Here is a 56,439-nt window from a genome sequence, read left to right on the forward strand (position 1 = left end):
CCGCCGCGCCCCGGCCCATCGCGCCCGAGGGCGGCTTCGCGCTGCCCGCCGGACCGACCCCGGCCGCTCCGGGCGGCTCCGGCGAGACCGACACCGACGGCGCGGGCGGACGCCGTGCGCGCCGCGTGCTCGGCTCACCCGCGTCGCCCGACCCGCAGCCCCCGGCCGCCTCGGGTGAGGAGCCCGCGCTGCCGACCGGGCGGCGCCGTGCGCTGCCCCCGACCCCCGCCTGGCCCGTTCCGGCGGCCCGCACCGCACCGGAGGACGCGGAGGCCGCGGCGGCGTCCGTACCCGGTGCCCGGCAGTCCGGGGACACCCAGACGAGCGGCCAGCCGATCAGCGTGCGCGCGCTCGGCACCCTGGGCCAGGGCATCGCCGTCGACCCGGGCACGGCCGGTCCCGGCGGATCCGGTTCCGGCCGGCGCCGCAGGCTCGCCGAACCCGCGCCCCAGGGGCGGGCCTTCGCCATAGGAGCCCCCGAGGCGGGTGCCGCCGAGGGCCCCGAGCCCCTCGACGGGCCCGGCGGCGCGGTCGAGGTGGTCAACCGTCCCGTGCCGCGTCCCGTGGACGACGAGCTGCCGCCCGAGCCGCTGGACAACCCGCGCCGGCTGCTGGTGTGGCCGGCCCCGGACCCCCAGACGCAGCAGGCTCTCAGCGACCGTGGCTACCGCCCGGTGATCGTGCACTCCCGCGAGGAGGTGGACGCGCAGATCGCGGCCTTCCCCGCGGCGCTGTTCGTCGACCCGCTGACCGGCCCGATCACCCGGACGGCGCTGCAGTCCCTGCGCCAGGCCGCGATGGCCGCCGAGGTTCCCGTCCTGGTCACGGCCGGGCTGGGGCACGCCACGCGCGAGGCGGCGTACGGGGCCGATCCGGCCGTCCTGCTCAAGGCGCTCGCCCCGCGCGACAGCGAGCAGCACCCGTCCCGCGTGCTGCTGATCGAGGAGCACGACGAGGTCGCCACCGCCCTGACGGCCGCGCTGGAGCGGCGCGGCCTCCAGGTCGGACGGGCGGGCGCGGACACCGACGCCGTGGAGCTGGCGACCCGGATGCGGCCCAACCTGGTGGTCATGGACCTCATGCAGGTCCGGCGCCGGCGGGCCGGGATCGTGGACTGGCTGCGCGCCAACGGGCAGCTCAACCGCACCCCGCTGGTCGTCTACACGGCCACCGGCATCCAGCCGGGCGACCGGCCGCGGCTGGCCTCCGGGGAGAGCGTGCTGTTCCTCGCCGAACGGTCGACGACCGCGGACGTGCAGGGCCGCATCGTGGACCTCCTGGCCAAGATCGGCACCAACTAGCCATCCTGGTCCGATGGCCATCACCGACACGACCGAGCACAGCGTCCCCGCCGACAACGGAGAGGTGAGCCTGCTCATCGCGCGGCAGGTGGAGCCGGGCTACGAGGAGGCGTTCGAGAGCTGGGCGCGCGGCATCCTGGAGACCGCCGCACGGTTCCCGGACCACCTCGGCTACGGGCTGTTCCGGCCCGCCGCCGAGGGCGCGCCCTGGTTCCTCGTCCACCGCTTCCGCGACCAGGAAGCGCTCGCCCGGTGGCAGGAGTCGCCGGAACGGGCCGGGTGGTTCGCCAACTGCGAGGGCCACCACCACACCGAGATAGCCCGGCGTGAGCTCCAGGGCATGGAGACCTGGTTCGCGAAGCCGGGCACGACCCGGCCCGCGCCGCCGCGGTGGAAGATGGCGATCAGCTCCGGGCTGGCCATCTTCCCGATCTCGCTGCTGGGCAACGCGGTGCTCGGGCCGTACCTGGTGAACCTGAACTTCGTGCTGCGGACGGCCGCCTTCGCGGCCGTCTTCAGCACCCTGATGACCTACGTGGCCATGCCCGCCGTCAGCCGGCTGCTGCGTCCGTGGCTGACACGCGGCTGACGGGCGGCAGGTCCGCCGTACCGGCCCCTACGCGAGGGTGGTGACGTCCAGGTCACCGTCGGCGTACTGCTTGCGGATCACCTTCTTGTCGAACTTGCCGACACTGGTCTTCGGCACCGCCTCGACGATCGTCCAGCGTTCCGGCAGCTGCCACTTGGCGATCGACCGGGCGAGGAAAGCGCGCAGTCCCTCGTAGTCGGCCGTGGCCCCCTCCTTGAGGACGACGGTGGCCAGCGGGCGCTCGCCCCACTTCTCGTCGGGGACGGCGACGACGGCCGCCTCGGCGACCTCCGGGTGGGCCATGAGCGCGTTCTCCAGCTCGACGCTGGAGATCCACTCGCCACCGGACTTGATGACGTCCTTGGCCCGGTCGGTGAGGGTGAGGAAGCCGGCGGCACTGATCACACCTACGTCCCCGGTCTTCAGCCAGCCGTCGGCGCTGAACTTGTCCTCGGGCCGCAGGGCTTCGCCGGAGGCGCCGCCGTAGTAGGCGCCGGCAATCCAGTTGCCGCGGACCTCCAGCTCGCCCGCCGACTCCCCGTCCCACGGCAGCACGTCTCCGGCGGGGCCGATGAGACGGGCCTCGACCCCGGCCGGGAAGCGGCCCTGGGTGACGCGGTAGGGCCACTCCTCCTCGGCCGTGAGCCCGGCCGGCGGGTGCGCCATGGTGCCCAGCGGCGAGGTCTCCGTCATGCCCCAGGCGTGGCAGAGGCGGACGCCGAGCTTGTCGTAGGCCTCCATCAGGGAGGGCGGACAGGCGGCGCCGCCGATGGTGACCTGCTTCATCGAGCTCAGGTCACGCGGGTGCGCGGTCACCTCGGCGAGCAGCCCCTGCCAGATGGTGGGGACGGCCGCCGCGTGCGTGGGCTTCTCCCGCTCGATCATCTCGGCGAGCGGCGCGGGCTGCAGGAAGCGGTCCGGCATCAGCATGTTGATGCCGGTCATGAAGGTGGCGTGCGGCAGGCCCCAGGCGTTCACGTGGAACTGCGGCACGACGATCAGGCTGGTGTCGTGGTCGGTGAGGCCCATCGACTCGGTCATGTTGACCTGCATGGAGTGCAGGTAGACCGAGCGGTGGGAGTACACGACGCCCTTGGGCTCCCCCGTGGTGCCGGAGGTGTAGCACATGGCCGCGGCCTGGCGCTCGTCCAGCTCGGGCCAGTCGTAGTGCGCGGGGCGGCCTTCCAGGAGCTCCTCGTACTCGTGCACCTGGACGTCGAGCCCCTCGAGGGCGGAGCGGTCGCCGATGCCCACGACGACGACGTGCTCGACGGTCGGCAGGTGCGGCAGCAACGGCGCCAGCAGCGGCAGCAGGGTGCCGTTGACCAGCACCACCCGGTCCGCCGCGTGGTTGACGATGAAGACCAGCTGCTCGGGGGGCAGCCTCAGGTTGAGCGTGTGCAGGACCGCGCCCATGGACGGGATCGCGAAGTACGCCTCGACATGCTCGGAGTTGTTCCACATGAGCGTCGCGACCCGCTCGTCCTGCCGGACTCCGAGTCCGTCGCGCAGGCCGTGCGCGAGCTGCGCGGCGCGGACGCCGATCTCGGCGAAGCTGCGCCGGTGCGGCTCGGCCTCGCCGGTCCAGGTCGTGACCTGGGAGTCTCCGTGAATCGTCGACCCGTGGGCCAGGATCCGCGAGATCAGCAGCGGTACATCCTGCATGGTGCTCAGCAAAGCGTCCTCCCGGTGAGCGCTGCGGCGCTGCGGCGGCTGTCGGATGCTGCCGATTCTGCGCACGTACCGGTCGGCATGTCACTACCCGGGAGTACAAACAGGCTGGTCGATCACTGTCCGGGGCCGTTCTCTGGCCGATGTTTCACGTGAAACACGTCTCCGCGGACGTCTCAGCGGACGCCTCCGCGGACGTCTCAGCGGACCGGGATGAGCTCCGGATCCTCGCGGAGCTTGACCAGGGCCCGCGAGACGGCGCTCTTGACCGTGCCCACCGAGACCCCGAGCAGCTCGGCCGTCTGCGCCTCGCTCAGGTCCTCGTAGTACCGCAGGACGACCATGGCCCGCTGGCGGTCGGGCAGCCGGGTCACCGCCCGCCACATGGCGTCGCGCAGCACCTGCGCCTCTGCGGGGTCGGCGCAGGACTGCTCCTCGGTCTCGGGGAGCTCCTCGCAGACGAACTCGTCGACCTTGCGCTTGCGCCATTGCGAGGTGCGGGTGTTGACCAGGGCCCGGCGGACGTAGCCGTCCAGGGCCCGGTGGTCCTCGATCCGCTCCCAGGCGACGTAGGTCTTGGCGAGGGCGGTCTGGAGCAGGTCCTCGGCGTCGCACGGGTTGGCGGTCAGGGAGCGCGCGGTGCGCATCAGGGCCGTGCCACGGGTCCGGACGTACGCCGAGAACGACGGGTACGGCGTCGGGTTCGAGGCGAGCGTGCACACAGGCGTGGTCATGGCTCCACGCTAGGAGCGCGGCCCGCGCCTGGAATCGCCCGCAGGTGCCGAAGCCGGGTCCCCCTCAGGTTGTACGGTCCGGCCGCGCCCCACCTCCTGTAGGTGGAGGAGGGACGCGCGACCAGGACCGGAGTCAGGCGTCGGTGCCCAGGACCAGACCGGAGGTCGGCACGCCGGTGCCGGCCGTGACGAGGACGTGCTCGGCCCCCGGGACCTGGTTGACGGAGGTGCCGCGCAGCTGGCGGACGGCTTCGGCGATGCCGTTCATGCCGTGCAGGTAGGCCTCCCCGAGCTGGCCTCCGTGAGTGTTGAGCGGGAGGGCGGCGGCGGCCGTGAAGTCGGCGGCCTCACCGGGTCCGCAGAAGCCGAACGACTCCAGCTGCATCAGGACGAAGGGGGTGAAGTGGTCGTAGAGGATGCCCACGTCGATGTCCGAGGGCTGCAGCCCGCTGGTGCGCCAGAGCTGCCGGGCGACCACGTCCATCTCGGGGAGCCCGGTGAGGCCGTCGCGGTAGAAGGAGGTCATCCCTTCCTGGCGGCGGCCGGCGCCCTGGGCGGCGGCGGTGATCACGGCGGGCGCGTGGCGCAGGTCGCGGGCCCGCTCGGCCGTGGTGACGACGAGGGCCTGCCCGCCGTCGGTCTCCTGGCAGCAGTCCAGCAGCCGCAGCGGTTCCACGATCCAGCGGGAGGCAGCGTGGTCGGCGAGGGTGATGGGTTTGCCGTGGAAGTAGGCGGCGGGGTTGTTCGCGGCGTACCCGCGGCCCGTGACGGCGACGTGGCCGAAGGCCTCGGGGGTCAGGTTGTAGGCGTGGAGGTAGCGTTGCGCGGCCATGGCCACCCAGGAGGCCGGGGTCAGCAGCCCCCAGGGCAGGGACCAGCCGAGGGCCGCTCCCTCGGCCGAGGGCTCGCGCTGCTGGACGCCGGAGCCGAAGCGGCGGCCGGAGCGTTCGTTGAAGGCGCGGTAGCAGACGACCACCTCGGCGACCCCGGTGGCGACGGCGAGGGCTGCTTGCTGGACGGTGGCGCAGGCCGCGCCGCCTCCGTAGTGGATGCGGGAGAAGAAGGAGAGCTCCCCGATGCCGGCGGCCTGGGCGACGGTGATCTCGGGGCTGGTGTCCATCGTGAAGGTGACCATGCCATCGACGTCGCCGGGGGTGAGCCCGGCGTCGTCGAGGGCGGCGTGCACCGCCTCGACGGCGAGTTTGAGCTCGCTGCGGCCGGAGTCCTTCGAGAACTCGGTCGCGCCGATGCCGGCGATGGCGGCGCGGCCGCCCAGGTCGTCGCGGAGGCGGACGCTCATGCCCCGACCCCCAGCGTGACGGTGACGGTGCCGGTGACGTGGTGGCCGAGCCGGTTGGCGCCGACGACCCGGATCTCGGCGGTGTCCCCGTCGAGGGCGGTGACGGTGCCGGTGAGGGTCATGGTGTCGCCCGGGTAGTTGGGGGCGCCCAGGCGGATGGCCACCTTGCGCAGGACGGCGTGCGGTCCGAGGTGGTCGGTGATGTAGCGACCGACGAGGCCGTTCGTGGTCAGGATGTTCATGAAGATGTCCGGAGAGCCCTTCTCGCGGGCGAGTTCCGCGTCGTGGTGCACGTCCTGGTAGTCGCGGGAGGCGATGGCGCCCGCGACGATCAGGGTGCGGGTGACCGGGATCTCCAGCGGCGGCAGCGCGTCGCCGACGTTCATGCGTCCTCCCCCTCTTGCTCCGCGTCTCGCTCCCCGTCCGGGGTCTCGCCCTCGGATATGAGGGCGCCCAGCTCGGACAGCAGCTCGCTGCCGCAGCCCAGGTAGGCGTCGAGCTGCCGCCCCCACAGGAAGTGCCGGTGGACGGGGTGGTCCAGGTCGGCGCCCGTGCCGCCGTGCAGGTGCTGGCCCGCGTGGACGACGCGTTTGCCCGCCTCGGAGGCCCACCAGGCCGCCGTGAGGGCGTGTTCGCGTGCCGGGAGCCCTTCGTCGATCCGCCAGGCCGCCTCGTACGCGGTCACCCGGATGGCTTCGGTGTCCATGTGAGCGTCGGCCGCGCGGAGCATGACGCCCTGGTTCGTGGACAGCGGGCGGCCGAACTGCTCGCGGGTCGAGGTGTACTCGACGGCGCGGGCGAGCGAGCCCGCGCAGACGCCCGCCTGGAGCCCGGCGAAGGCGGTGCGGGCGGCGGCCAGTACCGCGTCGTGGGCGTCCGGGCCGCCGAGCCGTTCGGCCGGGGCGCCGGTCAGGGTGAGGCGGCCCGCCGACCAGGGGGCGGTCGTCTCCACCGGCCGCGTCCCGACGCCGGGCCCGTCCGTCGGCACGAGCCACAGGGCCCGGTCGCGGTCCGGGACCAGGACGTGGGTGGCGTCCCGCAGCCACGGGACGGCGGGGACGGTGCCGGTCAGGCGGCCCTCCGCTGTGGCGGTGACCGACCGGCGCTCGGGGAAGGCGCCGGTGGCGACGGCCTCGCCGGAGCCGAGGGCGGGCAGCAGGCGGTCACGCTGTGCGGGGCTGCCGTGGGCGGCCACGGGAAGGATCCCGTAGGCGCAGGTGGCGGCGTAGGGCACCTGGGCGGTGGTGCGGCCCTGTTCCTCCAGGAGGAGGACCAGGCCGAGGAGGCCCACCTCTTCCACGGCGGCGGTCAGGCCGGCGGTGGTCAGGGCCTTCCACAGTTCGGCGTCGCTGCCGGTGCCGGCCGCGGCGAGGCGTTCGTGGGTGGCGAGGTCGTCGAAGATCCGGGCGGCCAGGGCCGCCGCGGCGGCCTGTTCCTCGGTGGGGTGGAAGTCCATGTCAGCCCGCCTCTGCGCGGAAGACGGGGAGTTCGAGGGCGTCGTCGACGCGGAGGAACTCCAGCCGGACGGGAAGGCCGATGCGGACCTTGTCGTAGGGGACCCCGGTGATGTTGCCGATCACACGAACCCCTTCGGCCAGCTCGACCAGGGCGACCGCGTAGGGCGGGTCGAAGGCCGGGAAGGGGGGGTGGTGCATGACGACGTACGAGAAGACGGTGCCGGCGCCGCTCGCCTCGACGGTGTCCCAGTCGGGGGAGGAGCAGGCGTTGCAGCCGGGCAGCCAGGGGAAGCGCAGGGTCGCGCAGGCGGTGCAGCGCTGGATCAGCAGCTTGTGCTCCCTGACTCCGTCCCAGAAGCCCTGGTTGTCGCGGTTGACCACGGGGCGCGGCCGCCGGGGCCCCGCCGCCTCTGGCTTCGGCGGCCGTTTGGCGACCGGGGCGTACTTGAGGATGCGGAAGCGGTGCGTCCCGGCGAGCTCGCCGTTGGCGTGGACGTCCATCCGGGTCGTGACGAAGTGGCCGCTGCCCAGTTTGGTCGTCTTGCGCGGGGAGACCGACTCGATCACGGCGTCGAAGGTGACGGTGTCCCCGGGGCGCAGCGGGCGCAGGTACTCCTGTTCGCAATCGGTGGCGACCACCGAGGTGCAGCCCGCGGCGTCGAGCAGCGCGAAGAGTTCGTCGTGTGCGGTGGCGCGGCTGGTATGTCCGGAGAGGCCGCCCATCGTCCAGGCCTGGAGCATGGTGGGCGGGGCCGTGGCGCCGGGCCCGGTGTAGGCGGGGTTGGTGTCGCCCATGGCCTCGCACCAGTGACGGATCATGGGCTCGTTGACGGGGTCCTTGGCGCGGGCCGCGGTGGCGGCGGGCCGGCCCTCGAAGGACTTGAGCCGCCGCAGCAGTTCCTCCTCCGCCTCCGCGTCGGCGGCCGTCTTCCCCGCGGTCATCGCTTCCTCCCCTTCATGCCGAGCCGCATCATGGCGACGATCTCGCGCTGGACCTCGCTGACCCCGCCGCCGAAGGTGTTGATCTGGGCCGCCCGGTTCATCCGCTCCAGCTCGCCGCCGAGGAAGGCCTGCGGTCCGCGGACGAGGGCCTCCTCGCCGACCACTTCCTGGCAGATCCGGTACACCTCGACGGCGGACTCGGTGCCGAGGAACTTCACTCCGCTGGCGTCGCCGGGCGCCAGGGTGCCCGCGCCGACGTCCTGGACGAGCCGCCAGTTGAGCAGGCGCACGGCGGCCAGCCGGGCGTGGGCTTCGGCGAGCCTCGCCCGGACCCAGGGACGGTCGGCCGGGCGTTCTCCGGTGACGGGGTCGGGGGTGCGGGCGTGGGCGCGGGCGGCCTCGTAGAAGTCCTCGGCCTGCATGCCGATGGCGGCGAGGGCGACGCGTTCGTGGTTGAGCTGGTTGGTGATCAGGCCCCAGCCGCCGTTCTCGGGGCCTACGAGGTGGCCGGCGGGGACCCGGACGCCGTCGTAGTACGTGGCCGTGGTCGTGAGGCCTCCGACGGTGTCGATCGGGGTCCAGGAGAAGCCGGGGCTGTCGGTGGGCACCAGGATGATGGAGATGCCCTTGTGTTTGGGGGCCTGCGGGTCGGTGCGGCAGGCGAGCCAGATCCAGTCGGCGTTCTGGGCGTTGGAGGTGAAGATCTTCTGCCCGTCGATCACCCAGTCGCCGCTCCCGTCGCGGACGGCGCGGGTGCGCAGGGCGGCGAGGTCGGTGCCGGCCTCGGGCTCCGAGTAGCCGATGGCGAAGACGGTCTCGCCGCGGAGGATGCCGGGGAGGAACCGGTCCTTCTGCTCCGGGGTGCCGTATTTCATCAGGGTGGGGCCGACGGTGTTGAGGGTGACCATGGAGACGGGGGCCCCGGCCCGGTAGGCCTCGTCGAAGAAGACGAACTGCTCGTCGGGGCCGCGGCCCTGGCCTCCGTACTCGACGGGCCAGCCCAGGCCGAGCAGGCCGTCGTCGCCGATCCGGCGCAGCAGGGCGCGCTGGGCCGCCGGGTCGTCGGGGACCCCGTCGGGCAGCAGGTCCCGGAAGTACTCGCGCAGTTCGGCGCGTAGCCGTGACTGCCCTTCGGACGGAGCGAGGTGCACGGCGCTGGCCTCCCGGCTTCGCATCGGACGAGTGAACCTGACTGTCCGTCAGATTTACCGGGGATGTCAAGGTCGGGAGGCGCGGCGATGGCCGTACGGAGCCCCGCGCGCGGGAGGGCGCCCGCACTACCGGACCCCAGCCGGTCCGGTCGTACGGGCGCCCTCAGCGGTCTGCGCGGTTCAGGAGGCCCCTACCACCACGGGAAGAAGTTCACCGCCACGTTGGAGTTGGCCTGGTGGATCGCCGTGTAGGCCGAGCCGTTGACCTGGGCGGTGTTGTTCTGGTTCGACGCGCCGGCGCCGGTGGCCACCTGCTGGGAGGTGGAGGAGTTGCCGTGGTTGTTGCCGCCGACGCCACTGCCGATGACGCTGGCGACGCTCGCATTCGATCCGTCGTTCGCGAACGAGCCGTTGTCGGCCGCCGCGACCCCGCCGAACAGGGCGGCGGCGAGGGGGAGCGAGGCGACGGCGGCGATGACGCGGGCGGTACGGATGCTTGCCATTCTGAGTCCTCCAGAAAACCGAAGTCGGGTTCATCCCAAGGCAGTTGGCCGACCGCCTCGGTCGTTGGTGGTGCTGACGACGTCGCGAATCCAGAGTTGCCCACCGAATCCCCGGCGAACCACCCCGCAGCCTGCTATTCCCCCGCAAGCATGACCAACAAGGGATAAACACGGTGTGCGCCCCTGCTGCCCCAACTCATCGCTCTGGTCACGGGGGAATCCCGTGCGACGCGGCAGAGGAATCGTTCCGCCAAACCGACTCGACCCGGACATGCCGAAAAGGGCCGCTCCGTCCGGGAACCCCACCGTCTCCCGGCCCTGCGGCCCTGCCGTACCAAGCTTCACGCCCCCCGCGCGCCCCCGGAATCCGCCGGAGCAAGCCCCCGCTACGCGGCGAGTGCGACCTGATCCCGGTCAGGGGCGAGCGCGGCTGCGGTCGCGGAACGGCGCACCGACGGGCTCTTGCCGTGGGCCTCGGCCCGGATCCGCTGCTTGATCGTCGGAGGCAGCGCGCCGCCCCGCATCATCGCCCGCCACGTCCGCCGCGCAACCGGGACGGCCCGCCGCGCGACGGGAGCCGAAGGAGTGGCCGCCGCGGCCGTCACGACACCCGCCGGAGCCGGCTTGCCCACCAGGCCGAGAGCTCCGAGGAGCGCCACGAGCAGGGACAGGAACGAGGTCCAGAGCGAGGTGGCGGTGGTGCGGTGGGTCATGACGAACGCCTCGATTCCCGATGTCCCGATGGGCGGATCTGAATACATTCGTCATGATGCGACCGCAACCGCACGACCCCCACCACGCGCGCCGATCTTCTGACAAACACCACCCGGAAGGACCAAGCCCCGGCCCCCGCACGCGGAACGGCCCCTGACCAGGGATCCTGGTCAGGGGCCGTTCCATTGCGGTGGGTGTGGGATTTGAACCCACGGTGACTCGCGCCACGACGGTTTTCAAGACCGTTCCCTTAGGCCGCTCGGGCAACCCACCTGGCCGGTACAGAGTACCGGGATGTGGGGGTGGGTGGGGTGGGAGTTGCCCGTGGCGGGGTCGGGGTGTCCGGGTGTCAGGACGTCTGGGCCTTGTCGTAGGCGGCCTTGGCTTCCGGGCCGAAGTACGGGCCGAACATGGTGTTGGGCAGGAAGTTGTAGCCGAAGCTGTTCACCGAGACCTGGGTGCCCAGGCCCGTCGACTCGTCGAAGTCCTGGAACCAGGGGCCGCCGCTGGAGCCGCCGGTCATGTTGCAGGACATGCTGTGGTCCTTGGTGAGCAGGAAGTCCTTGCCCGTGTTGGCTCCGCAGTAGACGAGCTTGGTGCCGTCGTAGGGCGCGGCCGCCGGGAAGCCGAAGGAGTACATCTTCTTGTTGTAGCCGCCGTTGAACAGGATGCCCTGCGCCCCGACGGCCTGGCTGAGCGTCCGTCCGTTCTGCGGGGCGACGACCGCGAGGCCGACGTCCATGTTCATGTCCTCGCTCGCCGCCCACTGGTCGGTGGCGAGGGTTTTGGTGGCCGCCCACTGGCCGTACGGGGCGTTGCCGTTGTCGTAGCCGGGGACGAAGATCCAGTTGGTGTGCCAGGCGCCCTGGTACTTCACGCAGTGCCCGGCCGTGATGACCGTGCTGCCGTTCTGGCTGGTGATGGAGTCGCCCGAGCAGGAAGCCGTGCGGCCCTGGAAGGTGAAGAACACCCGGCCCGAGGTCCTCACGACCGTCCCGCCGCCCGTCCAGGCGCCGCCGGCCTGCGGGAACGCCGTGGGGGAGGTCGGGGCCACCCGGGTCGGCGGGGCCGCCGGCGCGGGGAGCGGCCGCGTCCCGCCCGGGGCGGCCGTCACGTCGAGCGGGGTGGCCTGGCGCATCCGCTCGGCCGTCCAGAAGCCAGGGGTCTGCAGCGGCCTGAACGAGAACGGCGCCTGTGCGGCCGCCGAGGGAGAGGCCGCCGTCAGGGCGCCTGCGAGCAGGGTGCCGGCGGCGAGGAGGATGGACAGCGCCGTGCGATGACGATTCACGCAGGACTCCTTCTGCCGTGCCCGGACCGGACGGAGCCGGGCAGGGTGGGGTGAAGAGTTGTCGGTGCGGATCGGCTGTGCGGCTGTGCTGCTTGCGCGGGCAGGTTCGCACGGGGGGCCCGAGAAGTCAGGGGGCGGTCCGGACGTTCGGTCGGTTCCGGCCAGGAAATGGCCAACTCCCCCCGGGTCGGGCCGTCACGTGGTCACCAGCACCCCGGCGTAGGAGACGCCCGCCACCACCACCCAGGCCCCGAGGCCCAGCAGGGCTGCGCGCCCACCGGTGCGGGCCAGGGTCGGCAGGTGGACGGCGCTGCCCAGACCGAACAGGGCGGCGGCCAGCAGGGCCTCCTGGGCCGTGTGCGCCCAGTCCAGGGCCAGGTGGGGCAGCAGGCCCGTCGCACGCAGCGCGGCCGCCGCCAGGAACCCGAGGACGAACAGGGGCACCGGCGCCGGACGCTTCCCGGAGGAGGTGCGCACCCCGCGCCGCCGGGCCCGCATGGAGAAGGCCACGGCCGCCACCAGGGGGGCCAGCAGGGCCACCCGCATCAGCTTGACCAGCACGGCCTCGCCGAGCGCGCCGGGGCCGGCGGTCTGGGCGGTCGCCACCACCTGGCCGACGTCATGGACGCTGGCGCCCACCCAGCGGCCGAAGGACAGGTCGGAGAGGCCCAAGGGGCCCTGAAGCAAGGGCAGTACGGCGATGGCGAGGGTCCCGCAGAGCGTGACGAGGGCCACCGAGGCGGCCACGTCCTCCTCGTCGCTCCCGGACACCTCGCTCACGGCGCCGATCGCCGAGGCCCCGCAGATGGAGTACCCGGTGGCGATCAGCAGGGGCTGGTCTCCGGGGAGCCCGAGGCGGCGGCCCAGCCAGACCGTGCCGAAGAACGTTGCCGCGACCACCGCGGTCACCATGGCCACCGTCGCCCAGCCCAGCCGGACCACCTGGTCCAGGCCGAGCCCCAGGCCCAGCAGCACGATGCCGATCCGCATCAGCCGCCGCCCGGCCAGGGAGAGGCCCGGGCGGGCCGGTCCGCGGACGACGGTCCGTACTCCGGGGACGTGGGCCACGGCGATCCCGAGTACCACCGAGGCGGTCAGCATCGGGATGCCGGGCACCAGCCGGTGCACGCACCAGGCCACCAGGGCGCCGGCGGCCGCCAGGCCCAAGCCCGGCCAGGAGGTGGGTGTTTCACGTGAAACAACGGGTGCCGCCTCGGTCTGCGGGCGGTGGAGGAGGGCCATCAGTCGACGGGGAGCGTGTAGACGCGGCGGATGCTGCTGCCCAGGCGGGAGACGTCCGCCCCGTAGATGTGGATCGATATCGCCTTGCCGGTACAGGAGTTGCGCACCCGGTGGATGTCTCCGGGCGGGGCGAAGCCGCAGACCTCGCCCTGGGCGTTGACCACGTCCTCGGTGGCCACCAGCCGCGCGGCGTCCGGACCGGGGGCGAGCCGGTAGCGGCGCTCGCTCTCCTCGCCCTGGTGCACACCGGCCACGCACCACGACACGTGGTCGTGGATGCAGGTCTCCTGACCGGGCATCCAGACCAGGGCGACCACCGAGAAGCTGCCGTCCGCCTCGGCGTGCAGGATGTGCTGCCGGTAGTGGTCCGGATCGCCCTCCTGCTGTTCCGCGGTCAGGAGGTCGGACGCCCCGAGGTGCGGGGCGAGACGCTCGCCGACGAGGTAGGCGGTCAGGTCGGGGGCCAGCCCCCGGTCCACGACCGTTCGGATCTCACTGACGAGGGCGGCCATCCTCGTGGTCGTGCGGGCCGGCGTGGTGGTGGTCATAGGAGCAGCGTCCGACGGCCGATTCATCACGTCCAACGACAGTTATGACCTGAAATCCCAACTCCTGCTTATGGATCGGGGTGATGGGCACCTGCCCTGGGCTCAGCAGCCGACGCGGTTCGAGGCCACGCGCTTCAGCTCGTCCAGGACCACGGCCGTCGCCGGGATCCGCAGGTGGTCGCGGTAGACGTACGCGGCGATGTGGCGGCGGGCGGCGGGCTCCAGCACCCGGCCGCAGACCCGGCTCAGTGAGAGCGAGGGCAGGACCAGCGCGGGCATCATCGCCACGCCCAGCCCCTGCGCGACCAGGCTCTGGACCACGAGGTTGTCGTCCGTGGCGAAGCGGATGTCGGGCACGAAGCCCAGCTCGGCGCACTCGTGCAGCAGGTTCGCCCGGCAGCGCGGGCAGCCCGCGATCCACTGCTCCTCGGCGAGGTCCGCCAGGTGCACCGCCCGTCGCCGGGCGAGCGGGTGGCCGGTCGGCAGCAGCACCGTCAGCTGGTCCTCCAGCAGCCTGACCTCGGCGACCTCCTCGGGGACCTCCTCGTGCAGCCCTGGGTAGGTGAAGGCCAGGGTGATGTCGCACTCGCCGCGCTGGAGCCTGCGCAGGGACTCGGGGGGCTCCCCTTCGAGGAGCTCCACTTGGACTCCGGGGTGGTCCTTGGCGAGGCCGCTGAGGGCCTCCGGGACCAGGGTGACGTTGGCGCTGGGGAATCCGCAGACCCGCACCCGACCGGTGCGCAGCCTCGTGTACGCCTTCAGCTGGGCCTCGGCGGCCGAGAGGCTGCCGAGGATCGACTCGGCGTGCCGGGCCAGCGACTCCCCGGCCTCGGTGAGCTTCATCTTCCGGCCCACCCGGGTGAACAGCGGTGTGCCGACGGCGCGTTCGAGCGCCTTCATCTGCTGGGTGATCGCGGGCTGGGTGTAGCCCAGAACGCGAGCGGCGGCCGAGTACGAGCCCGCGGCCACCACTTCGTGGAATGTCCGTATGTGCCGTGAATCGAACACCAGCGAAGCATAAGCGGATGTTGGGAGGGGCCGTAGGCGGATTCCCGGCCACGGCCCCTCACATCAAGTCACCGTCGAGCGGCGTTCCCCCGCCGGCTCGCGGCCCGGGCTACTTGTCGCCGACCCGCGAGCCGAGCGTGATGTCGACCGTGTTCGGCTTGCCGCCGCGCAGGTAGGTCAGCTTCACGGTGTCGCCCGGCTTGTACGTCCAGATCAGGCTGATCAGGGTCGGGCCGCTGTCGACCTGCTTACCGCCGAACTCGGTGATGATGTCGCCGGGCTTGAGGCCCGCCTTGCCGGCCGGGCCGTTCGGGTCGACCAGCTCGTTGGCCGGGGCGCCCTGCTCGGAGATCTTGGCGCCGTCGGTCTTGGCCTGGAGGTCCACGGAGACGGAGATCACCGGGTAGACCGGCTTGCCCGTGTCGATCAGCGACTTGGCCACGTTCTTGGCCTGGTTGATCGGGATCGCGAAGCCGAGGCCGATCGAGCCTGCCTGTCCGCCGCCGAAGCCCCCGTTGCCGGCGGACTGGATCGCGGAGTTGATGCCGATGACCGCGCCGCGGCCGTCGAGCAGCGGACCGCCGGAGTTGCCGGGGTTGATGGAGGCGTCCGTCTGCAGCGCGCTCATGTACGAGTTCTTGCCGCCGGAGCCGTCACCGGAGGCCACGGGACGGTTCTTCGCGCTGACGATGCCGGTGGTGACCGTGTTGGACAGGCCGAAGGGGGCACCGATCGCGATGGTCGGGTCGCCGACCGCGACCTTGTCCGAGTCGCCGAGCGCCAGCGGCTTGAGGTTGGCCGGCGGGTTCTTCAGCTTGATGACGGCCACGTCGTAGCCCTGGGCCCGGCCCACGACCTCGGCCTCGTACTTCTTGCCGTCGGAGAAGGTGGCGGAGAGCTTGCCGCCGTTGGCGGCGGAGGCCACCACGTGGTTGTTGGTGAGGATGTGGCCCTGCTCGTCGTAGACGAACCCGGTACCGGTGCCGCCCTCGCCGTCCCCGGCCGAGGCCTCGATGGTGACGACGCTGGGCAGTGCTGCGGCGGCGAGCCCGGCGACGGAGCCCGCGTCCCGCTTGAGGTCCTTGGGGGTGTTGGGCGCGCTGATGGTGGTCGAGCCGGAGCCGCCGTGGTCGCGCTGGGCGGCCCAGTAGCCGACACCGCCACCCACGCCGCCCGCGAGCAGGGCCGCCACGAGGACCGCCGCGATCAGACCGCCCCGGCCCTTCGGCTTGGGCTGCGGTGCGCCCTCGGCGGTGAGCGGCACGCCCCAGGCGCCGCCGCCCTGGCCTCCGCCGTACGAGGGAACGGCCGGAGGCGGCGGGGGCCAGACCTCCGCGCCGTACGGGGCCGCGGCGGGTGCCGCCGGCTGGGCGGGGGGCACCGGCGGGGCGGCCGGGGCCTGCTCGTGGCCGTACGCCGGGGGCGCGGCGGGGGGCGCCGGCGGCGTGGGAGGGAGCTGCTGGGTGTGCTCGGCGCCCGGAGCCGGAGCGTCCTGGGGCGCCGGCGCGGCCGGTTCGGGTGTGGAGGCGGCCACCGGCACGGGAGGTGCGGACGGGGCCGCGGGGGGTGTCGGGGCCGCGGTGCCCTCGTTCTCGGTGCTCACAGCGCTCTCTCCTCGTCACACACGGCTTACACGGCCAACACGGCTGTTGGAAATATCAGGCGATACCGCCCCGATACCGTCCGGGCATCGGTCCGACTGAACGTTCGACGCGCCGCAGAAGTTCCAGGGTGAAGCCTTTCCCATGACCCGTCAGAGCACTGTAAGCCGGACCTGTGCGTCTACCGCCTCCCTTTATATCCGACATATAGGACAGACCTCCAGGAGTCACCCGCCACGCGGGTACTCCTCGGTGGCACCATGACCGGGTGACCCACGCTACGCCGCACCCCATCCAGGTCGTCGCCCACCGCGGCGCCTCGGAGGATGCTCCCGAGCACACCCTGGCCGCCTACCGGAAGGCCATCCAAGACGGCGCCGACGCCCTCGAATGCGACATCCGGCTGACCGCCGACGGCCATCTGGTACTGGTCCACGACCGCCGTGTGAACCGCACCTCCAACGGCCGGGGCGCCGTCTCGGCCCTGGAGCTGGCGGAACTGGCCGCCCTCGACTTCGGCTCCTGGAAGGACCGCGAGGAGTCCCCCGACTGGGACGCGGACCCGGAGCGGACCTCCGTGCTCACCCTGGAGCGGCTGCTGGAACTGGTGGCCGACGCCGGCCGGCCCGTACAGCTGGCGATCGAGACGAAACACCCCACCCGCTGGGCCGGACAGGTGGAGGAGCGCCTGCTCTTCCTCCTCAAGCGCTTCGGGCTGGACGCCCCGCCCGCGGAGGGCCCCCACCCCGTCCGGGTCATGAGCTTCTCGGCACGCTCCCTGCACCGGGTACGGGCGGCCGCCCCGACGGTCCCGACCGTGTACCTGATGCAGTTCATCTCGCCCCGGATGCGCGACGGCCGACTGCCCGCGGGCGTGCGGATCGCGGGGCCCGCCATGCGGATCGTGCGCAACCATCCCGGCTTCATCCGCAAGCTCCAGGCCGCGGGCCACTCCGTACACGTATGGACCGTGAACGAACCGGATGATGTTCAGCTATGCGCTGATCTGGGTGTAGAAGCGATCATCACGAACAGACCGCGCCAGGTTCTGTCACAACTCGGGCGCTGACGTCCCGTTTTGCACACCAGCCCCAGGAACCCCCGCCGTGACAGGGTGTGCCCCGGCGCATCCGGTCCGCATTCGTTGGTCATGAATGCGTCAGAGGGGTGTCTGCCGGCGGTTTCCGGTCCAGGCCATTGGGGCATCCAGACCATGGCGTGGGGCTAAGGAGGTTCCGGGGGTGGCGTTGGTGATGGCACAGGAAGTGCCCACGTCGTCGTGCATGGACATTCGCCATGGTCCTGCGGGCGTGGGCGAGGCGAGGCACCGGATGCGCGAGCAGCTGCGCATCAGCGGGGTGTCCGAATCGGTCGTGGACGATGCCGTACTGATCCTTTCCGAACTCCTCAGCAATGCCTGCCGACACGGCCGGCCGCTGGGCGCCCGGGACGTCGGTGACGGCGAGATACGCGCCGCGTGGCGCGTCGACAAGGCGGGACGGCTGACCGTCGAGGTCACGGACGGCGGCGGCCCGACCCGCCCGGTCCCGGCCACGCCCTCGGTCACCGCGCACGGGGGCCGCGGGCTGAACATCATCAGCGCGCTGGCCCAGGACTGGGGAGTCCGGGACGGGGCGGCGGGCGAGGTCACCGTGTGGGTGATCGTCGCCAAGGGGCCCCGGCACGACGATTTCGCTACGCGCGTCGCTCCCCCGGCGATCGACTTCGCCTCCGCTTTCGACGATCTCGACGCCTGACGGTCCGGCGCCGGCGCAAAAGGCACCGGCGCAGGCGGCACCGGCGCAAGAGGCACCGGCGCGAGCGGCACCGGCGCAGGCGGCGCCCGCCAGTGGCCGGGACCAGCGGCACCGGCCGTCCGCACACACGGCCTCCCGGGAGCGCACGCCGACCGTGCTCCCGGCCGCACCCCACCGGTTCCGGCGGTACGAACGGCTAGGCTCGCGCCCAGAGACACCGCCGTACCGCCGCAACCGGGAGACACCCACGATGGCCAAGAAGCGCCCCGCCGCGAAGACCGCGAAGCCGCAGCTCGACAACGGGGAGATCCCGGTGGTGGGCGCGCGCGAGCCCTGCCCGTGCGGCTCGGGGCGGCGTTACAAGGCCTGTCACGGCGCGGCCGCCGCGCACGCCGTCACCGAGCACGTGCGGCGCCCCTTCGAGGGGCTGCCGGGCGAGTGCGACTGGGTGGCGCTGCGCGAGCTCGTCCCCGCGGCCACCGTCCCGCTGACCCTCAAGGACGGCCTGCCCGAGGGCGTCCCGTCCGTCACGCTGGTGACCGTGCTGCCCATGGCCTGGCCGGCCCTCCGGCGCGAGGACGGCTCCGTCCTGCTCGGCCTGCAGAACGAGTCGAGCTCCGGCGACCTGGCCCGCGACATGGCCGACACCCTGGAGCGCGCGATCGCCATCGAGCCGGGCAACCCGGTTCCGGCCCGCCGCGTGCCGGCCGAGGGCCCCCGACTTCAGGATCTCCTCGCCCTGGACGGCGTTTTCGAGCCGGTTGTGCACAGCGGCTTCGAATTCTGGATTCCGGAAGCGGACGGCGCCCAGAACGCCTCCCCGGAGATCGCCGCCTCCCTGGAGCGCGCCAACGCCGCCGCCATCCCGACCGTCAAGCTCACGGGCGTGGACGCGGCCTACTGGTGCGAGACCCCGGACAAGAACCACCTGCGCTGGGTCATGCCGCACGCGGAGGAGAAGCTGCTGGACGCGCTCGCGCGGCTGCACGCGGCGGGCACCTCCTCCCTCGGCGAGGGCACCAAGCTCGTCGGCTCCTTCCGCGCCCACGGCCTGATGGTCCCCGTCTGGGACCTGCCCACCGGGGTCACCGCCGAAGACGTGGAGAAGCCCGCCGCCGAGCTCGCGGAACGCCTGGCCACGGCCCTCGCCACCGACACCCCGCTGACCGCCGAGGAGCGCCGGGCGCGTGGCGGCCTCACCAACCGCCAGGTGACGCTGAGCTGACGCACGCCCGGCGCAGGAGTGGCCCGCGTGCGGCACACGCTCGTGCGCGGGTCCGGTGACCGGTGTCACAACTCCCGCTAATCGCCTGCAAATCGATGTCTGAATATCAGAGATCGAATTTGCGAACAGGCGATCTCTTGTTACCGTTCTTGTAGCCCGGTCGCTGGTGCATCCCCCGTCGCCAGCGACCGGGCCTCTGTCTTTCGGCGGCGCTCAACCGCCCGCCGGTGCCGGTGAGTTGCTCCCGGACCGCAGCAGCAGCCGCCCTTCATCATCCGGAACTGCAAACTCCGCTACGGCCGAGTAGGCGTCCGGCGCCCCCGCGGACTCCCCCCGGGGCGTCTCGCACAGCCCCGGTTCGTCCCCCGCCGCCACGGCGCAGCGGATCTGTACCGTCCGCCCCGCCGGGCCCATCACCGTGAGCACGGCGTCCAGCGCGCGGCCGCTGGTGTTGCGGTAGTAGCTCCGGCCCCAGGTGCGCCCCTCGCTCGCCAGCACGCACGTCTGCGCCTCCAGGCCCTGCGGAGCGGAGAGTTCGGGACCGCAGCGGGAGTCGGTGCGGGGCTGCTCGGGCGGGCCCGGCTCCGCGGGGCCGGTGGCGGGCCGCGCACCGTCCGTCGTGCGGGAGGAGTGGGAAAGGCCGAGCGAGGTGAGCAGTCCCCCGCTTTTTCCGTCGCTCCGACCGGCGAAATCCGGCCCGGCGATCGCTCCGGCCAGGGGAAGCGACAAGATGATCAGCACACCGGCGCCGATACCGATGAGGCGGAGATTCATTCGCCGAAGATAGCGATGCGGGAAAGGGGCGCGGAGATCCCCGCGCCCAATTCCCTTGGAAACTCGATGTGCTGACACCCGTACGAGTGATGAGCGGCTCAGTACGCCAGTCGGCTGCCGCCGCCGGGAGCACTGCTGCTCGCCTCGACGAGCGCGTCCACGAGCGCCTCGACCTCTGGCAGCCACAGCTCGCCCGAACCGCCCGGCCGCGGCTCGGGCTCCCGCTCCCAGCGGACCTGCCCCCCGCCGGACGCGGGCGAGGGCGGCAGCAACAGGTAGCCGCCCTCGCCGTGGAAGCGCAGCGAGGAGGGCACGTGGTCCTTGGCGTACAGGAGTTCGCCGAGCCGCTCCAGCGAGTAGGGCGCGACGAGCAGGGACCACCGGGTGGGCGTGGCGACGATCGGGCCGAGCCGCATGCCCTGCGCGTCCAGCCGTACGACGGCACGCGCGGCCGCCTTGGCCGGCAGGCTCACCGCACAGGGCGCGGCGCCGCCGGTGGCCAGCAGCACCGGGGCCGTCGGCCGCCTGCCCCACCACCAGGCCACCATCCGCGCGTCGGCGGTGGCGGCGAGCAGGCCGGGGTCGAAGGGATGCGCGCCCGGCACCACGCAGTCGGGATCGGGGCACGCGCAGCGCCGGCTGTCGGCGCCGGCCCGGCCCACGCCCGGCAGCACGGGCCACTGCCGGACGGCGGCGCAGGTCAGCGCGGCTTCGAGGAGGGAAGGAGCCGCCCCGGCCCCGGCCTCCGCGGCGGGGCGGGAGACGGCGCGCGGGAACTTCAAGCGATCGCGGAGCCGCTGGAGACGCCTTCCGAGGATCTCGCGCATGAGCGCTCGTTCCTTTCCGTTGAACGTCGAGGGCCACATCACACCACGTGAGCGGTGTCTCACCACACGTACACGTTTCGCGTCACTAGTCCGCCAGAAGCAGCTTCACACGCTTCGTGCAGTCTTCTTACGGGTCCGTCAAACGTCCGGCAGGGGCCCGGAGCGTGCGGTCCGAGCGACCCGCACCGGTGTCGAGACCGGCTGCCGCCGCTAAGGACGACGGCCCGGGCCGGGCGGTTCCCGGCGGTACCGGGGGCGCCAACTGGCCCCGGGCACTACCGACTACGTACCCGGGCCCCCTGCAGCGCCTGTCCAGTCGATCGCAAAAACCGTCCGCTTCCAGCTTTTTCCAGCCAAGTTTTAGCCTCGGCTGGACAGTGAGTTGCCGTCCCACGGACACCAGTATTCCCACCGGGACAATGCTGGACATCGATCCTCGGGTGCGTGTAGATGTGGATCCATTGATGGCGGCGCAGCACGATCTGGGGGTTTGCGATGCTATATGGCGAATCGCACCAGGTGGAAAGGCGGACGCCATGAGCGCCCCGCATCTGCCGAAAGTGGCTGGAATCGATCCAGCAGTTACAGCACCGGCGCACACTGCCGCGCCCACGCCCACGTCCGGCTCCCTCTCCGCCCCAGCGGCCACCTCCGCCCGGACCGCTCCCGCCCAGGCCGCCCCGCCTGCCGCGAGCAGCGTCATCCAGGACCGGCTGGCGGGCATGGTCTCCGACCTGACCACCCTCCACGAGCTGACCGAGCGCCTCGCCCGGGCGAGTGACCTCGACTCCTCCCTGCGGGAGTTCCTGCGCGCCGGGGCCGCCCTCGTCGGGGCCCGCCGCGGACTGGTCGTGCTGGAACCCTCCGACGGACTCGGTCCCACGTCCACCATCGGCCTGGGCCTCGGCCGCGCCGACCTCGGGCACATCGAGACGGTGCCGCGCAGCGCGACCTCGTACGGCCGCATCCTCGACGGACTCCCCGACGCCCACGGCGGCTCCGAGTTCCTCCCCGAGCCCGGCACGACGGCCGCCCCCGGCACCGGGGGCGGTGAACTCCCCGTCGACCCCCGCCACCGCGAGGTCGCCGCCCGCCTCGGCTACGCCGCCAGCTACGCACTGCCGCTGACCGCCGAGGCCACCGGCCGGCTCGGCGCGGCCGTCTGGCTCTACGACGAGCAGGCCGAACCGGGCGACCGCCAGCGCGACCTCGTCGGCCTCTACGTCCGGCATGCGGCCGAGCACCTGGCCCGGATGCTGGAGGTGGACCGCTCCCGGACCCGGCTGGCCACCGTCTCCGAGGAACTGCTGCCCAGCCGGCTGCCGCGGATCCCCGGGGTCCAGCTCGCCGCCCGCCACCGCACCGGCCCCCTCGGCGGCGGCGACTGGTACGACGCGCTGCCGCTCCCCGAGGGCGCCATGGGCCTCGCCGTCGGCTCGGTCTCGGGCTCGGGGCCGAGCGCCGTCGCCGCGATGGGACGGCTGCGGGCCTCCCTGCGCGCGTACGCCGTCATGGAGGGGGAGGATCCGGTCGCGGTCCTCTCCGACCTGGAGCTGCTGCTGCGGCTGACCGAGCCCGCGCGCTCGGCCACCGCCCTCTTCGCGTACTGCGAGCCCGCCGCTCGCAAGATCATCCTGGCCGGGGCGGGGCACGCGCCGCCGCTGCTCATCGGCGAGCGCCGCACCGAGTACGTCGAGACCTCGCTCTCGGCGCCGCTGGGGATGCTGGCCTGCTGGGAAGCGCCCAGCGTGGAGATCGAGCCCGCCGCCGGAGAAACGGTGCTGCTGTACACGGACGGGCTGCTGCGGCGGACCGGCGACCCCATGGACCGGGCCTACGCCCGGCTCCACGCGGCGGCCGCGGGCGTCCCGCGCGGCGCCCGGGAGGACCCTGCGGCCCTCTGCGACCACATCCTGCGGACCGTGCTCCCCGAGGACGGGCCGCGCCCGCCCTCCGCCGATCCCCACCAGGACACGGAGGACGTCGTCCTGCTGGCGGCCCGGTTCGACTGACCGGCCGGCACACCACGGCGGGCGCCCGTTTTGACTTGTTTGTCACAGGACTGGTCGGGCGCCGCCTCCTCACACATACGATGAACGGGGTTCGCACCCGGACCCGTGCGTGTCGTATCGGCTGAGGAGATGACGTGGCTGACGAGCTCACCCCGGAGACCCCGGAAGAAGAGCAGCCCCAGAAGAAGCACAAGCAGCGCAAGAACGGGCTGTACCCGGGCGTCAGCGAGGAACTCGCGGAGAGCATGCGTACGGGCTGGGCCGACACCGAGCTGCACGGTCTCGAGCCCATCGCCCAGGCCGCCCACACCGCCGACCGCCGCGCCGCACTGTCCGCGCGCTTCCCCGGCGAGCGCCTGGTGGTCCCGGCGGGCCGGCTGAAGACCCGCTCGAACGACACCGAGTACCCCTTCCGCGCCTCCACCGAGTACGCGTACCTCACCGGCGACCAGACCGAGAACGGCGTCCTGGTCCTGGAGCCCACGGAGACCGGCCACGAGGCCACCGTCTACCTGCTGCCCCGCTCGGACCGCGAGAACGGCGAGTTCTGGCTCTCGGGCCAGGGCGAGCTCTGGGTCGGCCGCCGCCATTCCCTCGCCGAGGCCGGACAGCTGCTGGGCATCCCGGCCAAGGACGTCCGCGAGCTGGCCGAGGCCCTGACCGAGGCCACCGGCCCGGTCCGCGCCGTCCGCGGCCACGACTCCGTCATCGAGGCCGCGCTCACCGACAAGGTGACCAAGGAGCGCGACGAGGAACTGCGCGTCTACCTCTCCGAGGCCCGCGCCGTGAAGGACGCCTTCGAGATCGGCGAGCTGCAGAAGGCCGTGGACTCCACCGTCCGCGGCTTCGAGGACGTCGTGAAGGTCCTCGACAAGGCCGAGGCCACGTCCGAGCGCTACATCGAGGGCACCTTCTTCCTGCGCGCCCGCGTCGAGGGCAACGACGTCGGCTACGGCACCATCGCCGCCGCCGGCGCCCACGCCTGCACCCTGCACTGGGTCCGCAACGACGGTGCCGTCCGCTCCGGCGACCTGCTGCTGCTGGACGCCGGCGTGGAGACCCACTCCCTCTACACCGCCGACGTCACGCGCACGCTGCCGATCAACGGCACGTACACCGACATCCAGCGCAAGATCTACGACGCGGTGTACGAGGCCCAGGAAGCCGGCATCGACGCCGTCAAGCCGGGTGCCAAGTACCGCGACTTCCACGACGCCGCCCAGCACGTGCTGGCCGAGAAGCTCGTCGAGTGGGGCCTGCTGGAGGGCCCGGTCGAGCGCGTCCTGGAGCTCGGGCTGCAGCGCCGCTGGACCCTGCACGGCACCGGCCACATGCTCGGCCTGGACGTCCACGACTGCGCCGCCGCGCGCACCGAGGCGTACGTCGACGGCACGCTGGAGCCGGGCATGTGCCTGACCGTCGAGCCGGGCCTGTACTTCCAGGCCGACGACCTGACCGTGCCCGAGGAGTACCGGGGCATCGGCGTCCGCATCGAGGACGACATCCTCGTCACCGAGGACGGCAACCGGAACCTGTCGGCCGGTCTGCCGCGCACCTCGGTCGAGGTCGAGGCGTGGATGGCGCGGCTGAAGGGCTGACCGCCCCGGACGCGACCACGGGCGGGGGAGCCGGTACCGGTTCCCCCGCCCGTCCGCGTTCCTAGGACACCCTCAGCAGGGCGTCCTCGCGCCACTTCAGCATCCGCTCGAAGCTCACCACCGCGCCCCGGCCCGGCCGGTTGCGCAGCCGGACGTGGTCGGCGAGCTCCGCGATCAGGTGCAGTCCCCGGCCGTGCTCGGCCAGGGAGGGTCTGCGGCGGGCCACCGTCGACGGCGGGAAACCGGGACCCGAGTCGGCGACCTCGATGCGGCAGCGGTCCCCGTCGAGGAAGGCGGTGACGTGGTACGCCTCGGTGCCGTCCAGGACCTCGTCGGCGGGAACACCGACCGGGCCCCCTGCCGGACCGCCGCGACCACCGTGTTCCACGGCGTTCGCGCAGGCCTCGCTCAGCGCGACCGACAGCTCGTAGGAGATGTCCGGGTCCACCCCCGCGGTCTCCATGGTCCCCAGCAGCAGTCGCCGGGCGAGCGGCACGCTCGCGGCTTCGCGCCGCAAGTGGAGAGACCACCAGATGCTCATACGGATACCTATTGCCGCCCGGGGTGGTGCGTAAGCCCCCAGCCGCCGGCACAGCCCTCATTCGGCCGATGCGGCATGTGCGTCCGGCGTGTATCGGGCGCCCGAGCCCCGGATCCGCCGGTGGTCGCCGGCCGGGCGGACGAGGGGCGCGATTCCGGCCGCACACCGGAACCATAGGGTCCCTCCAGTACCTGCCGTAGGCAGGGCCCGGGGCCAGTGCGATGATGGCCCGGCCATGTCTGCCACCCACACCACACGCGCCGGAGCAGGCCTCCGGACGACCCGGGCCGCGGTGTTCACCGCGGTCTGCGTCGTGCTGTCCGCGGCGGGCCACGCCGTGGCCTCCTGCGCGACCGTGCCGTGGTGGGCTCTGGCCCTGGCCTTCGTCTGCGTCTTCGCCGTCACGGCCCCCCTCGCGGGACGCCGCCGTTCGCGGCCCGGCATCGCCGCCGGACTGGCCGTGGGCCAGCTCGGGCTGCACACGCTGTTCGGCCTCGGCCAGCACGGCGCCGCCGTCGCGCAGGACCCGGCCGCGGGCTCCGACACCTCGCTGGCGGCGCTCGCCGCCCGGCTGGTCTGCGGGGGCAACTCCGTACCGCTGAGCCCGGCCGACGCCCGGCACATCCTGGAGACCGCCGGGCTGGACCCGGCGGCCCTGGCCGCGCAGGCGGCCGCGTCGGACCACATGGGCCACATGCACCTGGCCACGGCCCACGCCGGGGCCCCCGAGATCGGGCTGTTCAGCCCGTTCATGCTGCTCGGCCACCTGCTGGCCGCGCTCACCGCCGGCTGGCTGCTGGGCCGGGGCGACGCCGCCCTGTTCCGGCTGGTCGAACTCTCCCGGCTCTCCGCCGAAGCCGACCCGATACGTCCGCTGCGCGCCGCGCTGGCCTTCGTACGGGCCCTCGCGGCCGGGCTGCCCGGCGCTCCGGCGCACGGCCCCCGGGCCCGCCGGACCGCTTCCGCACCCGCGGCGACGACCGGCCGGGACGCACTCCTGCACACCGTGATCCGGCGTGGGCCGCCGGCTGCGCTCGTCCTCGCAGCCTGACGCGGCACCTCCCCTCCCCGGGACACACGACGGGAGCACCGGTGCCGTGACCTCCGCGCGCGCCCGTGCGTGCGTGCGGACCCACCGTTCACCACTGCTCCGTGGAGTGTTCCTGTCATGAAGACCTCTCGCGTCTCCTTCGCCGCCGCCCTCGCCGCCGGCGCCGTCCTCGCCCTGTCCGGCACCGCCTTCGCGCACGTCAGCGTGCAGCCCGGCGAGGCCCCCAAGGGCGGCTACGCGACGATCAACTTCAAGGTCCCGAACGAGCGCGACAACGCCTCGACCACCCAGCTCGAGGTCAACTTCCCGGTCGACCAGCCGCTGACGTCCGTCATGCCGCAGGACATCCCCGGCTGGACGTCCACCGTCGAGAAGACCAAGCTCGACAAGCCGCTGAACGTCCACGGCAAGCAGGTCAACGAGGTCGTCACCAAGGTGACCTGGACCGGCGGCAAGATCGAGCCCGGCAAGTTCCAGCAGTTCCCGGTCTCCGTCGGCAAGCTCCCCGACAACGCGGACAAGATGGTCTTCAAGGCCATCCAGACGTACGACAACAACGAGGTCGTCCGCTGGATCGAAGAGGCCAAGGAGGGCGCCGCCGAGCCGCAGAACCCCGCGCCCACGCTGAAGCTGACCGCCGCCGCCGGGGCCGACAACCACGACGCCGCCAAGCCGGCCGACGCCAAGAACTCCGGCAAGGACGCCGCCAAGGACGACAAGCACGACGAGGCCGCCGCCAAGAGCGGCTCCGACACCACCGCGCGCGCCCTCGGCATCGCGGGCATCGTCCTCGGCCTCGGCGGGGTGGCCTTCGGCATCGCCTCGCGCCGCCGCTCCGCCTGATCCACCGGGCCCGCGGGCCCGTCGTCCACGGGCCCGCGCAGGGCCCGTGGCCCGGCCCGGCCCGGGCCCCTTTCCCAGACATCCGCACCATCCCCGATCCCAGGGACATCTCCATATGCGCACCACACGTGTGACGGTCGCCGCCCTCGCGGCTGCGGCCGCGCTCACCCTCACCGCCTGCGGCAGTGACGCGGCCAAGGACAGCCCGACGGTCACCCAGATCACCGGCGAGAAGAAGGCCGGAGCCGCGACCGTCCTCGACCGCCCCTTCGACAAGCCGGACCTCGTCCTCACGGACACCACCGGCAAGCCGTGGAGCCTGCGCGAGCAGACCAAGGGCCGGCCGACACTGATCTACTTCGGCTACACCAACTGCCCCGACGTGTGCCCGCTGACGATGAGCAACATCGCCGTCGCGAAGAAGGCGCTCCCGAAGGAGGACCAGGACAAGCTCCAGGTCGTCTTCGTCACGACGGACCCCGAGCGCGACACCCCGGAGTCCCTCGGCGCGTGGCTCAGGTCGCAGGACCCGGCCTTCACCGGGCTGACCGGCGACTTCGGCAAGATCCAGGCCGCCGCCCGCTCCCTCGGCATCGGTATCGAGGCCCCCAAGAAGGAACCCGACGGCAGCATCGTCTCCATGCACGGTGCCCAGGTCATCGCGTTCTCGCCCAAGACCGACGAGGGCTACGTCCTCTACGGCGAGGGCACGACCGTCGAGGACTACACCAAGGACCTTCCGAAGCTCATCAAGGGACAGAACCCGTGAACGCCCGCACCACCCGCACCCTCGCCGCCGCCCTCTCCCTGACGGCCGCGCTCGCCATATCCGGCTGCTCCTCCTCTTCCTCCGGCTCGGACTCCTCGTCGAACGCGAGCACCGGCGCGAAGGCCGAGGAATCGGCCAAGCCGAAGATGACCGTCAGCGGCGCGTTCATGCCCGAGCCGGTCAACGACAAGATGGCCGGCGCTTTCATGGTGATCAAGAACGACTCGAAGACGGCCGACAAGCTGCTCGGCGTGACCAGCCCGCTCTCGGACGATCTGCAGGTCCACGAGACCAAGGACCAGAAGATGCAGCAGGTCCAGTCCATGGACGTGCCCGCGGGAGGGGAGCTGAACCTGGAGCGCGGCGGCAACCACATCATGTTCATGGGCCTGAAGAACAAGCCGAACGTCGGCGACAAGGTCACCGTCGAGCTGCGTTTCGAGAAGGCCGATCCGGTCAAGGTCGAGCTGGACGTCAAGGAACGGACGTACAACCCCCAGAACTCCACCGCCCACTGACGGACCGAGGAACTGACACGCCATGACGGCCACCGCCCCCGCTCCCCCTCCTTTCCGCGTCCGCGCCACGGCATCGCTGCCGCGGCTGGCGCTGGTTCTCGCAGCCCTGCTGGCAACCCTGTTCACCGCGGCCGCCCCGGCCACGGCGCACGCCGCACTCACCGCGAGCGACCCCAAGGACGGGGCGGTGGTCGCCACGGCGCCCGCCCAGGTGACCCTCTCCTTCTCGGAGGAGGTCGCCATGGGTGACGACTCGATCCGCGTCATGGACCCGCAGGGCAAGCGCGTCGACACCGGCGAACTGCGGAACATGTGCAGCGGATCGGTCATCCGCTACGGGACCGCCCTGCACTCGGGACTGCCCGACGGCACCTACACGGTCGCCTGGCAGGCGGTCTCCGCCGACAGCCACCCGGTCTCCGGCGCCTTCACCTTCTCCGTCGGCGCGCCCTCGGCCACCTCCGTCTCCCTGCCCACCCAGAAGGTGGGCGGCGGCCCCGTCGGCATCGCGTACGGCATCGCCCGCTACGCCGCCTACGCCGGCTTCACCGTCCTCGTCGGCGGCTCCGCCTTCATCCTGCTGTGCTGGCGCCGCGGTTCCGGCGTTCGCCCGCTGCAGAAGCTGGTGGTGCGCGGCTGGGTCACCCTCACCGCCGCCACGCTGGCGATGCTGGTGCTGCGCACGCCCTACACCGGGTCGGGCAAGTTCGCCGACGCCTTCGACCTCGACGGCCTGAAGGCCGTCCTGGAGACCAAGACCGGCGCCTCCTTCATCTCCCGGCTGCTGCTCCTCGGCGCGGCCGCCCTGTTCATCGCCGTCCTCTTCGGCGCCTACGCGCGCCGGCAGAGGAACGCCGGCGAGCAGAGCCCCGAGCAGTCGAAGGACACCAGCGACCTGGCCTTCGGGCTCGGCATCGGCGGCACGGTGGTGGCCGCCGGCATCGCCGCCACCTGGGCGCTCGCCGAGCACGCCTCCACCGGCATCCAGACCGGCATCGCGATGCCGGCCGACATCCTGCACCTGCTGGCCGTGGCCACCTGGCTCGGCGGGCTCGCCGCCCTGCTCGTCGCCCTCCACAAGGTTCCGGACATCGAGCGGGAGGCCGTCCAGGGCTTCTCCCGAGTCGCCTTCATCAGCGTCCTGGTCCTCGCCGCCACCGGCGTCTACCAGTCCTGGCGGCAGCTCGGCAGCTGGTCGGCGCTCACCGGCACCAGCTACGGCCGGCTGCTGCTGATCAAGGTCGCCCTGGTGGCCGTCCTCGTCGGCATCGCCTACCTCTCCCGCAAGTGGACGGCCCGGCTGGCCGAGGTGACGGCGGAGGACCGGGCCGAGGAGCCGGCCACGGTGGGCGCGGGCGGCGATGTTTCACGTGAAACAACGACCTCGGGCACGACCGCCGGGGCGGCCGGACCCGACGCCGACCCGAAGCGGGCGGCGCAGCTCGCCCGGCAGCGCGCGGCCCGTGAGAAGGCCTTGGAGAACCAGGTCCGCGACGCCGATCCGGGTCGGTCGGGCCTGCGCCGGTCGGTCCTCGCCGAGGCCGCGGTGGCCGTCGTCCTGCTGGCCGTCACCACCGTTCTGACCAGTACCGAGCCCGGCCGTGCCGTGGAGCAGGAGGCCGGGCGGGGCACGGCCTCCACCGCCGTCCCCAACCGTCCCGTCAAGATCACCCTGCCTTACGACACCGGCGGCCAGAACGGCAAGGGCACGGTCCGGCTGGAGCTCGACCCGGGCCGGGTCGGGGCCAACACCCTCCACCTGTGGGCGGACGGCGCCGACGGCAAGCCCGTCGACCTGCCCGAGGTCAAGATCTCCTTCACCCTCCCGGCCCAGGAGATCGGCCCGCTGCCGGTGGCCCCGGACCGCGACGCTCCCGGACACTGGTCGGCGTCCGGGGTCCAGCTTCCCCTCGCGGGCGAATGGCGCATCGACGTGACCGTCCGCACCTCCGACATCGACCAGACGACCGTCCAGAAGAACGTCAAGATCGGCTGAACAGCGTGACCGAGAGCAGCACCCCCAGCACCCCCGACATCGAGATCTCCCGGCGCCGGCTGCTGGGCACGGTCGGCGCCGCGGGCGCCGTCGGGCTCGCGCTCGGCGGGACCGGGGGTGCCCTCGTGCACTCGGCGGTCGCCGACTCCCCGGCCGGCGCCCCCGGCGCGGCCGGGGCCCTCTCCTCCCTCGGCGCCACCGCGGTCGCGTTCGAGGGAGACCACCAGGCGGGCATCACCACCCCGCTCCAGGCGAAGGGCCACGTCCTGGCCTTCGACCTGGCACCGGGGGCCGGACGTACGGAGGCCGCCGCGCTGATGCGCCGCTGGTCCGAGACCGCACGCCGGCTCATGGCGGGGGAGAGCGCCCCGACGGCGGACAGCGGCATCGCCCTTGACGCGGGGCCGTCCTCCCTGACCATCACGTTCGGGTTCGGCCACTCCTTCTTCGAGCGCACGGGGCTCACCGCCCGCCGCCCGGCCGCCCTCGACCCGCTGCCCGACTTCTCCTCGGACCGGCTCGACGCCCAGCGCAGCAACGGCGACCTGTGGGTGCAGATCGGCTCGAACGACGGCCTCGTCGCCTTCCACGCCCTGCGGGCGCTGCAGAAGGACGCCGGGGAGGCCGCCCGGGTGCGCTGGCAGATGAACGGTTTCAACCGGTCCCCCGGCGCCACCGCCTCCCCGATGACCGCGCGGAACCTCATGGGCCAGATCGACGGCACCGGGAACCCGAAGCCCGCGGACCCCGACTTCGACAAGCGGATCTTCGTACCCGCGGCCGGGCCCGGACCGGCGGAGCACTCCTGGATGGCGGGGGGCTCGTACGCCGTCGTACGCCGGATCCGGATGCTGCTGGACGACTGGGACAAGCGCTCCCTGGCCCAGCAGGAGCAGGTCATCGGCCGGACGAAGTCCAACGGCGCGCCCCTGACCGGTGGCGGCGAGACGACGCCCCTGGTCCTGGACAAGCTCGGCCCCGACGGCAAGCCGGTGATCCCCTCCAACGCACACGCACGGATCTCCGCACCGGCGCAGAACGGCGGCGCCGCCATGCTGCGGCGGCCGTTCTCCTTCCACGACGGGATCGCCCCCGACGGCACCCCTGACGCCGGCCTGCTCTTCATCTGCTGGCAGGCCGATCCGCTGCGCGGGTTCGTCCCGGTGCAGCGCAAGCTCGACCGGGGTGACGCGCTGTCCGAGTTCATCCGGCACGAGTCGAGCGGCCTGTACGCGGTACCGCCCGGCCCGCGCGCCGGCGAGTACGTCGGGCAGCGGCTGCTCGAAGGGTGAACAGCCCCACGGCGGCGGGCGGCCCGGCATTAGGCTGATCGCATGTCGGCCACGCGCTTCACCTATCTCGGTCCCGAGGGCACCTTCACCGAAGCGGCCCTCCGCACCCTGCCGGAAGCCGCCACCCGGGAGCTCGTCCCGATGGTGTCGGTCCCGGCCGCCCTGGACGCCGTGCGCAGCGGCGAGGCCGCGGCCGCGCTGGTGCCGATCGAGAACTCGGTGGAGGGCGGGGTCACCGCCACCCTCGACGAGCTGGCCTCGGGCGAGCCGTTGATGATCTACCGCGAGGTGCTGCTGCCCATCACGTTCGCGCTGCTGGTGCGGCCCGGTACCGAGCTGTCGGACATCAAGACCGTCACGGGCCACCCGGTCGCCCAGCCGCAGGTGCGCAACTGGCTGCGGACGCACCTGCCCGACGCGGTGTGGGAGTCGGCCGCCTCCAACGCGGACGGGGCGCGGCTGGTCCAGGAGGGGCGGTTCGACGCCGCCTTCGCGGGCGAGTTCGCCGCTGCCACGTACGGGCTCGAAGCGCTGGTCACCGAGATCCACGACGCGCAGAACGCCGAGACCCGGTTCGTGCTGGTGGGGCGGCCCGCCCGGCCGGCCGCCCCGACGGGCGCGGACAAGACCTCCGTGGTGCTGTGGCTCGGCGACGACCACCCCGGCGCCCTGCTGGAGCTGCTCCAGGAGTTCGCGGTACGGGGCGTGAACCTGATGCTGATCCAGTCCCGGCCGACGGGCGAGGGGATCGGGAACTACTGCTTCGCCGTGGACGCCGAGGGGCACATCTCCGACCGGCGGGTGAGCGAGGCCCTGATGGGGCTGCGCCGAACCTGTCCCCAGGTGCGCTTCCTGGGCTCCTACCCGCGGGCCGGCGTCGCTCTGAGTGAGGTGCGGGCGGCGCGGCCGGGTACCTCCGATGGCGATTTCACAGAGGCTTCCGACTGGCTGGCCCGCTGCCTCGACGGCCGGGCGTAGCCCGTCCCCATCTCTTCCACTTGTCCACAGAGTTATCCACAGGGCGGGCGGGAGACCTGGGGACAAGTCGACAGAGCGGCACGACAAGGTCGACATATCGGTCGGGTGGCGCAGGTTTCGCGCTGGGAAGCGACAGGTGAACGGCGTCACCCCTGTATCACCGACCAACTCTTTGGAGCGAGCCATTCCCACCCGAATGAGTGTGTGAGGGCGGTTTGAACCCTGCGCCGGCACGGCTCCCCGCGGATGCCTATTGATCTAATTCCGTGTCCACAGATGCGGCACACAGCCTGTGGATAAGGGGAGTCCCGCTGGAATTCCTGTGGACAAGGCTGAACCCTCAGCGCTGATCAGGCCCCGCCCACCACCCTCCACCGTGCCCCTTTTCGGGGAATCGGGCCGGGTTTATCGGCCGCCCCGAGGAGCCTCTTCCAGCCACGGGGGCAAGTGTTTTGCATTCCCCCCAATCGGGACATAATGACACGCAGCGTGATATCGGTGTGATCCCAGGAAGCCCAGACCGGTAGCCTGGAGGGGTGATTGACCTTCGGCTGCTCCGTGAAGACCCTGACCGTGTCCGCGCCTCGCAGCGCGCCCGTGGAGAGGACGTCGACCTCGTCGACGCACTGCTCTCCGCCGACGAGCGCCGCAGGTCCTCCGGCATGCGCTTCGACGAACTGCGCAATGAGCAGAAGTCCCTCGGCAAGCTCATCCCCAAGGCCACCCCTGAGGAGCGCGCCCAGCTGCTGGCCAAGGCCGAGCAGCTCAAGGCCGACGTCAAGGCGGCGGAGGCGGAGCAGAACGAGGCGGACGAAGCTGCCAAGCAGCTCCTGCTCAAGCTCGGCAACATCGTCCACGAGGACGTCCCCGTCGGCGGCGAGGAGGACTTCACCGTCCTCGAGACCCACGGCACGATCCGCGACTTCGGCGCCGAGGGCTTCGAACCCAAGGACCACCTGGAGCTCGGCGAGGCGCTGGGCGCCATCGACATGGAGCGCGGCGCCAAGGTCTCCGGCTCGCGCTTCTACTACCTGACGGGCGTCGGCGCCCTGCTGGAGCTCGCCCTCGTCAACGCGGCGATCGCCCAGGCCACCGAGGCCGGCTTCATCCCGATGCTCACCCCCGCGCTGGTCCGCCCGCGCGCCATGGAGGGCACCGGCTTCCTCGGCCAGGCCGCGGAGAACGTGTACCACCTGGAGAAGGACGACTACTACCTGGTCGGCACCTCCGAGGTCCCGCTCGCCGCGTACCACATGGACGAGATCATCGACGCCGACAAGCTGCCGCTGCGGTACGCCGGCTTCTCGCCGTGCTTCCGCCGCGAGGCCGGTACGTACGGCAAGGACACCCGCGGCATCTTCCGCGTCCACCAGTTCGACAAGGTCGAGATGTTCTCGTACGTCGCGCCCGAGGACGCCGAGGCCGAGCACAAGCGGCTCCTGGAGTGGGAGAAGCAGTGGCTGACCAGCCTGGAGCTGCCGTTCCAGGTCATCGACGTCGCCACCGGCGACCTGGGTGCCTCCGCCTCCCGCAAGTTCGACTGCGAAGCCTGGATCCCGACCCAGGGCAAGTACCGCGAGCTGACCTCCGCCTCGAACTGTGACGGCTTCCAGGCCCGCCGCCTGCAGATCCGCTACCGCGAGGACAAGAAGACCGCTCCGCTGTCCACGCTCAACGGCACCCTGTGCGCCGTCCCCCGCACCATCGTCGCCATCCTGGAGAACCACCAGCAGGCCGACGGCTCCGTGCGGGTCCCCCCGGTGCTCCGCCCGTACCTGGGCGGCCGTGAGGTCCTGGAGCCGATCGCCAAGTGAGCACGGCCCCGTTCCCGTACAAGCTCGTCGCGACGGATCTCGACGGCACGCTCCTGCGTGACGACGACACCGTCTCGGAGCGCACCCGTGAGGCGCTCGCCGCGGCCACCGCGGCGGGCGCGGCGCACATCATCGTCACCGGCCGGGCCGTGCCCTGGACCCGGGGCGTGCTGGACGACCTCGGCTACAAGGGGATCGCGGTGTGCGGGCAGGGGGCCCAGGTCTACGACGCGGGAGCCCACCGGCTGCTGACCTCCGTGACGCTGGACCGGCAGCTGGCCGGTCTGGCACTGTCCAAGCTCGAGGCCGAGGTGGGCCCGCTGGCGCTGGCCGCCAGCCGGGACGGGGTCGACGGCGAGGTCCTGTTCGGACCCGGCTACCAGGTACAGGCGGGCCTGCCGGCCCTCTACCTGGAGGACACCGCGGCCGTGTGGAGCGCTCCGCTCAACAAGCTCTACATCCAGCACCCGGGCATGGGCGAGGACGAGCTGGTCAAGGCAGCCCGAGAGACCGTCGGCAACCTGGTCGACATCGTGATGGCGGGCCCGGGGATAGTGGAGATCCTGCCGCTGGGACTGAGCAAGGCCACGGGGCTCTCGCTGGCCGCGCGCCGGCTGAAGGTGAAGGCCGCCGAGACGATCGCGTTCGGCGACATGCCCAACGACATCCCCATGTTCGGTTGGGCCGCACACGGTGTCGCGATGGCCAACGCCCATGCCGACCTGAAGGCCGTGGCCGACGAGGTGACCACCTCCAACCAGGAGGACGGCATCGCGGTGGTGCTGGAGCGTCTGCTGGGCGCCGCCTGAGCCGCATCCACATCCGCATCCGTTGACGAAGAAGGTCCGGAACAGCCCGCGCCGTGAGGCGCGCTCGAAGTGGCTGTCCCGGACCCTTTTGTTGCTCCCCGCACCTCCCACTGTGCCGGGGGCGCACGCCCCTTACCAGCGAATTTCCCCGCGCCGCCCAGCCCGCGCTCAGGGGCTCATGTTTCACGTGAAACATGGCTCCCGTGCGGATCCGGATGGAGGGTCAGCGGCCAGGCCAGCAGCCCGACGGCCAGTGAGATGGCGTGGCCGAGGTCGGTGAAGGTGCCGCCGGTGAGCAGGGGAATCCCGAAGAAGGCCACCGCTCCGGCCAGGTAGAACCATCTCCAGGGGTTCGGGAGACGGTAGGTCAGGACCCCGATGGAGGCCGCGAGCCCGTAGCTGACGCCGATGTCCACGACGTGCGTCATGCTGTGCGGCGCGCGGTTGTCCTCGATGGCCATGAGGAGGACCTTCTGGCTGGCGAGGGTGGCGACGATATGGGCGGTGGCGACGATCACCAGCCAGCGCAGGGTGCCCAGCCAGCGTTCGACGGTGGCGTGGAAAAGCTCGAAGAGCAGGGTGTAGAGGGCCAGCGAGGCCGGGTTCTCGATCCAGAAGGCGCTGCTCAGCAGGGCCCGCAGAGGGTATTTGACCAGCTGGTGGATGTTGCTGCTGTTGCGGTGGAGCAGCACGTGGTCGAGCCGGTCCGGGGCGATCGCCACGACGACACTGGTCACGGCCACGATCAGCAGCCATATGTGTGTGCCGGGCGAGGAGCGTATCCAGGCCCGCAGAGGCCTGGACGGCTCGGGTCCGGGGTGCTCGATCATGCCCCGATGATGCCCGGTACGGCCGTGCCCCGCCCGGCCTGTGGGCCGGGCGGGGCACGGGTTCCGGCCGGTGCGGCGGACTACTCCTCGCCGGCCAGGGTGAGACGGCGCAGCTTCTGGCCCGCGTACACGGTGGCGCCGACGGTGACCACCAGGAGCAGGACCACGGCGGTGGGCAGGCCCACGCTGGCGTCCACGTACCCCTGCCCGGCGACCTTCTCGGCCAGGGCCAGGGCCCACTGCTGGACGCTCAGGGTCTTGGCGCCGGAGACCAGGCTGCCGAAGAGGGACTCCCAGATCAGGGCGTAGACCAGGCCGAAGACGACGGCGTGCCGGCTGACGGTGCCCAGCAGCAGGAAGAGGGCACTGTAGGCGATCGAGGCGACGAGCGCCGCCACGGTGTAGGCGACGGCGATCTGCTGGCCGTTGCCGTTGAGGATGAAGCCCGCGATCAGGGTGGGGATGGCGGAGAAGGCCATCGTGACGGCGATCGCGACGATCAGCTTGGTCATGATGATCGTCGGGCGTTTCACCGGCTTGGAGAGCAGGTAGACGATCGAGCCGTCGTCGATCTCCGGCCCGATGGCGCCGGTACCGGCGATGACGCCGATCAGCGGGACCATCGTGGCGAGCGCGAAGCCGCCGAGCAGCTCCGAGGCGACCTTGTCGTCCACCCCGGTGAAGAAGCGGACGGCGACGGAGATGAGGAGCAGCAGGGCGGGCAGCGCGAAGAGGATCGCCGCGCGTCGGCGGCCGAGGAGGGCCCGGTAGGTGAGCCGGGCGACGGTCGGGTTGTACATGGTTGCCAGCTCCTTTCAGGCCGCGACGAGGTAGGAGAAGACGGATTCGAGGGACTCGTCCGAGGGCGAGACGGTCAGCAGCCGGATGCCGTGCGCGCGGGCGACCCGGGGCAGCAGCTCGGTGAAGCGGCCGAAGTCGACGGCCTGGATCCGCAGGGCGCCTTCCTTGAGGTCGACCTCGATGCCGGCGGTCGACGGATCGGCGATCAGGGCCGCGGCGAGGGCCCGGTCGTCGGAGGAGCGCACGAGGTAGCGGTGCGGGCGGTCCGTCATCAGACGGCGGATCTTGCGGAAGTCACCGGAGGCGGCGTGCCGGCCGGCGACGACCACCTCGATGTGGGAGGCCAGCTGTTCGACCTCCTCCAGGATGTGGGAGGAGAACAGCACGGTGCGGCCCTCGTCGCCCATCCGCCGCAGCAGGTCCATCAGCTGCATGCGCTGGCGCGGGTCCATGCCGTTGAAGGGCTCGTCGAGCAGCAGCACCGACGGCTCGTGGACGAGCGCGGAGGCCATCTTCACGCGCTGGCGCATGCCCTTGGAGTAGGTGGCGATCTTCCGGTCCTGGGCGTACTCCATCTCGACGGTGGCCAGCGCGCGCTGGGCCGCCGCCTCGTCCAGCCCGTGCAGCTCGGCGTTGGCGACGACGAACTCCCTGCCGGTGAGGAAGTCGTACATCGCCTCGCGCTCGGGTACCACGCCGATCTGCCGGTAGACCGACTCGTTGCGCCAGATCGGGGCGCCGTCGAGGGTGACGGTGCCGGTGGAGGGGGCGAGGAAGCCGCCCATCATGTTGATCAGGGTGGACTTGCCGGCGCCGTTGGGGCCGAGGAGGCCGGTGACGCCGGGTCCGATGCGCATGGTCACGTCGTTGACGGCGACGACGTTCCCGAACCAGCGGGAGGTGTGGTCGATGTCGATGGTCGTCACAGCCCGGCCTTCCGGTAGCGGGCCATCAGGGCGGCGTAGGAGCCGGCGATGAGGCCGAGGATGACGAGCAGGTAGACGAATCCGGTTCCGGCCGAGGGGCCCTCACCGCCGGGGAAGGCGGAGGTCGCACCGAGGAACGCGGTCTGCACGCCGTCGATCAGGGTGATCGGGGAGAAGAGGCCCAGCCACTCGATGGGGCCGGTGTTGCCGGTCCCGTAGGCGACCGCCTGCACGGTGGAGACGGCGCCGTAGGGGATGAGCAGCATGGCGATGACCGCGGCCACGCCGAACCCGCGGCGCGGGGTGAGGGCGGCCATGACCAGCCCGAGGCCCGCGAAGAGCAGCGACAGGAGGAGTACCGACACCAGTGCCTGCCCGAATCCCTTGGTCTGGTGACCGAAGTCGAACTTCGCCAGCAGCGAGCCGATCCACATGATCAGCAGCGGGGTGGCGGTGAGGATGAAGAGGGCCGAAGCCATGGCGGCGTACTTGGCCAGGACGTAGTCGACCCGCTCGATGGGCCGCGAGAAGTACAGCGGCACCGTCTTGAAGCGCAGGTCCCGCGAGACCGACTGGGGAGCCTGGGACGCGAGGTAGAGGCCGATGACCACCTGGGTGGTCAGGGCGTACGTCGTGTACTTGATCGGCAGGTCGGTGGAGCCGGGCACGGCGATGGCCACCGCGACGATGATCAGTGCGGGGACGCACATCACCGCGAAGAGGATCATCGGCAGGACCTTGGACTTGGCCGAGCGGCCGAGCCCGTACGCGCCGCGCAGCGACTGCGAGAACAGCGAGGTACGGGCGTAGGCGCGGCCGAGCCGGGGGCCGTCGTAGGACCGGTAGCCGATGTTGTGGATCTGGGTCGAGGTCTCAGGCGCCATCGGTACCGGTTCCCCCCTGCTGGATCTGGATGCGCTGCGCGGAGCGGTCGCTCTCGCGGAAGACCTCCGCGATGTGGTGGCGGCGCTGTTCCATGCGGACCAGGCCGACGCCGAGATCGGCGACGGTGTCGCGGATGGTGTCGTAGGTGTCCTCGCCCGTCGCCTCGACGAGGAGGACGTGGCCGGCTCCGGGCAGGCCCTGCTCCTCGCCGGCGTGGAGGGTCAGGCCCGCGGCGGTGAGCGCCTTGCGCAGCGCGGCCGTTCCGTCCGGGTGCGCGTCGGAGTCGGTGACCTCGACCGCCAGGGTGGTCGTGGTCTGGGTGAAGTCGCTGGTGGAGCTGGAGCGCAGCAGCTTGCCGCCGTCGATGACCACGACGTGGTCGCAGGTCCGCTCCAGCTCGCCGAGGAGGTGGGAGGTGACCAGGACGGAGATGCCGAAGTCGGTGTGGACGCGGCGGATCAGGCCGAGCATCTCGTCGCGGCCCACCGGGTCGAGGCCGTTGGTCGGCTCGTCGAGGAGGACCAGCTGCGGGTCGTGTACGAGCGCTTGGGCCAGCTTGACGCGCTGCTTCATGCCGGTCGAGTAGCCGCCGATGGGGCGGTAGCGCTCCTCGTACAGGCCGACGTGGCGCAGGGTGTCGGCGGTCCGCTCGCGGGCGGCGGTCGGCGGCAGGCCCGACATGCGTGCCATGTGGACGACGAACTCGGTGGCCGAGACGTCGGGCGGCAGGGCGTCGTGCTCGGGCATGTAGCCGACGCGCTCGCGGATCGTGCTGCCGTGTGTGGCGACGTCCAGTCCGAGGACGGCGGCGCGGCCCTCGGTGGCGGGCGACAGCCCGAGCAGGATCTTGATCAGCGTGGACTTGCCGGCCCCGTTGGCGCCCACGAGCCCGGTCACTCCGGGTCCGATGTCCAGGGAGAGCCGGTCGATGGCGGTCACTCGGGGGTACCGCTTGCTCAGGCTTTCGGTCGCGATGACAGTCACGGGTTCGACGTTAGTGCCGAGGCCCGGGCGGAGCGTCAGACCTGGAGCGGGATCCCGTCTCCGCCTTGAGGACTACGGACCCTGACGGAAGGCTGACACCGGCCGGGCGGGGCGACGGGTTGTCCACAGGTCCTTGCACGACCCTTGACGTGATCTCCGGTCATTGTCACATTCATCAGTGTCAACTTTCGGCGGGTACGGCTGACAGGACGGACGGCTGGCATGGCTGGGGACACGGGCACCAGGGAACGCGCCGCGCAGGGCTCCGCGCGGCTCACCGCCGAGCTGCGCGGTTTCAAGGAGGTCCAGCGCCTCGCCTACGAGTGCGCCGAGACGGTGGCGGCCCAGCTCCGCCCCGGGGTGACCGAGCGCGAGGCGGCCCGGATGCAGCGGGAGTGGCTGCGCGAGCGCGGAGTGCGGGACTGGTTCCACCTGCCCTTCGCCTGGTTCGGGGACCGCACCGCCTTCGCGAACTTCAAGATCCCGCTCCAGTTCTTCCCGACCAACCGCAGGCTGGAGCCCGGGATGCCGTTCATCCTGGACATGGCTCCGGTCTACCGCGGTTACGCCGCGGACGTCGGCTACTCGGGCAGCCTGGGGCTCAATCCGGTGCAGGACCGGCTGATGTCCGACCTGCGGCCGCACCGCGCGCTGATCCTTGAGCAGGTGCGCGAGCGCCGCCCGCTGCGCGAGATCTACGAGAACGTCGAGCGGCTGATGACCCGCCAGGGGTACGCCAACCGGCACCGGGCCTATCCCTTCGGGGTCATCGCGCACAAGATAGACCGGGTCAAGGAGCGCCGCTGGTCCCCGACCGCGTTCGGGTTCGGCACGCAGTCCCTCAAGGGGCTGGCCTCCGACGCCCTGCACGGCCACCGCGAGGGCTGGTCCCCGCTGTGGAGCCCGTACCACTTCTCCGACCACCCGCCGCAGCCCGGCCTGTGGGCGGTGGAGCCGCATCTGGGCTTCCGCGGCACGGGTGCGAAGTTCGAGGAGATCCTGGTGGTCACCGACTCCCGGGATCCCAGGGAGAGCGCGTTCTGGCTGGACGACGACCTGCCGCACGTGCGGCGCTGGACCGAGGAGAAGGCGGCATGAGCGGGATGAGCGGTACGGCACTGGCGGGAGCGCGCGAGCGCCGGGTGAGCACGGGCGGGATCGAACTGTGCGTCGTCGAGCTCGGCGACCCGGAACGGCCCACCGTGCTGCTGGTGCACGGCTACCCGGACAGCAAGGAGGTCTGGTCGGAGGTCGCCGAGCGGCTCGCGGCCCGGTTCCACGTGGTGCTGTACGACGTGCGCGGGCACGGCCGGTCCTCGGCACCGGTACCGCTGCGCGGGGGCTTCACCCTGGAGAAGCTCACCGACGACTTCCTGGCGGTGGCGGACGCCGTCAGCCCGGACCGCCCCGTGCACCTCGTGGGCCACGACTGGGGTTCCGTCCAGGGCTGGGAGTTCGCGACGGTGGCCCGGACCGAGGGCCGGATCGCCTCCTTCACCTCCATGTCGGGTCCCTCCCTCGACCACTTCGGGCACTGGATCAAGCGGCGGATGACGCGGCCCACCCCGCGCCGGGCCGCGCAGCTGCTGAACCAGGGAGCTAAGTCCTGGTACGTGGGCATGCTGCACACGCCCGTGCTGCCGGAGCTCGCCTGGCGCGGCCCGCTGGGCAAGCGCTGGCCGAGGATCCTCGCGCGCCATGAGGGGGTCCCGGCCGGCGGCGGCTACCCGACGGCCTCGCTCCCCTCGGACGCGGCGCACGGCGCCTGGCTCTACCGCGACAACGTCCGGCCGAGGCTGCGCCGGCCGCGCGCCGACGCCTACGCGCACGTACCGGTGCAGCTGATCACCCCGACCGGGGACGCCTTCCTCTCCGAGCGGCTCTACGACGACCTGGAGCGGTGGGTCCCGGACCTCGTGCGGCGCACCCTGCCCGCGAAGCACTGGATCCCCAGGACCCGCCCCGACCAGGTCGCGGCCTGGATCGGCGAGTTCGTCACCGCCCGGGAGGAGCCCACGGCGAAGGCCCCGGAGCAGAAGGCTCCGGGGAAGTACGCCGACCGGTTCTCGGGCCGGCTGGTGCTGGTCACGGGCGCGGCCAGCGGTATCGGCCGGGCCACCGCTTTCGCGTTCGCCGAGGCCGGGGCCCGGGTCGTGGCCGTGGACCGGGACGGCGAAGGAGCGGCCCGCACCGCCGAGATGGCCCGGCTCGTCGGCGCCGCCGACGCCTGGGGCGAGTGCGTCGACGTCAGTGACGAGCAGGCGATGGAGAAGCTCGCGGCGAAGGTGGCCGCCGAGTACGGCATCGTCGACGTGCTGGTCAACAACGCCGGCATCGGACTGTCGGGTTCCTTCCTGGACACCTCCCCGGAGGACTGGAAGAAGGTCCTCGACGTGAACCTGTGGGGGGTCATCCACGGCTGCCGGGTCTTCGGGAGGCAGATGGCCGAGCGCGGCCAGGGCGGACACATCGTCAACACCGCTTCCGCCGCCGCCTACCTCCCGTCCCGGACCCTCCCCGCGTACAGCACCTCGAAGGCGGCGGTGCTGATGCTGAGCGAGTGCCTGCGCGCCGAGCTCGCCTCCCGGTCGATCGGGGTCTCGGCCGTCTGCCCGGGCATCGTGAACACCAACATCACCGCCACCTCCCGGTTCGCCGGCGTGGACGCGGCCGAGGAGAAGCGCCGCCAGGAGCGCTCCTCGCGGCTGTACGGGCTGCGCAACTTCCCGCCGGAGAAGGTCGCCGACGCGGTCCTGCTCGCGGTGGTGAAGAACCAGGCGGTGGTACCCGTGACCCCCGAGTCCAAGGGCGCCCTGTGGATGTCCCGGTTCATGCCGAACACGCTGCGCAGGATCGCCCGGCTGGAGCCCCGGCTGTGAACCGGGCGGCCGCGGGCCGGGCCGGCGCACGGCCACGGGAGCGGCAGCCGGTCCCGCCGCGCAGAGAGCCCGGCACGGACATACCCCGCTCCATCCCGCGGTCGTACCATCCCTCGCAGGAGGGCTCGCTGCTCACGGCGGTCGAGTACCTGGCGGCGCCTCCTGCCGCCCGGACCGCGGCGGGCGCGGTCGGCCGAGCCGCCATGTCGTAGGGAGCCGGGATTGTCCGATCAGGCGCCAGCCGAGTACCGGATCGAGGATCTGGCCCACCACAGCGGGGCGACCGTACGCACCATCCGCGCGTACCAGGACCGCGGTCTGCTGCCGAAACCGGAGCGGCGGGGCCGTTCCAACGTCTACCGGGACACGCACCTGGCGCGGCTGCGCCAGATCGCGGACCTGCTGGACCGCGGGTACACCCTGGCCTCCATCAAGGAGCTGCTGGAGGCCTGGGACGCGGGGCGCGGGCTGGGCGGCGTACTCGGCCTGGTCGCGGAGGTGCAGGGGCCGTGGACGGACGAGGAGGCCGACCGGATCAGCCGGGAGGACCTCAACGCCCGGTTCGGCGGCCTGCCGGACGACGGGGCGGTGGACGAGGCGTGTGAGCTCGGGGTGCTGGAGCGCATCCCGGGCCGTCCGGACGAGTTCCTCGTGCCCTCACCGCAGGAACTGGCGGTCGCGGCCGAGCTGTACGCGGCCGGGGTGCCCCTCGCGGCGATCACCGGCCATCTGCGGGAGCTGCGCGGACAGGTCGAGCACATCGCCTCGCGCTTCCTGGAGTTCACCACCGAGCACGTCTTCGCCCGCTACCTCGGCCAGGTGCCGCCGACGGACGCGGACGCGGCGGAAGCGGCGACGATGGTGCGCCGGCTGCGGCCCCTGGCCCAGCAGACGGTCGACGCCGAACTGGCGCGCGCCATGAGGCTGTTCGCGACCCGGCACCTCCAGCGCCATCTCGGCGCGCCGGGCGCGGTCCAGCCGACGGGGCCGGCTCCGGTGGCCCTGCCCGCCGGGACGGTACGGGCGGTGCAGGAGCTGGTGGGTCCCGAGCACGTGGCGGAATTCGTCCGGGCCGCGACGGAACGGGAGCTCCAGGCCCGGACGATGAACGACTTGGCCAGCCGGGGCGGCCGGTAATGCTCGATCGGTAGTCCACAGGCGATCCCCTGGGCGAATCGCTCAGATGACGCCGAAACCCGCCGAAACGGCTGTGGACAACTGCCTTTTCCCTGTGGGCAACAGGAGTACCGCGTCAGACGCTCGCTTCGAACCCCGGGCTGGGGCGGGGCATATCGGCCATGGAAGCGGGTGCGTCCGTCTGCCCGGACGCCGTGCGGTCGCGGTCGCGTCCGTAGAGGAACGTGGCCAGGGCGAGCCCGAGGACGCCTCCGGCCAGCTGCGCGGCGACGAACCCGGGCAGCGACTGGGGGGCGATGCCGGTGAAGGAGTCGCTGAAAGCGCGACCGACCGTTCCGGCCGGGTTGGCGAAGGAACTCGACGAGGTGAACCAGATGGCGGCGGCGATGTACGAGGCGACCGCGGCGGGGATGAGCCTCGGACGGCCGATGCGGTCGAGCCCCTGGATGACCAGGACCAGTCCGGCGGTCGCGACGATCTCACCGATCAACAGGTGACCGCCGCCGCGGACCTGGGTGGAGAAGGTCCCCGGAGTGCGGCCGAACATCATCTCGGCCACGACGGCGCCGACGACCGCCCCGACCGTCTGCGCACCGGCATAGGCGAAGGCCTCCCGGGCCGCGAGCCCCTCGCCTCCGGCCCGACGGGCCCACCAGGCGGTGAGGGTGACGACGGGGTTGAGGTGGGCGCCGGACAGGGGCCCGAAGAGGGTGATGAGCAGACCGAGGCCGATGGCCGTGGCCAGCGAGTTGGCGACGAGGGCGACACCGGTGTCGCGACTGAGGGACGCGGCCTGGATACCCGACCCGATCACGACCACGAGCAGGCCCGCGGTGCCGATGAGCTCGGCAGCCGCACGCCGCAGCAGTGAAGCCTTATTTGTCATAGTTTCTCCCTCCGAATGAGCTTCTAGCGGAAAATATATTCCGTATCTTGGAAACTTAATAGAGGGGTGGTCGGCGTACGACGACGCCGCGGGGGCGGAAAATCACTGCGGAGGGCCCGCCCGAGCCATCAAGCTGGGGACATGGATGACCGGCGCACCGTGAAGGTGTCCAAATACGTCTCGAAACACCTGCGGCACCAGCCGGAACGCATCGGACTGACGCTCGACCCGCAGGGCTGGGTGGAGATCGACGACCTCCTCCGCGCCGCGGCGGCCCACCGCTTCCCGTTCAGCCGGGCCGAGCTGGATCACGTCGTCGCCACGAACGACAAACAGCGGTTCACCGTCGACGGCAGCCGCATCAGGGCCAACCAGGGCCACACCGTGGAGGTGGACCTGGACCTGCCGGAGGCGGAACCGCCCGCCTACCTCTATCACGGCACCGTGGCCGCGGCCCTGGACTCGATCCGCGCCAAAGGCCTGCGCCCGATGGGCCGCCACCACGTGCACCTCTCGCCCGACCGCGAGACGGCCACCCGCGTGGGCGCGCGCAGGGGGCGACCCATCGTGCTCCCGGTGGACGCCGGGGCGATGCGCGCGGCCGGGCACGTCTTCCGGGTCAGCGCCAACGGGGTGTGGCTGGCCGACGCCGTGCCGCCGGAGTTCCTGCGCTTCCAGTAGCGGCGCGGAAACTCCGGCGGGGGGGGGTGAGCAACCGGGCGTCAGGCGCCCAGCTGCCCGAGCGCCTCGGTGGCGATCCGTTCGAAGACGGCCTCGTCGGCCGCGAAGTCGGAGTCCGGGATCGGGGCGTGGATGACCAGCTCCGTGAAGCCCAGCTCGCGGTGCCGGCCGGCGAAGTCGACGAACGCGTCCACGGACTCCAGCATGCTGCCGCGCTCCGGGGTGAACCCGGTCAGCAGCACCCGCTCGATGGTTTCGGGCGCCCGCCCGGCCTCGGCCAGGGCCTTCTCCAGCTTGCCGATCTGTCCGCGCAGGGCCTCCAGGGACTGCTCGGGCGTGCCCTCGAAGACCTTAGGGTCACCCGCGGTCACCCAGGCCTGACCGTGCTTCGCGGCGAGCTTCACACCCCGAGGGCCGGTCGCGGCGACGGCGAACGGCAGGCGCGGTCCCTGAACGCACCCGGGGATGTTGCGGGCTTCCTCGGCGGAGTAGAAGGTCCCGTGGTGGGTCACCGCGCTCTCGGTCAGCAGCCGGTCGAGCAGCGGCACGAACTCGGCGAAGCGGTCCGCGCGCTCGCGGGGACTCCACTCCTCCTGTCCCAGCGCGGTCGCGTCGAAGCCGTTGCCGCCCGCACCGATACCGAGCGTGATCCGCCCGCCGGAGATGTCGTCCAGGGACATCAGGTCCTTGGCCAGGGTCACCGGGTGCCGGAAGTTCGGCGAGGTGACCAGCGTGCCCAGGCGGAGCCGGGTCGTGACGGCCGCCGCCGCGGTCAGGGTGGGAACCGCACCGAACCAGGGGCCGTCGCGGAAGGTGCGCCAGGTCAGATGGTCATAGGTGTAGGCCGTGTGGAACCCGAGCCGCTCGGCCCGCTCCCACTGGTCGCGGCCGCCCTCGTGCCACGGACGGACCGGCAGGATCACGGTGCTCAAGCGAAGACTCATGTCACTGAGCCTACGGTGCGAGCCGTCCCCACGCTGTGAGCCACGTTTCACGTGAAACATCTCTGGTCGATCATGGTGAACGAGGGGGAACCCATGGGCGAAGATGGAGCCGTGACCTCGGCTCCCCAGCGCCCGGACGGGCCCTTCCCCGCACCCCGGCTCATCGCCACCGACCTCGACGGCACCCTGCTGCGCGACGACAAATCCGTCTCGCTGCGCACGGTGGCCGCACTCGCCGCCGCCGAGGAGGCCGGGATCGAGGTCTTCTTCGTCACCGGACGCCCGGCCCGCTGGATGGACGTGGTCAGCGACCACGTGCACGGGCACGGCCTGGCGATCTGCGCGAACGGCGCCGCCGTGGTCGACCTGCACGCCGGCCGGGAGTTCGTCCAGGTACGGGCCCTTCCCAGGACCACAGCGCTCACGGTGGTCGAGACCCTGCGCGCCGCCGTCCCCGGAACCTCCTTCGCGGTCGAGACCACCACCGGCATCAACTACGAGCCGGCCTACCCGCCCTTCTTCCAGGACCCGGGGGCCACGGTCGCCACCGCCGAGAAGCTGCTGCGCGAGGAGACGGACGACAGCGCCGCTCCGGTGCTGAAGCTGCTCGCCCACCACGCCGAACTGGCCCCGGACGAGTTCCTCGCCCTGGCCCGGTCGGCCGCCGGGGCCTACGCAACCGTCACCCGCTCCAGCCCGACGGCCCTGCTCGAGATCAGCGAGCTCGGCGTGTCCAAGGCCAGCACCCTGGAGCTGTGCTGCGCCGAGCGCGGTATCTCGCCGGCCGAGGTCGTCGCCTTCGGCGACATGCCCAACGACGTCGAGATGCTGCGCTGGGCAGGAACCTCCTACGCGATGGGCAACGCCCACCCGGACGTGATCGCGGCCGCCTCCGGCCGCACCGTGGCCAACAACGAGGACGGGGTGGCTGTCGTGATCGAGCGCATCCTCGCCGAACGCACCGCGCACGCCTGACCCGCCCGGCCCCTCAGGGAGACGGCTCAGAGCGGGGCCTCCCACACCAGGGCGGTCCCGCCGGAGTCCTCCCCGATACCGGGGCCGTACCAGCTGGAGCCGCCCAGGGACTCGGCCCTGCGACGCAGGTTGCGCAGACCGCTGCGCCGTCCGCCCTCCGGGATCCCCACCCCGTCGTCGGCGACCTCCAGCCGTACCCCGGGCCGCCCGTCGGCCAGGCTGATGGTCGAGTCGACCACCACCTCGATCCGGGACGCGTCCGCATGCCGGAAGGCGTTCGACAGGGCCTCGCGCAGGGCCGCGATCAGGTTCTTGCCGACCAGCTCGCCCACGGCCGCGTCGATCGGGCCGATGAACCGGTGCGCGGGCTTGAAACCGAGCGGCACGGCGGCCATGTTGATCTCCCGCAGGACACGGGTGCGCAGCCCCGACGGGGCCTCCGCGGGGCCCTGCTGGAGCGCGAAGATCGCGGTGCGGATCTCCTGGATCGTCACGTCCAGCTCGTCCACGGCCTTGCCCACACCGTCACGGACCTCCGGAACGATCGAACGGCGCTGCGCTCCCTCCAGCATCATCCCGGTGGCGAACAGCCGCTGGATGACCAGGTCGTGCAGGTCGCGGGCGATCCTGTCGCGGTCCTCGAACACGGCCAGCCGCTCCCGGTCGCGCTGCGCCTCGGCCATCATCAGCGCGAGGGCGGCCTGCGAGGCGAACTGCGTGGCCAGGGTCCGCTCCGCCTCGGTGAAGGGCCTCTTGCCCCGGGCCCGCGGGGTGACGAGCGCCCCCAGCACCCGTCCGCCGCTGTGGAGCGGCAGCATCATGCAGGGCCCGTACTGGCTCGTGAGCCGGCTGATCATGCGGGGATCCGCGGAGGCGTCCTCCACGAAGACCGGTTCGCCCTGGAGGAGTTTGACGACCACCGGACTCTCGGCGGGGATCACCACACCGAGGGAGGTGGCCGGGTTGTCGGCGGAGACGGCGACGATCTCCATCCCGCCCTCCTCCGCCGGCAGCATCACGATCCCCGCCGCCGAGTCGGCGAGGTGGCGGGCCTGTTCGGCGACCACCGCGAGGGCGTCGTCCGCGTCCCCGCCCGACAGCAGGGCGGTCGTGACGGCCACCGAGCCGTCGATCCAGCGCTCCCGCTGGGTGGCGGCCTCGTACAGCCGGGCGTTGCCGATGGCGATGCCCGCCTCCGTGGCCAGGACGCGGACCATGTGGACGTCGTAGTCGTTGAACTCGCCGCCGCCGTTCTTCTCGGCGAGGTAGAGGTTGCCGAAGATCTCCCCCTGCACCCTGATGGGCACGCCGAGGAAGGTCTTCATGGGCGGATGGTGCGGGGGGAAGCCCTCCGAGCGGGGATCCTTCGTCAGGTCGGCGAGCCGCACGGTGTCGGGGTGGGAGATCAGCGCACCCAGCAGGCCCCGCTTGCCGTCGGGCCGGTGGCCGATCCGCCTCGCCTGTGCGGGGCCGAGCCCGAAGGTCACGAAGTCCGAGAGCCCGGGACCGTCCGTGTCGACCACGCCGATCGCCGCGTAGCGGGCGTCGGCGAGCTCGGCGGCCGTCTCGCAGATCCGGTCGAGCGTGGAGTGCAGTTCGAGCCCGGTCCCGACGGAACGCATGGCCTCCAGCAGTTGCGGCACCCGGGCGGTCAGCTCGGTGGACAACCCCTGCAAGCTGCGGGTGGCCCGGGTGGCGGCCTCCATCGGGTCCTGCACTTCCCCGGCGGGCTCCGGCGATTCCTGGGACTCCTCCACTGACATGGTCTTGAGCCTAGTTAGTCCCGTTTAGGAGGGAAAGTCAGCTCGTACAGTCGGCCGGAATCGCACCTGCCCGCCGCTCGCGCTCCAGCAGGTCGCGCAGCGGGCCCTCGACAGCCGCCAGCTCCGCGTACGGCCCCCGCTGCACGACCGCTCCCCGGTCCAGCACGAGGACCTCGTCGACCGCCTCCAGCCCGGCGAGCCGGTGGGTGATCAGCACGGTGGCCCGGCCCTCGGTCGCCGCCAGCAGGTCCGCCGTCAGGGCGTCCGCGGTCGCCAGGTCCAGGTGCTCGGCCGGCTCGTCCAGGACGAGGACGGGGAAGTCCGCGAGCAGGGCCCGAGCCAGGGCGAGGCGCTGGCGCTGGCCGCCCGAGAGCCGCTGCCCGTGCTCGCCGACCAGCGTGTCGATCCCGTCGGGGAGGCCGTCGGCCCACTCCAGCAGCCGGGCCGCGGCGAGCGCTTCCCGCAGCTGCGCCTCGCTCGCGCCGGTACGCGCGAGACGCAGGTTCTCGCGTACCGAACTGTCGAAGATGTGGGCGTCCTGGGCGCACAGGCCCACCAAGCGGCGTACGCCGTCGCCGTCGAGGGTGCGCGCGTCCGTCCCGCCCAGGGTGTAGGCGCCGTCGCGCGGGTCCAGGAACCGCAGCAGGACCTGGGCCAGCGTGGTCTTGCCCGAGCCCGAGGGCCCGATGACGGCGATGCGCCGACCGGCCTCCAGGGTCAGGTCCAAGCCGTGCAGGGCGTCCCGCTCCTGACCGCCGTGCCGGGCGGCGAGTCCCGTCAGCCGCAGCGGGAACGGAGACGAGGGCGGCTCCTGCGGATCGGCCGGTTCGGCGACGGGCTCGGGCGCGTCGATGACCTCGTACACCCGCTCGGCGCTGCGCCGCACCCGCTGGCGGTACTGGACCGCCAGCGGCAGCCCGGAGACCGCCTCGAACGCGGCGAGCGGGGTCAGTACCACCACCGCCATGGCCACGCCGGACAGCCGTCCGTCCGCCACGGCCCCCGCACCGGCGAACGCGGCGCACACCACGGTGAGCCCGCACACCAGGGCGGACAGCCCGCCGCCCAGTCCGGCGGCCGCAGCCCCGCGCGAGGCGATCCGGGTGAGCACCCCGTCGGCCTCCCGCGCACGGTCCTTCCGGCCGGCGAGGGCCCCGGCGACGGTGAGTTCGGCGGTACCCGTCAGCAGATCGGCCACCCGGGTGGCGAGCTCGCCCCGGGCGGGCGCGAGCCGTCGCTCCGCACCGCGTGCACAGGCCCCGCTGACCAGCGGAACCCCGACCCCGGCCACGAGCAGACCCGCCGCGAGCACCAGGCCCGCCTCCGGCAGCAGCCAGGCCGTGAAAGCCACCGAGCCGGTACCGACCAGCAACGCGGTGCCGACCGGCAGCAGCCAACGCAGCCAGTAGTCCTGGAGGGCGTCGGCGTCGGCCACCAGCCGGGAGAGCAGGTCCCCGCGCCGCTGCTCGCGCAGCCCGGCGGGCGCGACCCGCTCCAGCCGCCGGTACACCACGACCCTGAGGTCGGAGAGCATCCGCAGGACGGCGTCGTGCGACACCAGGCGCTCGGCGTAGCGGAAGACGGCCCGGCCGAGCCCGAAGGCGCGGGTCGCCGTGACGGCCACCATCAGGTACAGCACGGGCGGCTGCTCGGACGCCCGGGAGATCAGCCACCCGGACACGGCCATCAGGCCGACGCTGCAGCCGACGGCCAGCGCTCCGAGCAGCAGACCCAGCCGGAACCGGCCCTGCCAGGCCGCGGCCACGGCCCGCACCCGGCGCAGCGGGTCGCCGCCGCCCGAGTCCGCGCCCCCGCCGTCGGTCCGCTCCCGGGCGGCCCCGAGGATCCACTCACCGGGGTCGGACATTCCCGCCGAGGTGCGCGGGGCGGTTCCGGGGGCCGGCACCGCCAGCGCACCCTCCCCGGAACCGTCCGTGATGCCCTCGCCGACCGCCACCACCCGGTCGGCGACGGCCAGCAGTGCCGGCCGGTGCACCACGAGGAGCACGGTCCGCCCGGCCGCGAGACGCCGTACGGCTTCCACGACGGCGCCCTCGGTCTCCCCGTCCAGTGCCGCCGTCGGCTCGTCCAGCAGCAGCACCGGCCGGTCCGCGAGGAAGGCCCGGGCCAGGGCCAGCCGCTGGCGCTGTCCGGCGGACAGGCCGGCGCCGCCCTCGCCGAGCGGGGTCTGCGTCCCGCGCGGCAGGGCCGAGACGAACTCCCAGGCCCCGGCGTCGCGCAGGGCCGCTTCCACCGCCTCGTCGCCGGCGCCGGGCCGGGCGAGGCGGACGTTCTCGGCGATGGTCCCGGCGAACAGGTGCGGCCGCTGCGGCACCCAGGCGTTCTGCTCCCGCCACTGCTCGAGGGAGAGGTCGGCCAGGTCGGTGCCGCCGACGCGCACCCGCCCGGACGTCGGCGTGACGAACCCGAGCAGCACGTTCAGAAGGGTGGACTTGCCCGCCCCGCTCGGGCCGGTGAGCGCCACGCACTCGCCCGGCCCGACGGCCAGGGACACGGGCCCGGGGGAGGAGGTGGCGCGCCCCTCGTGGCGGACCTCGACCGCGTCGAGCTCGATGACCGGTCCGCCGGCGGGAACGGGGGCCCCGGCGCCCGCCTCGGGGGCCGGTGTCTCGAGCACGCTGAAGATCTCCTCGGCCGCGGCCAGTCCTTCGGCGGCCGCGTGGTACTGGGCGCCGACCTGGCGCAGGGGCAGATAGGCCTCCGGCGCGAGGATCAGGATGACGAGGCCCGTGTAGAGGTCGAGTTCGCCGTGCACGAGCCGCATCCCGATGGTCACCGCGACGAGGGCCACCGACAGGGTGGCGAGCAGTTCGAGGGCGAAGGAGGAGAGGAAGGCGATGCGCAGCGTGCGCATCGTGGCCTGGCGGTAGTCGTCGGTGATCCTGCGGATCGATGCGGCCTGCGCCTTGGCCCGGCCGAAGACCTTCAGCGTCGGCAGCCCCGCCACCACGTCGAGGAAGTGCCCCGACAGCCGGGACAGCAGCCGCCACTGGCGGTCCATCCGGCTCTGGGTGGCCATGCCGATGAGGATCATGAACAGCGGGATCAGCGGCAGGGTGACGACGATGATGGCCGCCGACACCCAGTCCTCGGTGACGATCCGTGCGAGGACCGCCGCCGGCACCACCACCGCGAGCCCCAGCTGGGGGAGGTAGCGGGAGAAGTAGTCGTCGAGCGCGTCCACTCCCCGGGTGGCCAGGGAGATTAGCGAACCGGTGCGCTGCCCGCCGAGCCAGCCGGGCCCGAGGTCAGCGGCCCGCTCCAGCAGCCGGCCCCGCAGCTCCGACTTGACGGCCGCGCCGGCCCGGTGCGCTGCCAGTTCGGTGAGCCAGGCGATCAGGGCGCGCCCGAGCGCCACCGCCGCGAGCAGCAGCAGTGGCGTCCGGAGCGCCCCCGCGTCGAGTCCCCGCTCGAAGGCGCCGACCACGATCTCGGCGATCAGCATCGCCTGGCCGACGACCAGCCCCGCCCCGGCTAGCCCGAGGGCCACCACCGCCCCCAGGAAGAGGCGGGTGGAACGGGCGTACCGGAGCAGGCGCGGGTCGATCGGTTTCACGTGAAACATCCCCTCGGCAGGGTCGGGCGGGGTGACGCGCGCGGATCAGTGCGCGTCGGCGATGTGCTGCGTACCGATCCGCTTGCGGAACACCCAGTACGTCCAGCCCTGGTAGAGCATCACCAGCGGGGCCGCCACACCGGCGCACCAGGTCATGATCTTCAGGGTGTACGGGGTGGACGAGGCGTTGGTGACCGTGAGGCTCCATGCCGCGTCCAGCGAGGACGGCATGACGTTCGGGAACAGTGTCAGGAAGAGCATCGCGACGGCCGCCGCGATGGTGATCCCGGACAGGGCGAACGACCAGCCCTCACGTCCGGCCAGGTTGCAACCGATCGCTGCGACCAGCGCGATCACCGCGACGGCCATGGCGATCAGGCTGCGGCCGTCACCGCGAGAGACCTGGGTCCAGATCAGGAAGGCCAGGGCCAGCACGGCCGTCACCACGCCGAGCCGGGTGGCCAGTGCGCGCGAGCGGTCCCGGATGTCACCGACGGTCTTGAGCGAGGCGAACACCGCGCCGTGGAAGGTGAACAGCGTGAGGGTGACCAGCCCGCCGAGGAGCGAGTACACGTTGAGCAGGTCGAAGAGGCTTCCGACGTACTCCATGTGCTGGTCGATCTTCACTCCGCGCACCATGTTGGCGAAGGCCACCCCCCACAGGAACGCGGGGATCAGCGAGGTCCAGAAGATGGCGTGTTCCCAATTGGTCTGCCACCTGTCCTCGGACCGCTTGTGCCGGTACTCGAAGGCGACGCCGCGGATGATCAGGCAGACCAGGATGAGCAGCAGCGGCAGGTAGAAGCCGGAGAAGAGCGTGGCGTACCACTCGGGGAAGGCGGCGAAGGTGGCACCGCCCGCGGTGAGCAGCCAGACCTCGTTGCCGTCCCAGACGGGGCCGATCGTGTTGATCAGGACCCGCTTCTCGGCGCGGTCGCGGGCGAGGAGCTTGGTGAGTACGCCGATGCCGAAGTCGAAGCCCTCCAGGAAGAAGTAGCCGGTCCACAGGACGGCGATGAGTACGAACCAGACGTCGTGAAGCTGCATGGTGTGCTCCTTCCTGCCTCAGTACGAGAAGGCCATCGGCCGGTCGGCGTTCTTGTCGTCCCCGCCGACCTTGGTGGGCGGGTTGAGGTCGGCCTCCGTCAGCTCGGGCGGGCCGGCCTTGACGTACTTCACCATCAGCCTGACCTCGATCACGGCGAGCACCGCGTAGAGCAGCGTGAAGCCGATCATCGAGGTGAGCACCTCACCCTGCGAGACGTTGGGCGAGACCGCGTCCCTGGTGCGCAGCACCCCGTAGACCACCCACGGCTGGCGGCCCATCTCGGTGAAGATCCAGCCCCAGGAGTTGGCGAGCAGCGGGAAGCACATGGTCCAGAGCGCGACGAGCCAGTACAGCTGCGCGAACCGCGGGCTGAGCGCCTTTTTGAAGAGGACGAGATGGGGGACCTCGTCCTCTGCGGTGCGCAGCCCGGGCGGCAGCAGGAAGCGCTTGCGGGTCAGCCACAGCCCCAGCACGCCGATGCCGAGGGAGGCCATGCCGAAGCCGATCATCCAGCGGAAGCCCCAGTAGGCGACGGGGATGTTCGGCCGGTAGTCACCGGGGCCGAACTTCTCCTGTTCGGCCTTGTTGACGTCGTTGATGCCCGGGACGAAGGAGTCGAAGTCGCTGTTCGCGAGGAACGAGAGCACGCCCGGGATCTCTATGGCCACCTTGTTGTGGCCCTTGTCGACGTCGCCGTAGGCGAAGACGGAGAAGGGCGCGGGGGCCTCGCCGTCCCAGAGGGCCTCGGCGGCGGCCATCTTCATGGGCTGCTGCTTGAACATCACCTTGCCGAGCATGTCGCCGCTGATGGCGGTGCCCATACCGGCGATGATCATGACGACCAGGCCGACCCGCAGCGAGCTGCGCATCACGGGGATGTGCTTCTTGCGCGCGAGGTGGAAGGCGGAGATGCCGACCATGAAGGCGCCGCCGACCAGGAAGGCGGCCGTGATGGTGTGGAAGAACTGGGTGAGCGCGGTGTCCTGGGTGAGGACGCGCCAGAAGTCGGTGAGCTCGGCCCGGCCCCGCTCCTCGTTCATCCGGTAACCCACCGGGTGCTGCATCCACGAGTTCGCGGCGAGGATGAAGTACGCGGACAGGACGGTACCGAGGGAGACCATCCAGATGCAGGCCAGGTGGATCTTCTTCGGCAGCTTGTCCCAGCCGAAGATCCACAGGCCGATGAAGGTCGACTCGAAGAAGAAGGCGATCAGCGCTTCGAAGGCCAGCGGCGCCCCGAAGATGTCTCCCACGAACCGCGAGTAGTTCGACCAGTTCATGCCGAACTGGAACTCCTGCACGATGCCGGTGACCACACCCATCGCGATATTGATCAAGAAAAGCTTGCCCCAGAACTTCGTGGCTCTGAGGTATTTCTCCTTCTCGGTCCGCACCCAGGCGGTCTGCAGGCCGGCGGTCAGCGCGGCGAGCGAGATCGTGAGCGGAACGAAGAGGAAGTGGTAGACGGTGGTGATGCCGAACTGCCAGCGCGCCAATGTCTCAGGCGCCAAAGCTAGGTCCACGTCGTCTTCTCCTTGTCGTCGCCGTGGTCACAGCGGGCAGTCTGCCTGGCGGGTTCCTCCCATAGCGGGAGGAAGCAGGACACGCTTGTGAACGCGTTCACATTCACAAGCATTATGTCCTACCGTCGGTGGCCGGAAACGGGCGGGGTCCCCTTCGGGGGTTGCGCCACCCCGGACCCCTAGCCAAGAAATTCAACAGATTGTTGAATGTGGCCATGCAGATTCGAATCTCATGGCCTGCGGGCCTGCTCACCGCAACCCTCGACGAGACCCCGACCAGCAAGGCGCTGGCGGCGGCCCTCCCGATCTCCGCCTCCGCGAACACCTGGGGCGAGGAGGTCTACTTCGACACGGGCGTCTCCGTGGATCTGGAACACGACGCCCGGCAGGTCGTGGAGCCCGGCACCGTCGCCTTCTGGACCGAGGGCGACGCCCTCGCCCTGCCCTACGGGCCCACGCCCATCTCGCGCGGAGGCGAGAGCCGCCTGGCGAGCCCCTGCAACGTGCTCGGCTCGTTCGACGGCGACCCCCGCCTCCTGGCCACCATCCGTGACGGTGACCCCATCCGTGTGGAACTGGTCTGACGACCACCGCTCCTTTACGGGCTCACAGCTCCTTGAAGAAGGCCTCCGCCGTGTGCAGGAAGAGGTCGTTCGCCTCGGTCTCACCGATCGTGACCCGAAGGCCCTCGCCCGCGAAGGGCCGGACCACCACACCGGCCTTCTCGCAGGCCGCCGCGAACTCGGCGGTCCGCTCCCCCAGCCGCATCCAGACGAAGTTGGCCTGCGTGTCCGGGACCGTCCAGCCCTGGGCCAGCAGCGTCTCGTGCACCCGGTTGCGCTCGCACACGAGCGCCCCGACGCGCCCCATCAGCTCGTCCTCGGCGCGCAGCGAGGCGACCGCCGCGTCCTGGGCCAGCTGGCTGACACCGAAGGGCACGGCCGTCTTGCGCAGCGCCGCCGCGACCGGCTCGTGCGCCACCGCGAAGCCCACGCGCAGCCCGGCCAGGCCGTAGGCCTTGGAGAACGTACGCAGCACGGCGACGTTGGGGCGGTCGCGGTAGAGCTCGATGCCGTCCGGCACGTCGGTGTCCCGGACGAACTCCCGGTAGGCCTCGTCCAGCACCACCAGCACGTCGGAGGGCACGCGGTCCAGGAACCGCTCCAGCTCGGCCCGGCGTACCGCGGTGCCGGTCGGGTTGTTGGGATTGCAAACGAAGATCAGCCGCGTCCGCTCGGTGATCGCCGCGGCCATCGCGTCCAGGTCGTGGACGTCGCCGTCGGTCAGCGGGACCCGCACCGACGTGGCGCCGGAGATCTGCGTGATGATCGGGTAGGCCTCGAACGACCGCCAGGCGTACATGACCTCGTCGCCCAGGCCGGCGGTCGACTGGATCAGCGACTGGGCCACGCCCACCGAACCGGTGCCCGTGGCGATGTGCTCGGCCGGCACGCCGAACCGTTCCGCCAGTTCGTTCACCAGGCCGGTGCAGGCCATGTCCGGGTAGCGGTTGAAGCGGCCGGCGGCCGCCACCGCGGTCTCCAGGACCCCCGGCAGCGGCGGGTAGGGGTTCTCGTTCGAGGACAGCTTGAAAGCGACCGCTCCGCCCTCGGCGGCGGGCTTGCCGGGCTTGTAGGTGGGGATGCCGTCCAGCTCGGGGCGCAGCTTCGGGCTCTTCTCGCTCACCGCAGGTCCTCCTCGACCGTCCCGTCGACGTCTCCGTCGACTCAATACTGCTCACCTTATG

The 56,439-nt window shown here is 71.9% G+C and carries 50 protein-coding genes, 1 tRNA gene and 1 pseudogene; 22 read left to right on the plus strand and 30 right to left on the minus strand.

All coding sequences use genetic code 11. The annotated features are described in order from the left end of the window. Positions 1-1,301 (plus strand): annotated as a pseudogene (locus ACFVXK_RS00740) (hypothetical protein); the annotation flags it as partial. Between the two features lie 13 nt (positions 1,302-1,314). Next, positions 1,315-1,890: an antibiotic biosynthesis monooxygenase gene (locus ACFVXK_RS00745; protein WP_389609028.1), complete on the plus strand. Its 576-nt coding sequence runs from the start codon at positions 1,315-1,317 to the stop codon at positions 1,888-1,890. A 27-nt stretch (positions 1,891-1,917) separates the two neighbouring features. Here the strand turns inward: ACFVXK_RS00745 and ACFVXK_RS00750 are convergent, their stop codons facing one another. The 15 genes from ACFVXK_RS00750 to ACFVXK_RS00820 all read right to left on the minus strand — a co-directional run bounded on the left by ACFVXK_RS00750 (position 1,918) and on the right by ACFVXK_RS00820 (position 16,051). Continuing rightward, on the minus strand, positions 1,918-3,567 hold the full coding sequence (locus ACFVXK_RS00750; RefSeq protein WP_389609030.1) for a long-chain fatty acid--CoA ligase: 1,650 nt from the start codon (positions 3,565-3,567) through the stop codon (positions 1,918-1,920). Between the two features lie 194 nt (positions 3,568-3,761). Beyond that, on the minus strand, positions 3,762-4,295 hold the full coding sequence (locus ACFVXK_RS00755; RefSeq protein WP_389609032.1) for a SigE family RNA polymerase sigma factor: 534 nt from the start codon (positions 4,293-4,295) through the stop codon (positions 3,762-3,764). A 133-nt stretch (positions 4,296-4,428) separates the two neighbouring features. Then, the gene (locus tag ACFVXK_RS00760) at positions 4,429-5,595 is read right to left on the minus strand and encodes a lipid-transfer protein (protein WP_389609034.1); all 1,167 of its coding nucleotides are present in this window, start codon (positions 5,593-5,595) and stop codon (positions 4,429-4,431) included. Further along, a complete protein-coding gene (locus ACFVXK_RS00765; protein WP_389609036.1) occupies positions 5,592-5,981 on the minus strand; it encodes a MaoC family dehydratase in 390 nt (129 codons plus the stop codon). The genes ACFVXK_RS00760 and ACFVXK_RS00765 overlap by 4 nt, the downstream gene beginning before the upstream one ends. Continuing rightward, on the minus strand, positions 5,978-7,051 hold the full coding sequence (locus tag ACFVXK_RS00770; protein WP_389609038.1) for an acyl-CoA dehydrogenase family protein: 1,074 nt from the start codon (positions 7,049-7,051) through the stop codon (positions 5,978-5,980). Before ACFVXK_RS00770 ends, ACFVXK_RS00765 begins: the two co-directional genes overlap by 4 nt. A gap of 1 nt (position 7,052) precedes the next feature. Continuing rightward, entirely contained in the window at positions 7,053-7,994 is a 942-nt protein-coding gene (locus tag ACFVXK_RS00775) for a bifunctional MaoC family dehydratase N-terminal/OB-fold nucleic acid binding domain-containing protein (protein WP_389609040.1), read from the minus strand. After that, complete coding sequence (locus tag ACFVXK_RS00780) at positions 7,991-9,145, minus strand: acyl-CoA dehydrogenase family protein (protein WP_389609190.1); 1,155 nt, start codon at positions 9,143-9,145, stop codon at positions 7,991-7,993. The genes ACFVXK_RS00775 and ACFVXK_RS00780 overlap by 4 nt, the downstream gene beginning before the upstream one ends. Before the next feature lie 191 nt (positions 9,146-9,336). Then, positions 9,337-9,648: a hypothetical protein gene (locus ACFVXK_RS00785; RefSeq protein ID WP_358891572.1), complete on the minus strand. Its 312-nt coding sequence runs from the start codon at positions 9,646-9,648 to the stop codon at positions 9,337-9,339. A gap of 386 nt (positions 9,649-10,034) precedes the next feature. Beyond that, on the minus strand, positions 10,035-10,361 hold the full coding sequence (locus ACFVXK_RS00790; RefSeq protein ID WP_389609042.1) for a DUF6344 domain-containing protein: 327 nt from the start codon (positions 10,359-10,361) through the stop codon (positions 10,035-10,037). Between the two features lie 189 nt (positions 10,362-10,550). After that, positions 10,551-10,635 (minus strand) — tRNA-Ser (locus ACFVXK_RS00795). Positions 10,636-10,711: 76 nt separating this feature from the next. Further along, a complete protein-coding gene (locus ACFVXK_RS00800; RefSeq protein WP_389609044.1) occupies positions 10,712-11,650 on the minus strand; it encodes a trypsin-like serine peptidase in 939 nt (312 codons plus the stop codon). 195 nt (positions 11,651-11,845) lie between these two features. After that, a complete protein-coding gene (locus ACFVXK_RS00805) occupies positions 11,846-12,892 on the minus strand; it encodes a YeiH family protein (RefSeq protein WP_389609046.1) in 1,047 nt (348 codons plus the stop codon). Continuing rightward, the gene (locus ACFVXK_RS00810) at positions 12,892-13,440 is read right to left on the minus strand and encodes a cysteine dioxygenase (protein WP_389609048.1); all 549 of its coding nucleotides are present in this window, start codon (positions 13,438-13,440) and stop codon (positions 12,892-12,894) included. The genes ACFVXK_RS00805 and ACFVXK_RS00810 overlap by 1 nt, the downstream gene beginning before the upstream one ends. A 102-nt stretch (positions 13,441-13,542) precedes the next feature. Beyond that, complete coding sequence (locus ACFVXK_RS00815; RefSeq protein ID WP_358891548.1) at positions 13,543-14,448, minus strand: LysR substrate-binding domain-containing protein; 906 nt, start codon at positions 14,446-14,448, stop codon at positions 13,543-13,545. 109 nt (positions 14,449-14,557) lie between these two features. Continuing rightward, positions 14,558-16,051 (minus strand): S1C family serine protease, encoded by a 1,494-nt coding sequence (locus ACFVXK_RS00820; RefSeq protein WP_389609050.1) that lies wholly within the window; start codon positions 16,049-16,051, stop codon positions 14,558-14,560. Positions 16,052-16,317: 266 nt separating this feature from the next. On the opposite strand from ACFVXK_RS00820, the gene ACFVXK_RS00825 reads away from it, so the two are divergent. The 3 genes from ACFVXK_RS00825 to ACFVXK_RS00835 all read left to right on the plus strand — a co-directional run bounded on the left by ACFVXK_RS00825 (position 16,318) and on the right by ACFVXK_RS00835 (position 19,031). Then, positions 16,318-17,118 carry a glycerophosphodiester phosphodiesterase gene (locus tag ACFVXK_RS00825; protein ID WP_389609052.1) on the plus strand — a complete coding sequence of 267 codons (801 nt, stop codon included), beginning with the start codon at positions 16,318-16,320 and terminating at the stop codon, positions 17,116-17,118. A gap of 85 nt (positions 17,119-17,203) precedes the next feature. After that, on the plus strand, positions 17,204-17,806 hold the full coding sequence (locus ACFVXK_RS00830; protein WP_389609053.1) for an ATP-binding protein: 603 nt from the start codon (positions 17,204-17,206) through the stop codon (positions 17,804-17,806). Between the two features lie 250 nt (positions 17,807-18,056). Continuing rightward, positions 18,057-19,031 carry a DUF5926 family protein gene (locus tag ACFVXK_RS00835; protein WP_389609055.1) on the plus strand — a complete coding sequence of 325 codons (975 nt, stop codon included), beginning with the start codon at positions 18,057-18,059 and terminating at the stop codon, positions 19,029-19,031. 213 nt (positions 19,032-19,244) lie between these two features. Here ACFVXK_RS00835 and ACFVXK_RS00840 read toward each other — a convergent pair whose 3' ends face one another. Then, a complete protein-coding gene (locus ACFVXK_RS00840) occupies positions 19,245-19,805 on the minus strand; it encodes a hypothetical protein (protein ID WP_389609057.1) in 561 nt (186 codons plus the stop codon). A gap of 98 nt (positions 19,806-19,903) precedes the next feature. Next, on the minus strand, positions 19,904-20,632 hold the full coding sequence (locus tag ACFVXK_RS00845) for a bifunctional DNA primase/polymerase (RefSeq protein WP_389609059.1): 729 nt from the start codon (positions 20,630-20,632) through the stop codon (positions 19,904-19,906). A gap of 419 nt (positions 20,633-21,051) precedes the next feature. On the opposite strand from ACFVXK_RS00845, the gene ACFVXK_RS00850 reads away from it, so the two are divergent. Beyond that, the gene (locus ACFVXK_RS00850; RefSeq protein WP_389609061.1) at positions 21,052-22,644 is read left to right on the plus strand and encodes a PP2C family protein-serine/threonine phosphatase; all 1,593 of its coding nucleotides are present in this window, start codon (positions 21,052-21,054) and stop codon (positions 22,642-22,644) included. Between the two features lie 134 nt (positions 22,645-22,778). After that, positions 22,779-24,242, plus strand: a complete 1,464-nt coding sequence (locus ACFVXK_RS00855; RefSeq protein ID WP_389609063.1) for an aminopeptidase P family protein — start codon at positions 22,779-22,781, stop codon at positions 24,240-24,242. Between the two features lie 61 nt (positions 24,243-24,303). On the opposite strand, the gene ACFVXK_RS00860 is transcribed toward ACFVXK_RS00855, so the two are convergent. Then, positions 24,304-24,783, minus strand: a complete 480-nt coding sequence (locus ACFVXK_RS00860) for an ATP-binding protein (RefSeq protein ID WP_389609065.1) — start codon at positions 24,781-24,783, stop codon at positions 24,304-24,306. Between the two features lie 235 nt (positions 24,784-25,018). Here ACFVXK_RS00860 and ACFVXK_RS00865 point away from each other — a divergent pair, with 235 nt between their 5' ends. The 9 genes from ACFVXK_RS00865 to ACFVXK_RS00905 all read left to right on the plus strand — a co-directional run bounded on the left by ACFVXK_RS00865 (position 25,019) and on the right by ACFVXK_RS00905 (position 34,853). After that, on the plus strand, positions 25,019-25,834 hold the full coding sequence (locus ACFVXK_RS00865; protein WP_389609067.1) for a hypothetical protein: 816 nt from the start codon (positions 25,019-25,021) through the stop codon (positions 25,832-25,834). A gap of 117 nt (positions 25,835-25,951) precedes the next feature. After that, a complete protein-coding gene (locus ACFVXK_RS00870) occupies positions 25,952-26,677 on the plus strand; it encodes a YcnI family protein (RefSeq protein ID WP_389609069.1) in 726 nt (241 codons plus the stop codon). A 115-nt stretch (positions 26,678-26,792) separates the two neighbouring features. Further along, positions 26,793-27,446: an SCO family protein gene (locus tag ACFVXK_RS00875; RefSeq protein WP_389609071.1), complete on the plus strand. Its 654-nt coding sequence runs from the start codon at positions 26,793-26,795 to the stop codon at positions 27,444-27,446. Beyond that, positions 27,443-27,964: a copper chaperone PCu(A)C gene (locus ACFVXK_RS00880; RefSeq protein ID WP_389609073.1), complete on the plus strand. Its 522-nt coding sequence runs from the start codon at positions 27,443-27,445 to the stop codon at positions 27,962-27,964. The genes ACFVXK_RS00875 and ACFVXK_RS00880 overlap by 4 nt, the downstream gene beginning before the upstream one ends. 22 nt (positions 27,965-27,986) lie before the next feature. Beyond that, on the plus strand, positions 27,987-29,960 hold the full coding sequence (locus ACFVXK_RS00885; protein ID WP_389609075.1) for a copper resistance protein CopC: 1,974 nt from the start codon (positions 27,987-27,989) through the stop codon (positions 29,958-29,960). Next, a complete protein-coding gene (gene efeB / locus ACFVXK_RS00890) occupies positions 29,885-31,252 on the plus strand; it encodes an iron uptake transporter deferrochelatase/peroxidase subunit (protein ID WP_389609077.1) in 1,368 nt (455 codons plus the stop codon). The genes ACFVXK_RS00885 and efeB overlap by 76 nt, the downstream gene beginning before the upstream one ends. A 42-nt stretch (positions 31,253-31,294) precedes the next feature. Next, positions 31,295-32,230, plus strand: coding sequence for a prephenate dehydratase (gene pheA, locus ACFVXK_RS00895; protein WP_389609079.1), 936 nt, complete (start codon positions 31,295-31,297; stop codon positions 32,228-32,230). Positions 32,231-32,766: 536 nt separating this feature from the next. Continuing rightward, positions 32,767-34,044 (plus strand): serine--tRNA ligase, encoded by a 1,278-nt coding sequence (gene serS / locus ACFVXK_RS00900; protein WP_389609081.1) that lies wholly within the window; start codon positions 32,767-32,769, stop codon positions 34,042-34,044. After that, a complete protein-coding gene (locus ACFVXK_RS00905) occupies positions 34,041-34,853 on the plus strand; it encodes an HAD family hydrolase (RefSeq protein ID WP_389609083.1) in 813 nt (270 codons plus the stop codon). The genes serS and ACFVXK_RS00905 overlap by 4 nt, the downstream gene beginning before the upstream one ends. A gap of 176 nt (positions 34,854-35,029) precedes the next feature. Here ACFVXK_RS00905 and ACFVXK_RS00910 read toward each other — a convergent pair whose 3' ends face one another. The 5 genes from ACFVXK_RS00910 to ACFVXK_RS00930 form a co-directional block, all read right to left on the minus strand. Continuing rightward, positions 35,030-35,683, minus strand: coding sequence for a rhomboid-like protein (locus ACFVXK_RS00910; RefSeq protein WP_389609085.1), 654 nt, complete (start codon positions 35,681-35,683; stop codon positions 35,030-35,032). 80 nt (positions 35,684-35,763) lie between these two features. Beyond that, positions 35,764-36,483: an ABC transporter permease subunit gene (locus tag ACFVXK_RS00915; RefSeq protein WP_389609087.1), complete on the minus strand. Its 720-nt coding sequence runs from the start codon at positions 36,481-36,483 to the stop codon at positions 35,764-35,766. 15 nt (positions 36,484-36,498) lie between these two features. Next, a complete protein-coding gene (locus ACFVXK_RS00920) occupies positions 36,499-37,410 on the minus strand; it encodes an ABC transporter ATP-binding protein (protein ID WP_389609089.1) in 912 nt (303 codons plus the stop codon). Next, on the minus strand, positions 37,407-38,294 hold the full coding sequence (locus tag ACFVXK_RS00925) for an ABC transporter permease subunit (protein ID WP_389609091.1): 888 nt from the start codon (positions 38,292-38,294) through the stop codon (positions 37,407-37,409). Before ACFVXK_RS00925 ends, ACFVXK_RS00920 begins: the two co-directional genes overlap by 4 nt. After that, positions 38,284-39,279, minus strand: a complete 996-nt coding sequence (locus tag ACFVXK_RS00930; protein WP_389609093.1) for an ABC transporter ATP-binding protein — start codon at positions 39,277-39,279, stop codon at positions 38,284-38,286. The genes ACFVXK_RS00925 and ACFVXK_RS00930 overlap by 11 nt, the downstream gene beginning before the upstream one ends. Positions 39,280-39,501: 222 nt before the next feature. Between ACFVXK_RS00930 and ACFVXK_RS00935 the strand changes: the two genes are divergently transcribed. From ACFVXK_RS00935 to ACFVXK_RS00945, 3 genes are all read left to right on the plus strand, one after another. Further along, positions 39,502-40,377: a M24 family metallopeptidase gene (locus ACFVXK_RS00935; protein ID WP_389609095.1), complete on the plus strand. Its 876-nt coding sequence runs from the start codon at positions 39,502-39,504 to the stop codon at positions 40,375-40,377. 5 nt (positions 40,378-40,382) lie between these two features. Beyond that, the gene (locus ACFVXK_RS00940) at positions 40,383-42,158 is read left to right on the plus strand and encodes an SDR family oxidoreductase (RefSeq protein WP_389609191.1); all 1,776 of its coding nucleotides are present in this window, start codon (positions 40,383-40,385) and stop codon (positions 42,156-42,158) included. Between the two features lie 222 nt (positions 42,159-42,380). Beyond that, positions 42,381-43,295, plus strand: coding sequence for a MerR family transcriptional regulator (locus ACFVXK_RS00945; RefSeq protein ID WP_389609097.1), 915 nt, complete (start codon positions 42,381-42,383; stop codon positions 43,293-43,295). Between the two features lie 115 nt (positions 43,296-43,410). Here ACFVXK_RS00945 and ACFVXK_RS00950 read toward each other — a convergent pair whose 3' ends face one another. Beyond that, positions 43,411-44,181 carry an aquaporin gene (locus ACFVXK_RS00950; RefSeq protein ID WP_389609099.1) on the minus strand — a complete coding sequence of 257 codons (771 nt, stop codon included), beginning with the start codon at positions 44,179-44,181 and terminating at the stop codon, positions 43,411-43,413. Positions 44,182-44,322: 141 nt separating this feature from the next. Here ACFVXK_RS00950 and ACFVXK_RS00955 point away from each other — a divergent pair, with 141 nt between their 5' ends. Continuing rightward, entirely contained in the window at positions 44,323-44,862 is a 540-nt protein-coding gene (locus ACFVXK_RS00955) for an RNA 2'-phosphotransferase (protein ID WP_389609101.1), read from the plus strand. Positions 44,863-44,903: 41 nt separating this feature from the next. Here ACFVXK_RS00955 and ACFVXK_RS00960 read toward each other — a convergent pair whose 3' ends face one another. After that, positions 44,904-45,806: an LLM class flavin-dependent oxidoreductase gene (locus tag ACFVXK_RS00960; RefSeq protein ID WP_389609103.1), complete on the minus strand. Its 903-nt coding sequence runs from the start codon at positions 45,804-45,806 to the stop codon at positions 44,904-44,906. 93 nt (positions 45,807-45,899) lie between these two features. Here ACFVXK_RS00960 and ACFVXK_RS00965 point away from each other — a divergent pair, with 93 nt between their 5' ends. Continuing rightward, on the plus strand, positions 45,900-46,781 hold the full coding sequence (locus ACFVXK_RS00965) for a Cof-type HAD-IIB family hydrolase (RefSeq protein WP_358891519.1): 882 nt from the start codon (positions 45,900-45,902) through the stop codon (positions 46,779-46,781). A gap of 26 nt (positions 46,782-46,807) precedes the next feature. On the opposite strand, the gene ACFVXK_RS00970 is transcribed toward ACFVXK_RS00965, so the two are convergent. Genes ACFVXK_RS00970 through ACFVXK_RS00985 form a run of 4 tightly spaced genes read right to left on the minus strand, consistent with a single transcriptional unit; the run spans position 46,808 to position 54,692 of the window. Then, positions 46,808-48,544 (minus strand): GAF domain-containing sensor histidine kinase, encoded by a 1,737-nt coding sequence (locus tag ACFVXK_RS00970; RefSeq protein ID WP_389609104.1) that lies wholly within the window; start codon positions 48,542-48,544, stop codon positions 46,808-46,810. Between the two features lie 37 nt (positions 48,545-48,581). Then, positions 48,582-52,121: a thiol reductant ABC exporter subunit CydD gene (gene cydD / locus ACFVXK_RS00975; protein WP_389609106.1), complete on the minus strand. Its 3,540-nt coding sequence runs from the start codon at positions 52,119-52,121 to the stop codon at positions 48,582-48,584. Positions 52,122-52,166: 45 nt separating this feature from the next. Then, positions 52,167-53,168, minus strand: a complete 1,002-nt coding sequence (cydB, locus tag ACFVXK_RS00980; RefSeq protein ID WP_389609108.1) for a cytochrome d ubiquinol oxidase subunit II — start codon at positions 53,166-53,168, stop codon at positions 52,167-52,169. Between the two features lie 18 nt (positions 53,169-53,186). Then, on the minus strand, positions 53,187-54,692 hold the full coding sequence (locus tag ACFVXK_RS00985; RefSeq protein WP_389609110.1) for a cytochrome ubiquinol oxidase subunit I: 1,506 nt from the start codon (positions 54,690-54,692) through the stop codon (positions 53,187-53,189). A 215-nt stretch (positions 54,693-54,907) separates the two neighbouring features. On the opposite strand from ACFVXK_RS00985, the gene ACFVXK_RS00990 reads away from it, so the two are divergent. Further along, positions 54,908-55,276 (plus strand): cyclophilin-like fold protein, encoded by a 369-nt coding sequence (locus ACFVXK_RS00990; RefSeq protein ID WP_389609111.1) that lies wholly within the window; start codon positions 54,908-54,910, stop codon positions 55,274-55,276. Positions 55,277-55,298: 22 nt separating this feature from the next. Here the strand turns inward: ACFVXK_RS00990 and hisC are convergent, their stop codons facing one another. Then, entirely contained in the window at positions 55,299-56,378 is a 1,080-nt protein-coding gene (hisC, locus tag ACFVXK_RS00995) for a histidinol-phosphate transaminase (RefSeq protein ID WP_389609113.1), read from the minus strand. Between the last annotated feature and the right edge of the window lie 61 nt (positions 56,379-56,439).

Origin of the sequence: Streptomyces sp. NPDC058157 (genome assembly GCF_042884105.1) — a bacterium.
Lineage (GTDB): Bacteria > Actinomycetota > Actinomycetes > Streptomycetales > Streptomycetaceae > Streptomyces.

Bases quoted from the DNA above. Each gene is read 5' to 3' on its own strand.
- ACFVXK_RS00745 (WP_389609028.1), top strand. From the start codon at position 1,315: ATGGCCATCACCGACACGACCGAGCACAGCGTCCCCGCCGACAACGGA.
- ACFVXK_RS00755 (WP_389609032.1), bottom strand. From the start codon at position 4,295: ATGACCACGCCTGTGTGCACGCTCGCCTCGAACCCGACGCCGTACCCG.
- ACFVXK_RS00760 (WP_389609034.1), bottom strand. From the start codon at position 5,595: ATGAGCGTCCGCCTCCGCGACGACCTGGGCGGCCGCGCCGCCATCGCC.
- ACFVXK_RS00765 (WP_389609036.1), bottom strand. From the start codon at position 5,981: ATGAACGTCGGCGACGCGCTGCCGCCGCTGGAGATCCCGGTCACCCGC.
- ACFVXK_RS00770 (WP_389609038.1), bottom strand. From the start codon at position 7,051: ATGGACTTCCACCCCACCGAGGAACAGGCCGCCGCGGCGGCCCTGGCC.
- ACFVXK_RS00775 (WP_389609040.1), bottom strand. From the start codon at position 7,994: ATGACCGCGGGGAAGACGGCCGCCGACGCGGAGGCGGAGGAGGAACTG.
- ACFVXK_RS00785 (WP_358891572.1), bottom strand. From the start codon at position 9,648: ATGGCAAGCATCCGTACCGCCCGCGTCATCGCCGCCGTCGCCTCGCTC.
- ACFVXK_RS00790 (WP_389609042.1), bottom strand. From the start codon at position 10,361: ATGACCCACCGCACCACCGCCACCTCGCTCTGGACCTCGTTCCTGTCC.
- ACFVXK_RS00805 (WP_389609046.1), bottom strand. From the start codon at position 12,892: ATGGCCCTCCTCCACCGCCCGCAGACCGAGGCGGCACCCGTTGTTTCA.
- ACFVXK_RS00810 (WP_389609048.1), bottom strand. From the start codon at position 13,440: ATGACCACCACCACGCCGGCCCGCACGACCACGAGGATGGCCGCCCTC.
- ACFVXK_RS00830 (WP_389609053.1), top strand. From the start codon at position 17,204: ATGCGTCAGAGGGGTGTCTGCCGGCGGTTTCCGGTCCAGGCCATTGGG.
- ACFVXK_RS00835 (WP_389609055.1), top strand. From the start codon at position 18,057: ATGGCCAAGAAGCGCCCCGCCGCGAAGACCGCGAAGCCGCAGCTCGAC.
- ACFVXK_RS00840 (WP_389609057.1), bottom strand. From the start codon at position 19,805: ATGAATCTCCGCCTCATCGGTATCGGCGCCGGTGTGCTGATCATCTTG.
- ACFVXK_RS00845 (WP_389609059.1), bottom strand. From the start codon at position 20,632: ATGCGCGAGATCCTCGGAAGGCGTCTCCAGCGGCTCCGCGATCGCTTG.
- ACFVXK_RS00850 (WP_389609061.1), top strand. From the start codon at position 21,052: ATGCTGGACATCGATCCTCGGGTGCGTGTAGATGTGGATCCATTGATG.
- ACFVXK_RS00860 (WP_389609065.1), bottom strand. From the start codon at position 24,783: ATGAGCATCTGGTGGTCTCTCCACTTGCGGCGCGAAGCCGCGAGCGTG.
- ACFVXK_RS00865 (WP_389609067.1), top strand. From the start codon at position 25,019: ATGTCTGCCACCCACACCACACGCGCCGGAGCAGGCCTCCGGACGACC.
- ACFVXK_RS00870 (WP_389609069.1), top strand. From the start codon at position 25,952: ATGAAGACCTCTCGCGTCTCCTTCGCCGCCGCCCTCGCCGCCGGCGCC.
- ACFVXK_RS00875 (WP_389609071.1), top strand. From the start codon at position 26,793: ATGCGCACCACACGTGTGACGGTCGCCGCCCTCGCGGCTGCGGCCGCG.
- ACFVXK_RS00885 (WP_389609075.1), top strand. From the start codon at position 27,987: ATGACGGCCACCGCCCCCGCTCCCCCTCCTTTCCGCGTCCGCGCCACG.
- efeB (WP_389609077.1), top strand. From the start codon at position 29,885: ATGGCGCATCGACGTGACCGTCCGCACCTCCGACATCGACCAGACGAC.
- pheA (WP_389609079.1), top strand. From the start codon at position 31,295: ATGTCGGCCACGCGCTTCACCTATCTCGGTCCCGAGGGCACCTTCACC.
- ACFVXK_RS00910 (WP_389609085.1), bottom strand. From the start codon at position 35,683: ATGATCGAGCACCCCGGACCCGAGCCGTCCAGGCCTCTGCGGGCCTGG.
- ACFVXK_RS00915 (WP_389609087.1), bottom strand. From the start codon at position 36,483: ATGTACAACCCGACCGTCGCCCGGCTCACCTACCGGGCCCTCCTCGGC.
- ACFVXK_RS00925 (WP_389609091.1), bottom strand. From the start codon at position 38,294: ATGGCGCCTGAGACCTCGACCCAGATCCACAACATCGGCTACCGGTCC.
- ACFVXK_RS00935 (WP_389609095.1), top strand. From the start codon at position 39,502: ATGGCTGGGGACACGGGCACCAGGGAACGCGCCGCGCAGGGCTCCGCG.
- ACFVXK_RS00940 (WP_389609191.1), top strand. From the start codon at position 40,383: ATGAGCGGTACGGCACTGGCGGGAGCGCGCGAGCGCCGGGTGAGCACG.
- ACFVXK_RS00950 (WP_389609099.1), bottom strand. From the start codon at position 44,181: ATGACAAATAAGGCTTCACTGCTGCGGCGTGCGGCTGCCGAGCTCATC.
- ACFVXK_RS00955 (WP_389609101.1), top strand. From the start codon at position 44,323: ATGGATGACCGGCGCACCGTGAAGGTGTCCAAATACGTCTCGAAACAC.
- ACFVXK_RS00960 (WP_389609103.1), bottom strand. From the start codon at position 45,806: ATGAGTCTTCGCTTGAGCACCGTGATCCTGCCGGTCCGTCCGTGGCAC.
- ACFVXK_RS00965 (WP_358891519.1), top strand. From the start codon at position 45,900: ATGGGCGAAGATGGAGCCGTGACCTCGGCTCCCCAGCGCCCGGACGGG.
- ACFVXK_RS00970 (WP_389609104.1), bottom strand. From the start codon at position 48,544: ATGTCAGTGGAGGAGTCCCAGGAATCGCCGGAGCCCGCCGGGGAAGTG.
- cydB (WP_389609108.1), bottom strand. From the start codon at position 53,168: ATGCAGCTTCACGACGTCTGGTTCGTACTCATCGCCGTCCTGTGGACC.
- ACFVXK_RS00990 (WP_389609111.1), top strand. From the start codon at position 54,908: ATGCAGATTCGAATCTCATGGCCTGCGGGCCTGCTCACCGCAACCCTC.